Origin of the sequence: Luteimonas yindakuii (assembly GCF_004803715.2) — a bacterium.
Taxonomy (GTDB): Bacteria; Pseudomonadota; Gammaproteobacteria; order Xanthomonadales; family Xanthomonadaceae; genus Luteimonas; species Luteimonas yindakuii.
Genome location: NZ_CP039383.2, coordinates 283,194 through 340,112 on the forward strand (window position 1 = coordinate 283,194; position 56,919 = coordinate 340,112).

Here is a 56,919-nt window from a genome sequence, read left to right on the forward strand (position 1 = left end):
TGATCGCGCAGCGCACCCCGCCGGAGGAGCGTGACGCCCTGCGCCGCCGGCTGCTGTCGATGCCGGCGCCGGCGCGGGCGGACTGGTTGCGGCTGCAGGCCTCGCCCAACTAGGCAGGCGGGGCTACATCGTGAACAGCGAGAAGCCGATCACGCCCACCGCCACGGTGCCGAACAGCATCGTGTAGACGTAGCCGATCACGGCGTACTTGAGCAGGGTCAGCCACCAGGCCTGGCGGTACACCCGGCGCTGCATCCACAGCAGGTACAGCGGCATCGCGCACACCAGCGCGACCACCAGCCATGACAGCACGCTGGCGATGGCCGGCACCCGCGTGCCGGCCCAGTCGCCCAGCGCACTGGCGCAGAACACCAGCAGCAGCGCCAGCATCAGCCAGGCGTGGCTGTACAGCGCGATCACCACATGCTCGAGATAGGGCCGCCGGGTGAAGAAGTAGGCGACCCGCAGCAGCACCGCGAACAGCGGCACCAGCACGAACAGGGTGGCCGGCGCGGCACCGAACAGGAACTGCGCGATCGCGCGCGGGTCCTGGGTCAGCCGTTGCCAGTTGCCCATCGTGCGGTCGACGAAGGCGTTGCCGGTGGACACCTCGCCAGGGCCGGTCTCGCCGGGCGTGGACGTAGCGGCATCGGCACTGGCGTCGGTATCGGTATCGACACTGGCTCCGGCATCGGCACCCGCGTCGGCCGCAGGCGGTTGCGCAGGCAGGGTCGCGGGCTCGTCGCGGGATCCGGGTTCGCCGCCCAGTGCGCGGATGCGCGCGTCGGCGGTGGCGTCGATCCTGCGCCGCGCCGCGTCGAACACGAAGCCGAGCGCACGCGGCGCATCGTCGCGCGCCAGGTCACGCAGCAGGTGCTCGCGTTCGCGCTCGACCGCCCTGACGGTGTCGAGCGCGGCGAAGGATTCCTCGAGCCCCTCGGGCAACCGGCGTGGCGGTGCGGATGCTGCCGGTGCCGCCGCGCCTGCGGTCTCGGCGAGGGTGGCCGCGTCCTGCGGCAGCGGGTCGCTGTCGTCGCTGATGACCGGGGTCATCACCATCTTGGCGGTGAAGAAGGTGAGCGCAGTCAGCACCACGAACAGCCGCAGCGGGGCGATGTAGCGCACCCGGTGCCCGGCGAGGTAGGCATTGGCGACGCGACCGGGCACGAACAGGTCGCGCAGGGTGCGGAACACCCGGCCATCCAGATGCCAGAACGATTCGAAGATCTCCTCCACGGCATGGCCGAAATGGCGGGTGGGGTTGTGCGCCGACTGCCCGCACAGGTGGCAGTAGCCGCCCTGCAGCCAGGTGCCGCAGTTCTCGCAGGCGGGCGCATGGCGCTCGGTGGCCGCGTTGCTCATCGTGGAGGTCCCCAGGGCGCCGCGGCGCGATGTCGCGGTCGGCGGTTAAGATACCGGCCCGCCGCGACCCGGTGCCAGCGCCCTTCGGCGCGGCCGCAGCCGTGGTCCGAGCCGCCCATGTCCTCCCCTCCCTCGCGGGCGCCCTTCCGCAGCGAAGTGCGTACCACCGCCGTGCTGGCCGCGCCACTGGTTGCCGGCCACGTCTCCACCGGCCTGATCGGCCTCGTCGACAGCGTGATCGCCGGTCGCCACGGCACCGCCACGCTGGCCGCGGTGTCGGTGGGCACGGCGATGTTCTGGCTGCCGATCATGATCCCGATGGGCACGCTGATGGCGCTGCCGCCCTCGGTTTCGCAGCTCCAGGGTGCCGGCCGCCGTGCCGAGATCGGCCCGCTGTTCCGGCAGTCGCTGTGGCTGGCGGCGGCGCTGGGGTTGCTGCTGTTCGCCTTCCTCAGCCTGTCCGTGCACGCGCTGGCGCCGATGGGCATCGATGCCGGCCTGGTACCGGGCGCGAGTGCGTTCCTGCGCGGTATCCGCTGGGGCGTGCCGGCGCTGACCGCCTACTACTGCATGCGCTATCTCAGCGACGGCCTGCACTGGACGCTGCCGACGATGCTGTTCGGCTTCGGCGGCCTGCTGCTGCTGTTGCCACTCGGCACGGTGATGACGTTCGGCCTGTTCGGGGTGCCGGAGATGGGCGCGGCCGGGCTGGGTTACGCCTCGGCGGCGATGCTGTGGGCGCAGGCGCTGGGCTTCGCGTTCTACCTGGCGCGCGCACGCCGCTTCGCCGACCTCGGCCTGTTCGCGCGCTTCGATCCGCCGCGCTGGGCGGAGATCCGCGCGCTGCTGAAGGTGGGCCTGCCGATCGGCGTGACCGTGGCGATGGAGGGCGGGCTGTTCGTGGTCACCGCGCTGCTGATCGGCCGCCTCGGCGAACTGCCGGCAGCCGCGCACCAGATCGCGATCAACGTCTCCGCGCTGTGCTTCATGATCCCGTTCGGCCTGGCCGAGGCGACCACCGTGCGCGTGGGCCATGCGCTGGGCCGCGGTGGCGCGCGCGAGGGCGTGCGGCGTGCGGCGCTGGCCGGGCTGGTGCTGGTGCTGGCGACGCAGACGATGACCGCGCTGCTGTTGTTGACCGGCAACACGCTGGTGGTCGGCCTCTACACCACCGACGCCGCGGTCGCGTCGCTGGCGGCCTCGCTGCTGCTGTACGCGGCGCTGTTCCAGTTCCCGGATGGCCTGCAGGTGCTCGCCGCCGGCGCACTGCGCGGGCTCAAGGACACCCGGGTGCCGATGTTCCTGGCCGCGTTCGCCTACTGGGGCGTGGGCATGAGCCTGGGCGCCGGGCTGGGGCTCGGCCTGGGCTGGGGCCCGCGCGGGATGTGGACCGGGCTGATCGCCGGCCTGGTGGTGGCCTCGATCCTGATGGCATCGCGCTTCGCCTGGTCGCTGTCGCGGCTGCCGTCGGCCGACGCCATGCCCGCCAGCACGGCAGCCACCCCGACTTCCGGCGCATGAAACCGTTCACCGCGTCCCGCTAAGCTGTCGCCAGCATTCGATGCACATTTTTCTCCGGAGTCGAAATCGATGAACGAAGCGCGCCGCCGCGGCCCGATCGCCCGCGTCCTGGTCGGGATCTGGGATGCCGTGAATTTCAGCCGACGGCTGGTGTTCAACCTGCTGTTCCTGCTGCTGGTGGTGCTGTTCGTGGCCATCCTCGCCAGCCGCGAAGGCGCCACGCCGCTGCTGGAGCGCACCACGCTGGTGATCGCGCCGGAGGGTCGCATCGTCGAGCAGTACTCGGTCGACCCGACCTCGCGGATGCTGTCGCGTGCAATGGGCCAGACCGGCCCGGGCGAGGTGCAGCTGCGCGACCTGCTGCGCGCGATGGACGCCGCCGCCAAGGACGACCGCATCGAGCGCGTGTACCTGCGCGTCGACGGCCTGCTGCCGTCGGGCATGGCGACGATGCGCGAGGTCGCGGCCGGCCTGCGCGCGCTGCGCGAATCCGGCAAGCAGGTCATCGCCTACGGGCAGGGCATGCCGCAGGGCAGCTACCTGCTCGCCGCCCAGGCCGACGAGGTCTATGTCGACCCGATGGGCTCGGGCGTGGTGCTGGAAGGCCTGGCCAGCTACGGCCTGTACTTCGGCGAGGCGCTGCGCGAGAAGCTCGACGTCGACGTGCACGTGTTCAAGGTCGGCGAGTTCAAGTCGGCGGTCGAGCCCTACATCCTCGACGCCGCCTCGACCGAAGCCAAGGAAGCCGATTTCTACTGGCTCAACGACATCTGGCAGCGCTACCTCGCCGATATCGCGCACGCGCGCGGGCTCGACGTGGCGCGCATCCAGGTCGACATCGACGGCATGGCCGACGGCATCGCCGCGGTCGGTGGCGACATGGCGCAGTACGCGCTGCAGGGCGGCCTGGTCGACGGGCTGATGACCGAACAGCAGGTCGAGGCGCTGCTGGCCGAGCGCGGCGTGGCCGATGCCGATGCCGACTCCGGCTTCCGCAGCATCGACCTCGACGGTTACCTCGCCCATGTCGACAGCAGCGTCGGCAGTGCGCTGTCGCGCCGCCCGCAGGTGGCGGTGGTGGTGGCCGAAGGCATGATCGTCGACGGCGAGCGTGGGCCGGGTGGCGTCGGCGGCGTCTCCACCGCGGCCCTGCTGCGCGAGGCGCGCGAGGACGACGACGTGCGCGCCGTGGTGCTGCGGGTCAACTCGCCCGGCGGCTCCGCGTATGCCTCGGAACAGATCAACCGCGAAGTCGAACTGCTCAAGGAAGCCGGCAAGCCGGTGGTGGTGTCGATGGGCTACGTGGCCGCCTCGGGCGGTTACTGGATCAGCATGAACTCCGACCGCATCTATGCCGATCCGTCGACGATCACCGGTTCGATCGGCGTGTTCGGCATGGTGCCCAACTTCACCCGCACCCTCGACCGCCTTGGCGTGCATTCCGACGGCGTCGGCACCACCCGCTATGCCGGTGCGTTCGACCTCACCCGGCCGCTGGAGCCGGACGTGGGCCGGGTGATCCAGGCCAGCGTCGAACACATCTACCGCAACTTCGTCGGCAAGGTCGCGCAGGGCCGCAGCCGCACGCCGGAAGAGATCGACGCGGTTGCCCGCGGCCGCGTGTGGAGCGGTGCGCAGGCACGCGACCGAGGCCTGGTCGACGAGCTGGGCGGCCTGCGCGAGGCCATCGCCGATGCCGCGGGCCGTGCCGAGCTCGCGGAGGACGGCTTCCGCGTGCGCTACATCGAGCAGCCGCTGAGCCCGTTCGCGCAGTTCCTGGCCGGCATGGGCCGCTCCGGCGCGATGGCGGCGCTGTTCGGCGACAGCGCGCTGGCGCAGCGGCTGGCGGTGCGCGCGCTGCCGGAGATGGAGCGTCACCTGGCCGCATTCGAAGTGGCGATGGACCGTCCGGTGGCCGGCCCGGTGCGGGCGATGACCTACTGCTTCTGCCCGACGTTCTGAGCGACGCAGGAGCGCCTTCGCCCGTCGATGGGCGAGGGCGGGTGACGCCGGCAGGGCACGCCCGGCCGCCCGGGTGCAAGCGCCCGTGGCGGCACCGACGGGTCGAAGTCGCCGGGCTCCGCTACGGCGTGTCGTCCGCCTGTTCGCGCCTGCGGTGGTCGGCCTCGCGTATCGCACCTTCGACGGCCTGCGCCTTGTCGAGCGGATCCTGGATCGCGTCGCGCAGCCCGGTGGCCTGTGGCTCCGGTGGCGTGCCGGGCGGTTCGTGTTCGGGTGCGCGGCATCCGGCCAGTGCAAGCAGGACGACGCAGGCAACCGCGGCGTGACGGGCTTGGGATGCAGCGGAACGCGGTGTCGCCATGGCAGGACCTCGGTCGGGCAACTGGGGTTGGCTTATCCTACGTGCGGTCATTCGCGGGAGCATCCATGGACCCCCATCGCTGGCGGCTCGACGGTCAACGCGCGCTGGTGACCGGCGGCAGCGCCGGCATCGGCCGTGCGATCGCGCGCGAACTGCTGGGCTTCGGTGCCGAGGTGATGATCGTGGCCCGCGACGGCGACGCGCTGGATGCCGCGCGCGATGAGCTGCTGGAGGAATTCCCCGCCGCGAACCTGCGCGCGATGATCGGCGACGTCGCCGACGAGGAGCAGCGTCGCGAGATCCTCGACTGGGTCGAGGACCAGGGCGAAGGCCTCGAGATCCTGGTCAACAACGCCGGCGGCAACCTCGTGCGGGCGACCACCGAGTACGCCGAGGAGGAGTGGCGGGAGATCTTCGAGATCAACCTGTTCAGTGCCTTCGAGCTGTCGCGCTATGCGCACCCGCTGCTGGCCCAGCATCCGGGCGCGCGCATCGTCAATGTCGGCAGCGTGGCGGGGCTGACCCACCTGCGTACCGGCGCGCCATACGGCATGAGCAAGGCGGCGCTGCACCAGATGACGCGCAACCTGGCGGTGGAATGGGCCGAGGACGGCATCCGCGTCAACGCGGTCGCGCCCTGGTACATCCGCACGCGGCGCACCTCGACGGCGCTGGCCGATCCCGACTATCTCGACGAGGTGCTCGCGCGCACGCCGCTCGGGCGCATCGGCGAGCCGGAGGAAGTGGCCGCGGCGGTGGCGTTCCTGTGCCTGCCGGCCTCGGCCTATATCACCGGCGAGTGCATCGCCATCGACGGCGGCTTCCTGCAGTACGGGTTCTGAGCGCGTGCGCCGGTCGCGTCCGCGTCACCCGCGCACGCAGGTGGACGCCGCGTAGGTCGCTGCCAGCGCGGCGTATTCCTCCTGGCGCGCACGTGCGGCGGGCGACTGCGCCGGGGTCACCTTGAAGCGGAATTCGGCCTCGTCGACGCGGCTCTTCCAGGCGCGGCAGAGGTTGTCCTCCGGCACCACGGCACAGCGGTCCTCGACCTGTTCGCAGGCCTGGCCCGCGCCCATCGTCGACAGCCCGCCGATGCCGGTGGTGTTCAACGGCCGGCAGCGCGTGGCTGGCACCGCATCCTCGGTGAGGTAGCGCTCGTTGTCCCAGCGCGTGCACTGGTACAGCGGCGGTGGCGGTTCCGGTTCCGCGGTGGCGATGGGGTCCGGCGGCGTGGTGGTATCGGCCGGCGGCACCACCGCGGTCACCGGCAGCACGCGCAGGCCCGGCGGTGGCTGCGCCGGCACGAACGCCGGCAGCGGCGGTGCCACGTCGACCTCGATGACCTGCTGCCGCTGGCCGGCGGGGCAGGCCTCGGCGTTCTGCAGGGTTACCGTGCCGTCGGCGGCGGTGCAACGGTAGATCACGTTGCCGGCGTCCACCGGTGCCAGGGCAAGGATCGCCAGCAGGCCGGCCAGGCCCGCGACGCGCTGTCGGCTGCTCATCGGATTCCGCCTGTCAAAGCCCGCAATCCTCGGCGAGGCGTGCGTTGAGCGTGCGCTCCTCGGTGCGCAGCGTGCGGCGTTCGCTTTCCTGTGCGTTGAACGCCTGGCGGCGGATGGTCTCGCGGCGCTCGCGCAGTCGGGCGCAGACCTCGGCGGCCGGCAACGCGGTGCAGCTGTCGCGGATCCAGGTGCCACCGCCGCCATAGCCGTAGCCATGGCCACGCTCATGGCCATGGCCGGGGGGCGGGCGTCGTGGTGGCGGTGGCGGCGGCTGCGGGACATTGCGCGCCGACGGAATGCTGATGTTGTTGACCGGCGCCGTGCTGAGCCCGCCGCGCGGCGGGCTGGCCACCGGGCGATCGCGGATCGTCGGCGGTGTGATCGGGCCATGGCCCGCGCCGTGATACGGCACCCCGAGCGTCCACAGCGGCACGAAGCGCGGATTGCCGTCGCCGGTATCGCTGGTGTAGCGATCGCCATCGGGGGTCATGCATTCGTACATCGGCTGCGGCGTGCGCATCACGATGGTCTGCACGCTCCGTGCGGGTGGTGTGGCGGGCGGTGCCTGCGCGGGCGGCGGCGTGCGACTGCCCGGCGGCGGATCCTGCGGCCGCTGCATCGTGCGCACCTCCTGGCGCGTACCTGCAACGCAGGGTGTGTCCTGCACGGTGACGGTCCCGCTGGCGTCGGTGCAGCGGTACAGCGTCACCTCGCCTCGCGCCGGGGCCACCGGGCCGGCAGCAAGGGCGAACGCGAGCAGTGCGGCGGCGAAGGCTCGGGGCGGGTCGCGGTCCATGTCCGCATCATGCGTGAGGCCGGCGACGGGTGAAAGCCGCCGGCGCCGCCGCAGGCATGGCGGGGCGGGCGGCATTCAGCAGGCAGCGCTCAGTCGCGCACGACCTGGCCGCTGCGCGCGTCGCGGATCGGCGTCGGACGCTCGAGCCCGCCGGTGGCGCCGTCGACGATGGCGTCCACCGCGGCACCCAGCACCGGGTCGAACGCCTCGAGGGTGCGCGGTGGCGGGGCACCGGCGGGATTGGCGCTGGTGGACACCAGCGGCCCACCGAACGCGCGGCACAGCGCCGCCACCACCGGGTGCGCGCTGCAGCGCACCGCGACATCGCGGTGGTCGCCACGCACCCATGCGGGCACCCGCGCGGCGGCGGGCACGATCCAGGTGTGCGGCCCGGGCCAGCTGGCGAGGACCGCGGCGCGTGCCGTCGGGTCGAGCGCATCCCAGTCGACCAGGCCGTCGAACTGGCCGGCATCGGCGGCCACCAGGATCACGCCCTTGTCGACCGGCCGTGCCTTCAGGGCGAGCAGGCGCAGCAGCGCCGCCTCGTTGAAGGGATCGCAGCCCAGCCCCCACACCGCTTCGGTGGGATAGGCGATGACCGCGCCCGCGCGCAGCCGCGCGGCGGCGGCGTCGATCGACAGCGCGGCGGGCTGCGCGGTCATGGCGTCGCTCAGAACGGTGCGTCGTCGACGTTCGACGGCGTGGCGGTCGCGCTCGCCGTGCGTGCCGCGGCCTTCTTCGCCACCGCCTTCTTCGCCACCTTGCCGGCGGCCTTTTTCGCGGTCTTGCCGGCCGCCTTCCTGGCCACCTTCTTCGTGGCTTTCTTTGCGGCCTTCTTCGTCGCCGTTGCCGGTGCCTTGGCTGCGGCCTTCTTCGCCACCTTCTTCGCCGCGACCTTCTTGCCGAAGCGCCCGCGTGCCGGCTTGCCGGTTTCCTCGAGCAGCTTCGTCACTTCCTCCAGCGTCAGCGAGGCCGGCTCGCGATCCTTGGGGATCTTGCCGTTGAGCTTGCCGTCGCTGATGTACGGCCCGAAGCGGCCGTTGAGCACCTGGATGTCGCTGCCGTCGAACGCCTTGATGATGCGGTTGCGGGCGATCTCTTCCTTCTCGTCGATCAGGAACACCGCGCGGGCGAGGTCGATGGTGTAGGGATCGTCCTCCTTCTTCAGCGAGGCATACACGCTGCCGCGCTTGGCGAACGGACCGAACCGGCCGATGCCGACGCTGACCTCCTCGCCGTTGTTCTCGCCGAGCACGCGCGGCATCAGGTACAGCTCGAGCGCGTCCTCGAGCGAGATGGTGTGCATGCTCTGGCCGGGCTTGAGCGATGCGAACTTAGGCTTGTCCTCGGCATCCTCGGCGGTGCTGCCGATCGCAACGTACGGCCCGTAGCGCCCCAGGCGCACGCTGACCGGCTTGCCGGTCTTGGGATCGGTGCCGAGCTCGCGGGCGCCGGTGGCCTCGTTGCGGTCGACCGATTCGGTCTTCTCCGTTACCAGTTCCTTGAACGGGCCCCAGAACTTCTCCATCAGCGGCACCCAGTCCTCCTCGCCACGGCTCACCGCGTCGAGATCGTCCTCGAGCTTGGCGGTGAAGTCGTAATCGACGTAGCGGGTGAAGTGGCTGGACAGGAACTTCGACACCGCGCGGCCGACGTCGCTCGGGCGGAACGCGCGGCCTTCCATCTCCACGTACTTGCGGAACTGCAGGGTCTGGATGATCGACGCGTACGTGGACGGACGGCCGATGCCGTATTCCTCGAGCGTCTTCACCAGCGAGGCTTCGGTGAAGCGCGGCGGGGGCTGGGTGAAGTGCTGGTCGGCGTGGATGCGGTCGAGCGGGATGCGCTCACCGGGCTTCATCACCGGCAGCTTGCGACCTTCGTCCTCGTCGTCCTTGCCCTTGCTGTCCTTGCCCTCCTCGTACACGGCGAGGAAGCCGGGATCGATCACCGTGGTCCCGCTGGCGCGGAAGCTGTGCTCGCTGCCGGCGGCGAGGTCCACCGACACGGTGTTGAGCGTGGCCGGAACCATCTGCGAGGCGACGGCGCGCTTCCAGATCAGCTCGTACAGGCGGCGCTCGTCGTCGGAGAGGTGGCGGCCCACCTGGGCGGGCGTGCGCAGTGCCGAGCTCGGGCGCACGGCCTCGTGGGCCTCCTGCGCGTTCTTGGATTTGGTCTGGTAGAAATTCGGCTTGTCGGGCAATGCGCCGGTGCCGAAGTCGCGCGCGATCACGTCGCGGATCTCGCCCAGTGCGTCCTGCGACAGGCTCACCGAGTCGGTACGCATATAGGTGATGAGGCCGACGGTGCCTTCCTCGCCGATGGCCACGCCCTCGTACAGCTTCTGCGCCACCTGCATGGTGCGGCGGGTGGTGAAGCCGAGCTTGCGCGAGGCTTCCTGTTGCAGGGTGGAGGTCGTGAACGGCGGCGCCGGGCGGCGCTTGCGCTCCTTGCTGGTGACGTCGGTGACGTGCAGGACGCCCTGTGCGGCCGCCACGATGCGGCTGCGGGCGTCCTCGGCGGTGTCGCCGTCGGTGACGGTGAACTGTTCGAACTTCCTGCCGTCGAGCTTCGTCAGCTTGGCCGAGAACGGCTGCGAGGCATGCGCGCACGCCGCTTCGATGGTCCAGTACTCGCGGGCGATGAAGGCTTCGATCTCCTCCTCGCGCTCGACGATCATCCGCAACGCCGGCGACTGCACGCGGCCGGCCGAGAGACCGCGCTGCACCTTGCGCCACAGCACCGGCGACAGGTTGAAGCCGACCAGGTAGTCCAGTGCGCGGCGCGCCTGCTGGGCGTCGACCAGGTCGCCGGCGATCGCGCGGGGCTTGAGCATCGCTTCCTTGATCGCGCGCGGCGTGATCTCGGTGAACACCACCCGGTGCAGTTCCTTGTCCTTGAGCAGGCCGCGCTCGCGCAGGATCTCCACGATGTGCCAGCTGATCGCTTCGCCCTCGCGGTCCGGGTCGGTCGCGAGGTAGATGCCCTGGGCGGACTTCGCGGCCTTGGCGATGGCGTCGACGTGCTTCTCGTTCTTCTCGATCAGGTCGTAGCGCATGCGGAAGCCGTCTTCCGGATCCACCGCGCCCTCCTTCGGCACCAGGTCGCGCACATGGCCGTAGGAGGCCAGGACCTGGAAGTCATTGCCGAGGTATTTGTTGATCGTCTTGGCCTTGGCGGGCGACTCGACGATGAGGAGGTTCTTGGCCATGTGGCTTGGGGGTTCCGGGAGCGCGGGCAACGGCGGGTCGGCCGGCAGGATCTTGCAGAAAGGGACGCCCGGGGCGAGGAACCCCGGGCGTGCGTCTTTTCTAGTGGAATCATGTCGGGGTGGCCGATGTCAAGCCGGCCGACCCCGCGGGGCCGCGATTGTCGCTGCTTCGCGATCAGGAAGCGAGCCGGGCCACCAGCAATGTCAATCCCAGGAGCAGCAGGACGGCTGCGGCCCAGGGCCAGGCGCGTGGCGGGCTGGTGACATCCGGCGCGGAGCTGGCAGTGGCCCGGTCGACAGGCGGCGCAGGCTCGGGACCCGCGGCCGGTGGGGCGGCTCCCGCTCGCTGGTCAGGACCATGTGCGTCGACCGCCGTCCCGCCCAGCGCGCGCGATGCATCCGGGTACGCCGTGGCCAGCGCCTCCAGACGCCCGTCGCCGTGCAGACGGAAGGCGTCGCGGCGGCCGCGCAGGGGCCCGGGCGGCGTCGGATCTGCGTCGGACCAGACCTCGGAATCCGCGCGCAGGTGGCCGAACCGGTACAGCCGCGCCAGCGCATCGATGTCGTATGGCCCGCAGGCGCGGCCGCGGGCATCGCGGTAATGCCAGCAGGCGGGGTCGGGGCGGGGCGTGCTCATGCGTTCCATGCGAAGGCGGCGCTGCATCCGGCAGCGCCAGGAAAACCGGGGCGCGGCGCGCCCCGGCGCCGGGTCAATGCACCGGCTCGGGCTCGTCGGCGAAGATCTGGGTTTCCATCCAGGCGTAGGCGGCCTCGCTGCCGGGCTGGTTGAACAGCACCATCAGCACCACCCACTTCAGGTCGTCGAGGTCCAGATCGTCCTGGTCCAGCGCCATGGCACGGTCGATCACCAGCTCGCGCTGGTGCGCGTCGAGCACGCCGTGCTGTTCCAGGAACAGCAGGAAGCCGCGGCATTCCTGGTCGAGCTTGTCGAGTTCGGGGCCGGCGAACATGCGCACCGGCCCGTGCGGGCGCGGCGTGGCCGGGCCCGGGCGCTGCTCGGCCAGGGCATCGAGCCAGTCGAACGCCTTGCTGATCTCGGCCGGGCTGAAACCGGCCTGCAGCAGCCCGGTCTGCAGCGAATCGCGATCGCGCAGCAGGTCCGCTTCGTCGGTGAAATAGTGTTCGAACAGGTAGAGCAGGACGTCGAGAATGCTCTCTTTCATTTCCCCCGGCCTGCGCCCCGTGGACGCTTCGTTGCGGATATGCGGGAGTACCGGCCGTGCTCGACCAGAACGCGGCCTTCAAGCTCCATGAGCAGCAGCATGGAGGACACCTCGGCCATCGTCAATCCAGTGCGCGACGCCAGCCGATCCATATCCGTTGGGTCATGCCCGAGGGCTGCCCACAATCGGTTGTAGTCGGGGTCTTCGCGTTCAGGATCCACGCCCGGGGCCGCCGAAGGCGGCTCCGCACACGATGTGGGGCCGTGCAGACGTCCATGCAAGGCGTGCGCCAGCACCTGCGCGATCGGGTCCAGGGCGCCGATCACCTCCTCCGGGGACTCGACCAGGGCGGCGCCCTCGCGGATCAGCCGGTGGCAGCCACGCGCCATCGGGTTGTGCAGCGAGCCGGGGATGGCGAACACCTCGCGCCCGGCCTCGGCGGCAAGGCGGGCGGTGATGAGCGCGCCGGAACGCAATGCCGCCTCCACCACCAGCGTGCCCAGCGACAGCGCGGCGACGATGCGGTTGCGCGCGGGGAAATGCTCGCGCAGGGGCCGGGTGCCGGGCGGGAACTCGCTGACCACCGCGCCCTGCCCGGCGATCCGCGCCTGCAACGGCGCGTTCGCACCGGGATAGGCGATATCCGGACCGCAGCCCAGCACCGCGATCGTCGGCGCCCCGGCCTCCAGCGCCGCCGTGTGCGCGCAGGCATCGATGCCCAGCGCCAGCCCGCTGGCGATCCCGAGCCCGGCGCGCACGAAGGCGTGGCTGAAGGCGGTCGCGTGCTCGCGACCGGCCGCGCTCGGATTGCGGCTGCCGACGACCGCCACCATCGGATGCCACAGCAGCGACGGATCGCCGGCGATGAACAGTCCCAGTGGCGCGCCGGGGGCGTCGCGCAGCAAGGGCGGATAGTCCGGATCGTTGCAGCCGATCAGATGATGGCCGGGTCGCGCCAGCCAGGCCGTGGCCGCCGTCATCTCCGCGCCACCGGCCCGGTGCAGCGCCGCGTGCTGGCCTGCATCCAGGCCGGCCGCGTGCCAGGCATCCGCGCCGGCGGCGATGGCCGCCGTGGCGCTGCCGTGGGTGGCGAGGAGGCGTCGGCGCGGCGCCGCCGCACCGCCGGCGAGCAGCAGGCGGAGGAGGGCGTGCGGGTCTTCGGCCGGGGTTCGGGCTCGGGTGGAGGTTGGGCTGACGGCAGTATCCATGCGTCGAGTGTCGGGCGCGGTGGGCGGCGGCCGCCGTCGGCGGCATCCGCACCGCCATGTAGGACTTGGCCGCACCACGGCGCACCGGTGACCTTGCCCATACGACGGGTTGATGGCATCGCGTCCGGCGAAACGCAGAACGGCGCCCGAAGGCGCCGTTCTGTCACCAACCGCAGCGGTCCCCGTCCTCAGTACGGGGCGTCCGGATGCTTCAGGTGGTAGCCGACGCGGGTCGGCTTGATGCTGTCCATGACCAGCGCGTAGCTGACGCGGTCGTAGGTGCGGAACACCATCGCGTGACCGGCGAACTCGTCGGGCAGGCGCACCTTGTTCTCGAAGAACACCGTCTGCGGATCGCGGTCCGGGCCCTTCTCGACGCGGTCCATCGTCGACTGGCCCTCGCGCCACAGCGAAAACACCGTGCCGTTGTCGATGCCTTCGCGACGGCCGACCGAGATCGCGATGACGTCGCGCGGACCGCCCGAGGTCAGCATGTCGGCGACGGCAAGCACGCGGGCACGGCCGTAGTCGGTCTGCACCCGCGGTGCATGCGGGAAGAACTGCAGGTCGTAGGGCTGCGCATTGACCGGCACCAGGCGGTCGCCGATGCGCACCTCGTGGCCCTCTTCATCCAGCAGCAGGGTGCTGACCTGGATGCCGCCGACTTCGCCGCGGGTCACCGTGCCGGCGCCGACGCGGACCATCTCGTAGCCCAGCAGTTCCTGTCCCTTGTCGGGGAAGGTCACGTTGGTCCAGTACTGCTGGAAGTCCAGCGTGCGGCGGCCGCGGAAGTCGAGGTCGTCGGAGTGGAACAGGTCGCAGCACAGGCCGGCACGCTCGAGATGCGTGTAGCGCGTGGTCGGACGCACGACGGTATAGCGCTCGCCGGGTTGGGCCTGGGCAAGACCGCGCACGTAGGCGACCTGGCCGTCGACCGCACGCAGGCGGTCGTCTTCCATGCCGACCACGTAGGGCAGCTGCTCGAACTCGTCGACGACCTGCAGGTCACGCAGGAACGGCTCGATGTCCGACAGCGGGATCGCGTCGATCGGCGCGGCATCCTGGCGCGGGCCCGGCTGCACGGTGGCACCGGCCACGCGGTCCAGGTAGGCCAGGCTGATGACGTCGCCGGGATAGATCAGGTGCGGATTCTGGATCTGCGGATTCGCCTGCCAGATCTCGGGCCACAGCCACGGGCGTTGCAGGAACCGTCCGGCGATGTCCCATAGCGTGTCACCACGCTTGACGACATACGTATCCGGGTGGTCACCGCGCACCCCCTGTGCAGCAGCAATTGTTGCGACGGTCAGCAACGAAACGGCACACGCCGTCCGCAGCGACCGGGAAAGGCGCTCTACCATGCCGGCCATCTACCTGCTCCCCTTGGAGATTTCCCCTTGCAGCGGCCGCACTATAGCCTACAAATCCCGGCCGCACGCAAGAGCCGCGGTTACACTGTGGAGCCTGTTTTCCCGTTGTGACCCAGGCCCCCTTTTTCATGTCCCTGCTGCCGATCATCGAGTACCCCGACCCGCACCTGCGCGAGCGCGCAGTCGATGTCGACCCCGCACTGCTTGCGCAACCGGCGTTCCAGAAGCGCCTGGACGACATGTTCGAGACGATGTACGAGGCGCCGGGCATCGGCCTCGCCGCACCGCAGGTCGCCGTGCTCGAGCGTTTCATGATCGTCGACGTCGACGAGGATCGCGGGCAGCCGCTGGTGTTCGTCAATCCGGTCATCCGCAACCGTTCCGAGGCGCTGCGCGCACACCAGGAAGGCTGCCTGTCGATTCCCGGCATCTACGCCGAGGTCACCCGCGCCGACGGCATCGAGGTCGAGGCGCTCGACCGCCACGGCAAGCCGTTCACCCTGCGTGTCGATGGCCTGCTGGCGACTTGCATCCAGCACGAGGTCGACCACCTCGACGGCAAGCTGTTCATCGATTACCTGTCGCCGCTGAAGCGCTCGATGGCGCTGAAGAAGCTCAGCAAGCTGCGCAAGCACGGCTGATCCGGGCGACGCCACCGCGCGCGATCGCGTCATGGCCAGTGGCCGGGCGGTCGCGTTTCACAGTCCCAGATGGATCACGCTGCATGAAGATCGTTTTCGCCGGCACTCCCGATTTCGCCGTCCCGGCCCTGCGTGCGGCGGCGGGCAAGGCCGAGGTGGTCGCCGTGTACACGCAGCCGGACCGCCCGTCAGGCCGTGGCCGGGTGCTGACGCCGTCGCCGGTGAAGCGCGCCGCCCAGGACATGGGCTTTCCGGTGCGGCAGCCGGAGACCCTGCGCGATGCGGACGTGCAGGACGCGCTGCGCGCGCTCAAGCCCGACCTGATGGTGGTGGTCGCCTACGGGTTGCTGCTGCCGCAGGCGGTGCTCGACATCCCGGTCGACGGCTGCTGGAACGTGCATGCGTCGCTGCTGCCGCGCTGGCGTGGCGCGGCGCCGATCCAGCGCGCGATCGAGGCCGGCGACACCGGGACCGGCGTGTGCCTGATGCAGATGGAAAAGGGCCTCGACACCGGTCCGGTGCTGCTGGAACAGCGCACGCCGATCGGCGAGCAGGAAACCGGCGGCGAGCTCCACGACCGCCTCGCCGCGCTCGGTGCGCAGGTGCTCATCGACGGCCTCGGCCTGCTGCGCGTGGGCATCCGTCCGGTGGCGCGTCCGCAGCCGGTCGATGGCGTGACCTATGCGCGCAAGCTCGACAAGGCCGAGGCGCGGCTGGACTGGCGCGAGCCTGCGCAGGTGCTGGCGAACAGCGTGCGTGCGTTCAACCCATGGCCGATGGCGGAAGCCGATGTCGCCGGCGAACGCCTGCGCCTGCACGCCGCGGTCGCGCTGCCGCTGGCGCACCATGCAGCACCGGGCACGCTGCTGGCCGCCGGCCGCCAGGGCATCGACATCGCCTGCGGCGAGGGTGCTTTGCGCATCCGCACGCTGCAGCGCCCGGGCGGCAAGGCGATCACCGCCGCCGACTGGCTCAACGCACGGCGCGATCTCGCCGTGCCGTCCGCGCAGGGTTGATGGCCACGCCTGTCGCCGGTGCCGAGGTGCGTGCGACCGCGGCACGCGTGCTGGATGCGGTGATCCGCGGCCGCTCGCTGCGGACCGAACTCGCCACCGCGTTGCCGACGCTGCGCGACCCGCGCGATCGCGCACTGCTCGAAGCGATCTGTTTCGCCGCGCTGCGCCAGCGCGCGCGTGCCGACGCTGCGCTGGCGGCATGGACCACGCGGCCGCTGGGCGCGCGCGACAGCCTGCTGCGCGCGTTGCTGCACGCAGGGTTCGCCCAGCTCGACCCGCTCGGGCTGCCGCCGCATGCCGCGGTGGCCGCCACCGTGGAGGCCGCGCGCACGCTCGGGCGGACCCACCAGGCCGGCATGGTCAATGCGTTGCTGCGCCGTGCGATCCGCGATGGCCTGCCGACGGGCGATCCTGCGGATGCCTGGCCTGCCTGGCTGCGCGAGCGCATCCATGGCGACTGGCCGGATGAGGCCGAGCACATCTTCGTCGCCAGTGCGACCGCGGCACCGGCATGGCTGCGCGTCAACACCCGCCAGGGCGATCGCGAGGCCTATCGCGCGTGCCTCGCGGCGCACGACGTGGAGGCCGGACTCCCCGCGTGGCCGGCCGACGCCCTGCTGTTGCGCACGCCGGTGCCGGTCGCCCAGCTGCCGGGCTTCGACGACGGGGCGGTTTCCATCCAGGACCTCTCCGCACAGGCGGTGGCCGATGCGCTGGCCCCACCGGCCGGTGCGCGCGTGCTGGATGCCTGCGCGGCGCCGGGCGGCAAGGCCGCGCACCTGCTCGAGCGCGACTCGGCGCTGCGGCTGACCGCGCTCGATGTCGATCCACGGCGGTTACAGCGTGTCGCCGACACCCTCAAGCGCCTGCGCCTGCCCGCCGTGGCGCTGCATGCCGTCGATGCCCGCCTGCCGGCCGACTGGTGGGACGGCACGCCGTTCGACGCCGTGCTGCTGGACGCGCCCTGTTCGGCGACCGGCGTGGTGCGGCGGCAGCCCGACATCCTGCTGCACCGCCGCCCGCAGGACCTCGAAGCGCTGCTGGCGCTGCAGGCGGAGCTGCTCGACGCCTGCTGGCAATTGCTCGCGCCCGGCGGCGTGCTGCTGTATGCGACCTGCTCGATCCTTGCCGCCGAAAATGCGCAGCAGGTCGACGCCTTCCTGGCGCGTACGCCGGACGCACGCGCCGAACCGCTCGATGAGCGCTTCGGCCGGGTCGCCGGTGCGGGGCGGCAGCGGCTGCCCGGCGATGCCGATGCAGACGGGTTCTTCTATGCACGGCTGCGGCGCGCTGCCGACTGAATGCGAAGGGCTGCAAGGCCCACGCCATCACCCTCTCGTCGACGGGAAAGGGGCCAGCGTGCCGGGCAGGAGTCGTCTTGACGGATCCGTGGTGATCACGGGCGGCGACGGCTCCCGTGGGTCGGTTGTCCCCGGGGCTGCCGGCTAACCAAACCCTAGCGTTGCGCTGTGTAGACTGCGCCGCGTCCACCACCGGCGCCGCCCCCAACTTGCACATGTCGCCCCCGCATCCCTGGCTGAGCGTGCTCGTGCCGTTCTACCGCGTCGAGCCGTACCTGCGCGAATGCGTGGAATCGGTGCTTGCGCAGGTCGACGGCGGGGTGGAAATCGTGCTGCTCGACGACGCCTCGCCGGACGACTGCGGCACCATCGCCCGGGAGCTGCGCAAGAGCCATGGCGAGGTCATCCGCCTGCTCGGCCACGATCGCAACCGCGGCATCGCGGAAGCGCGCAACACCCTGCTCGCGGACGCGCGCGGCGACTACGTGTGGTTCCTCGATTCGGACGACCTGATGCTTCCGGGCGCCATCGCCGGCCTCAAGGCCGCGATCGAGCGGACCGGTGCGGACCTGGTGCTGTGCGACTTCCGAATCGTGCGTGAACGCATGGCGCTCAAGCACCGCCTGCGCGGTGAATACCACCGCTCGACGTTCTCCGGACGCGACAATCAACTCGAAAGCGATCGCGGCGTGTTGCTGCGGGGCCTGATGGCGGCGCGCCAGCTGCACCCGTGGTCGAAGATCGCGCGGCGCAGCTGTTGGGGCACTGCGCCATTCCCTCCCAGGCGCGTGGTGATGGAGGACATGGCCGCGATCCCTACGCTGGTTGCCAACGTGCGTACGTTCGTGCACGTGGCCGAGCCGTGGATCGGCTACCGGCAGCGTCCGGGCAGCGCACTGGCCACGCTCGACGCGGGGAAGTTCCGCGACGTGCTGGCGTCGGTGCGTGAACTGCACGGTGCGTTCGCCGATGATCCCGGCCTCGATGCGCGCACGCGTTTCGCGATCGACTACTTCTGCATCCGTGCGCTGTCGTCGGTGGCGCACCGGATCACCGGCGAACAGCCGGCGCTGGCGCGCGAGCTGCGCGACACGCTGCAGCGGCTGTTTCCGGGCGGCCTGCGTGTGATCCTGGAGGAATGCCGCCGTCGCGGCTGGTGGCTGCGGCGCAGGCGGATCAGCAAGGGCATCGAGCGCCTGGAGCGCCTGGCGTGAGCGAAGCCGGAGGGCGGACGCCGCGCGTACCTGCGGCGCCACCGCCGCGCGTCCTGCATTTCGTGACGGGCGGCTTTTCCGGCGGCGCCACCCAGGTCGCGATCCAGCTGGTCAATGCCGGCCGCGACAGCGGCAAGGTGCAGCCGCTGCTGGTGCTGCGCCGCAAGCGGCGTACCGATCCCGCGCGCATCGCCGAGCTCGAAACCGCCGGCGTACCGTTGCGGGTGGTACCGGGCTGGTCGCATGCGGCGACGATCCTGGCGCTGGTGCGCCTGTGTCGCGAGATCCGGCCCGACGTGCTGGTCGCGCATGGCTTCAGCGAGCATCTGTGGGGACGCTATGCCGGGTTGCTGGCCGGCGTGCCGCACCTGGTGCACGTCGAGCACAACACCCGCGAACGCTACACCCGCTGGCGGCTGGCGCAGACGCGCTGGCTGGGGGCGCGCAGCAGTCGCATCGTCGGCTGTTCCGAAGGCGTGCGGCAGGTGCTGCTCGACATGGGCATGCCACCCGGGCGCACCATCGCCATTTCCAACGGCATCCGCGTGGAGCCGTTCGCCGATGCCGACGCGGTGCCGGCTCCGGCCCGCATTCCCGGCATCGTGATGGTCTCGCGGCTGTCGAAGCAGAAGGACCACCCGACCCTGCTGCGTGCGGTGGCGCTGCTGCGCGATCGCGGCCTGGCGCCCCCGGTGCTGCTGGCCGGCGCGGGCAAGGCCCGCCACCGGCGGCCGCTGGAAGCGCTGGCGGCCGAGCTCGGCCTGCAGCAGCAGGTGCGCTTCCTCGGCCTGTGTCGCAACGTGCCCGAGCTGCTGATGACGCATCGCATCGCGGTGCTCAGCACCCACTACGAAGGCATGCCGCTGGCGCTGATCGAAGGCATGGCGGCGGGTTGCGCAGTCGCGGCCAGTGCCGTTCCCGGCGTGCGCGAGGCGATCGAGGACGATGTCGACGGCCTGCTGGTGCCGGAGGCGGATCCGGTTGCGCTGGCCGATGCGCTGGAGCGGCTGTTGCGCGACGACGCGCTGGCCGCGCGACTGGGGGCGCGTGCGCGGGAGATCGCGGTGAGCGAATACGCCCGCGAGCGGATGAATGTCCGCTACGAGGCAATGTTCCTCGAACTCGCGGCGCAGCCACCGTTCCGATAGCCGCTGCACGCGCACCGACGCGTCGGCCGGATAAGGCGCAGCCGCATCCGGGACCTGCAGTAGCGAGGGCCATGCATCGGGCCCCGCGGATGCGGCCCGTGGACCTTATCCGGCTACGCGCCCATACCCGGTGGAGCTACCAGCGCAGCGGTCGCCGGGCGACCTCACGCGTCAGGCGGTCGAGCAGGGCGCGTGCATCCACCAGCGGCAGGAAGCGGATCCGTAGCGACGGTGCCATCGCCCCCGCACCCGCGGTGTCGAGCCATAGCGATGCCATGCCGGTGCAGCGGTCGAAGGGCGTGCGTCGCAGCCGCAGCGCCTGCAGCTTGTCGATCTCGGCGAAACGCCAGTGCCGCGACCACCAGCCTTCGCGGACCGCAAGCAGGCGGTCGTCGATGGCGTAGCCCGCGCGCCGTGCGTGCTGCGTGGCGGCCAGCACCGCCCACGGCAGCCACAGCAATCCGGACAGCCCCCAGGCGCCAAGCCACCACGTCAGCCCCGCCGCCAACAGCAGCGAGAACACCAGCCCCGGGAACAACAGGCGCAGCCACGCGTGGCGGTGCAGCGGACGCCACTGCGCGGGCGGCCAGTCACCGGCGTCGAGCAGGTGCCGGACCAGTGCGTCGCACTCCGCCGCGGGTGCGATCGGCGCCAGTTCCGACAGGCTGCGCTGGTCCTGCCCGCGGCTGACCACCGCGGTGTCGACCTGCAGGCTGCGTCGGCGCAGCAGCCGGTGCAGCAGGCCTTCATGCAGCGTCCAGGCCTGGATGCGCCGGCGCGGCACGCTGTTGCGCAGGCGTGTCAGCAGGCCGCGTTCGACGCCCAGCCGGCGACCGTCCTCGACCAGGCGGAAGCCGTGGTACTGCACCAGCGCCAGCACCACCGACAGCAGCCGCAACGCGAACAGCGCGAGCACCAGCAGCAGCGTCGCCGCCATCAGCTGGCCCTGCCACGCATCGCCGAGCACGCTCACGCGACCGAACGCCTCGCGCGCGACACGGGTCAGCAGGTCGCCGGCCATGTTGTCGGGCAGCGCCTGCATCAGCAGGGCGACGGCACCCGCAACCACCACCATGCCGCGGTTGGACACCAGGCCGAGGCGGATGACCTCGCCGGTGGACAGTGCCAGCAGCGTGCGTGACTTGTCGGCCGGCGCGGTCGCGTCCTGCGCGTGCGCCTCCACGGCATCGGTCGCCGATGCGCGCCGGCGCACCACCTGCTCCAGCGCCAGCGCTTCGGCAAGCGTGAGGACCTGCATGCGTGCTTCCGGCTTGCTGCCGCCGGCCGATTCCAGCCGCACCTCGGCGACGCCGAACAGGCGGTGCAGCAGGGTCTGGTGCAGCGCCACGTCATGGATGCGCGAGAACGGGATCTGCCGCAGGCTGCGTTCGAACAGCCCGCTGCGCACGAACACGCTGTCGCTGGCGATGCGGTAGCGGAAGGTGAGGTAGCGCCAGACCGCGCCGATCAGCAACGCCACCAGCGCCACCGCAACGATGCCCAGGCGCGCGCCGTCGTCGCGGCTGGCGCCGAACAGGGCGATCGCCACCAGCGGCACCAGCATCTGGCCGACCTGCGACAGCAGCACGAACAGCCACGACAGCGGATGCAGCCGGCGTTCGCCGTCGGTGGGCAGCAGGGCGTCGGCAGCCGCGTCGGTAACCGTCGCGGTGCTGCTGGCCGCGATGCTGCCGGCGCCGTGCAGGTGGCCCGGGTCGCCGTCGTCGCCGGCCGGATCAGGCGTCGTCGTCATCGTGGCCGATCCAGGCAGCGAGGCGGTCGCGCAGGCGTTCGGCGTCGCCGGCATCGAGGCAGGGCACCGCCACCGCGCTGTCGCGGGTGCCGGCGGTATGGACGATCAGGGTCGACAGGTTGGCCTGGCGTTCCAGCGGTCCGCGGCGCAGGTCGATGTGCTGCACGCGCGTGCCCGGCACCCGCGTCTCGGTGAACCACAACCGCCCACGCTGCAGGCCGAAACCATCCGCATCCAGCCGCCAGCGCGTCCAGCGGTAGCGGCGCAGGCCCATCCAGCCGCCCAGCGCCACCAGCGCCAGCCAGGCCGCCAGGGCGCCGAGCCGCACCGCATCGCCGCCGATCCAGATCCCGGCGGCGACCAGCGCCACCGCCGCCGGCACCGCGACCCCGATGGCACCCGACAGCGCGAACAGCCAGCGCGCGCGCCGTGGCAGCGCATTCCAGCCGTCGTCGGCGGCGAGCGCTGGCGCCAGGCCAAGGTCGTCGAGCTCGATCATCCGGCAGTCTCCTCGTGCGCCTTCGGGTAGGGGTAGCGCTCGCCGCTGCCCGGCGGGCGGATCGAATAGCGCTTGTAGGTCCACTGGTACTGCGCCGGATCGCGCCGGGCGATGCGCTCCACCGCCTGGTTGAGCGCGGCCACCGCGGTGCGCGGATCGGCATCGGTGAGGCCGGGCGGGGCGGGCTCGATGCGCAGCGCGAAATCCGGGCCGTCGCCGATGCGTTCGCAGTAGGCGAACAGCACCGTGGCGCCGGTCTTCGCCGCCAACCGGCCGAGCAGGGTCATGGTCAGCGCACGGGTGCCGAAGAATGGTGCGTATTCGCCCTCGCCGGCCTTCGGCTGCTGGTCGGGCAGGATCCCGGTCACCCCGCCGCCGCGCAGCAGGCGCACCAGCTGGCGCACCGCGGCCCCGTCGGCGCGGATCTGGGTCACGCGGTCACCGGCGTTGGCGCGCACCCGCCGCAGGAAGGCTTCGCCCACGGCCGACTCCGGCGCCCGGTACAGCACCGAGATCGGCGTGCGCGCGGCCAGCCACTGGTTGAGCAGTTCCCAGTTGCCGTAGTGCGGCGCGGCCACGATCAGCCCGCGGCCGGATGCCAGCGCGTCATCGAACAGCGCGGTGCCATGGGATTCGCGGATCAACGCAAGGTTGGCGGCGGCCGGCCGGGTCCAGAAGCGCAATGTTTCGACGAACTGCAGCGCGGTGGTCCGCAGCACCGCCGCATGCCAGATCTCGCGTTCGGCGGGCAGGGCATCGGGATAGGCGATGGCCAGGTTCTGCCGGGCGACGCGGCTCTCGCGCGCGTCCAGCCGGTTCCATGCCATGGCCAGCGCGGCCGCCACGGCACGTTGCCAGCGCCATGGCAGGCGGGAAAACAGCGCGGCGAGCGCATACAGCAGGCGGGCGAGGAAGGCGGGCATGCGGGCAGTGTAGAGGGCGGCAGTCGGCCGCAGGACCGGCCGTGGGCGACGCCAGGCGTTAACCTCCCCCGGTCGCCATTGCCCACAGCCCGGATGCTCTGCCTGATCCAGCGCGTCACCCGCGCCAGTGTCGTCGTCGACGACGAAACCATCGGTGCCATCGGCCCCGGCCTGCTCGCCCTGGTCGGCGTGGAGCCCGGCGACGGTGCCGCACAGGTCGGGCGCATGGCCGAGCGGCTGCTCGGCTACCGGGTGTTCTCCGACGAGGCCGGGCGCATGAACCGCTCGCTGGCCGACACCGCGGGTGGGCTGTTGCTGGTCAGCCAGTTCACCCTGGCCGCCGACACCCGCTCCGGCATGCGCCCGGGTTTCAGCACCGCCGCCGCGCCTGCCGAGGCCGAAGCGGTATTCGACCGGCTGGTCGCGTTGTGCCGCGAACGGCATGCGCCAGGCGTGGAAACCGGCCGCTTCGGCGCGCATATGCAGATCAGCCTGGTCAACGATGGCCCGGTGACGTTCCTGCTCGAGGCGTGAGCGGGCGGCGGTCCGACAGGAACCCTGCGCAGCGATGTGCAGCAGGCGCGGTTACCCGGATGCTGCGCGGCACAGTGGAAATCGGGAGCATCCGGCCCCATATGTTGTTCCGGGCCCGCCACGCAGGCCCCGTCATCGTCCTGCCGCGGACCTGAACCGCGCGGCATCCGTGCCCCCTTCTCGACCGGGAACCGGGGCGCTGCTGGTATAATTACGGGTTCACTTTTTTCCAATCTTCTGGTAGCGCGATTCTATGGCCAACGAACGTCAGGCGGCGCCGCAGTCCGACATCAAGCAGCTGATCAGCAAGGGCCTGGAGCAGGGCTATCTGACCTATGCCGAGGTCAACGATCACCTGCCCGACGACCTCGTCGATCCGGAGCAGATCGAAGACATCATCGGCATGATCAATGGCATGGGCATCCAGGTCCACGAGACCACGCCCGATGCCGAGACCCTGCTGCTGGCCGGCGAGGCCAGCGGCAACCGCGATGTCGACGACACCGCCGCCGAAGAGGCCGCCGCCACCCTGACCGCGCTTGACGGCGAGGGCGGCCGCACCACCGACCCGGTGCGCATGTACATGCGCGAGATGGGCACCGTCGAGCTGCTGACGCGCGAGGGCGAGATCGCCATCGCCAAGCGCATCGAGGAAGGCCTGAACCAGATGCTCGCCGCGCTGGCGAGCTTCCCGTGGTCGGTCCAGCTGCTGCTGGAGGACTTCGAGCTGCACAGGGCCGGCAAGAAGCGCCTGCCGGAGATCGTGGTCGGCTTCAACGACCTCATCGAGGAGCAGGACGCGCTCGCCGCCGCGGCCGAGGAAGAGGCTGCCAACGCGCCGCCGCCCGACCCCGACGCCGAGGCCGAGACCGAAGAGGACGAGGAGGCGACCACCGAGACCACGGAGGAAGCCGCGCCGTCGGGTCCGGATCCGGCCGAGGTCGCGCGCCGCATGGATGCGATGGCGGCCATCTACACCAAGTTCCAGAAGTCCTACGCCAAGAACGGCGCCTCCGCCAAGGCGGTGATGAAGCTGCGCGAGGAGATGGCGGAGATCTTCGTCACCTTCAAGCTGCCGCTGCCGCTGATGGACACCCTGGTGCGCAAGCTGCGCGAGGTGGTCAACGAGATCAAGGACCACGAGCGCCGCATCCTCGACCTGTCCACCCGTGTGGCCAAGATGCCGCGCAAGGACTTCATCCGCGCATGGGACGGCAACCAGACCAATACGGACTGGGCCGACGAGATGATCAAGCGCAAGCAGAAGTGGTCGTCCGCGCTGAAGGACGTGCGTGACCAGATCGTCGCCGAGCAGGAAGCCATCATCGCCACCGAGAAGGCGATGGGCGTGACGCTCACCGACCTCAAGGAAATCAACCGTGCGATGGCCTATGGCGAAGCCAAGGCACGCAAGGCCAAGAAGGAAATGGTCGAGGCCAACCTGCGCCTGGTGATCTCGATCGCGAAGAAGTACACCAACCGTGGCCTGCAGTTCCTCGACCTCATCCAGGAAGGCAACATCGGCCTGATGAAGGCGGTCGACAAGTTCGAGCACCGCCGCGGCTTCAAGTTCTCGACCTACGCCACCTGGTGGATCCGCCAGGCGATCACCCGCTCCATCGCCGACCAGGCGCGCACCATCCGCATCCCGGTGCACATGATCGAGACGATCAACAAGTTGAACCGCATCTCGCGGCAGATGCTGCAGCAGTACGGCCGCGAGGCGACGCCGGAGGAGCTGGCCCGGGAGATGGACATGCCCGAGGACAAGATCCGCAAGGTGATGAAGATCGCCAAGGAGCCGATTTCCATGGAGACGCCGATCGGCGACGACGAGGATTCGCACCTGGGCGACTTCATCGAGGACACCAACGTGGAGTCCCCGGTCGAGGCCACCACCAACATCAACCTGCAGGAAACCGTGCACGAGGTCCTGGCCGGCCTGACCCCGCGCGAAGCCAAGGTGCTGCGCATGCGCTTCGGCATCGACATGAACACCGACCACACCCTCGAGGAAGTCGGTAAGCAGTTCGACGTCACCCGCGAGCGCATCCGCCAGATCGAGGCCAAGGCGCTGCGCAAGCTGCGCCACCCGTCGCGGTCCGAGCAGCTGCGCAGCTTCCTCGACATCGACTGAGCCGCGCCACCGCCGTACCCGGAAAAGCCCGCCTCGCGCGGGCTTTTTCGTGTCTGCCCCTGCGCAGGCCGGCCACCACACACCTTTCCCGTTCAGGGAAGAGTTCGGCAGGACGACCGATAGGGACGGGAAAGCCGCTCCCACGCCCTTCTCCCGCATGCGGGAGAAGGTGGCGCGAAGCGCCGGACGAGGGCGGCGCGGTACCGCCCCACGCCCCGATCACTTCCACCCGCGCATCCTCGCGCCTCGGCGCAGGAGACCCGCATGGCAGACCAGGTGGACGTGGCGATCATCGGCGGCGGCCCGGCGGGGCTCACCGCGGCAACCTACCTGCGGCGCTTCCTGCGCAGCTGCGTGGTCATCGATGCCGGCAACAGCCGCGCCCGCTACATCCCCGAGAGCCATAACTGCCCGGGCTTCCCGCAGGGCGTCTCCGGCCGCGACCTGCTGGCGAAGATGCGCGCGCAGGCCGGGACCTTCGAGGCCGACATCGTCGAGGCGCGGGTCGAACGCATCGAGGCCACGGGCGACGGCTTCCGCCTCAGCGCCGGCGACCGTCACTGGGACGCGCGCAACGTCATCCTCGCCACCGGCCTGGCCGACCGCCTGCCCGACGTGCCGTGGTGCGAGGACGCGATCGCCTGTGGCGCGTTGCGGCTGTGCGCGGTCTGCGATGCCTACGAGGCGCGCGACCAGCACATCGGCATCCATGGGCCGGCCGACGGGCTGGTCGGCCATGCGCGCTTCCTGCGCGCGTACTCGCCGCAGGTGACGCTGCTGCCCAGCGACCGCGATCTTGCCGACGAGGACGCCGCGCAGGCGCAGGAACTCGGCGTGCGCGTGCTGCCCGCCGGCGGCACGCTGGAGTTCGACGGCGAACGCTGCCATTACCGCGCCGCTGACGGCACCGACGAAGTGTTCGACACGGTCTATCCCTACCTCGGCTACGAAGGCCATGGCGATCTGTTGGCCGGTGTCGGCCTGGATGCCAACGAAGGCGACCTGCGCGTCGACCCGCACCAGCAGACCCGCGTGCCCGGCCTCTACGCCATCGGCGACATCGTCAGCGGCCTCAACCAGATCTCGGTGGCGTTCGGCCAGGCCGCGGTCGCCGCCACCCACGTGCACAACAACCTGCCGCTGCTGCCGCGTGACTGAGGGCATGCGCCTGTCCAACGCCGCAATCCCGGAGTCTGGCGGCCCTGCGTGCCTGCCGTGCGGTGCAGCGGGATGAGGGTGCGCGACCTAGGTGCCCCACACCCGGCTGCTAAGATGCGCGACGGCGGCACCGCCCGGGCCTATAGCTCAACGGTCAGAGCAGAGGACTCATAATCCTTTGGTTCCAGGTTCGAATCCTGGTGGGCCCACCACACGCGGATCCTGCTGATCCGTACTGTTCGTGAATGCACAGGTCAGCCGCTGCAGCCACCCTGCGACCGCATCACGCCTCTGTTGGCTGGACGCCATGGCCGCCGCCCTTCGCGAGCGGCGCCTCCGGTCTTCCCTTCACCATCGGGAGCTTCCATGAGCAAGCGAATCCGCGTCGGCATCATCGGCCTCAATCCGGGCATCCACTGGGCTGCGATGGCGCACATGCCGGCATTGGCCGCCCTCGCGCACGACTACGAGGTGGTCGGCGTTGCCAATACCAGCCTGGCCAGCGCGCAACGCGCCGCCGCGGCGTTCGGCCTGCGCGATGCCTTCGAGAATGCGCAGGCGCTGGTGGAGTCGCCGGAGGTGGACCTGGTCGTCGTCACCGTCAAGGTGCCGCACCACCATGCGCTGGTCAGCGCGGCGTTGAACGCCGGCAAGCATGTCTATTGCGAATGGCCGCTCGGCAACGGTCTGGCGGAGGCACGCGAGCTCGCCGACCTCGCCGGGACGCGTGGCGTCGTCGCCGCCGTCGGCACGCAGATGCGCGTCGCGCCCGAGATCGAGCATCTGCGGCAGCTCATCGCCGAGGGCTATGTCGGCCAGGTGCTGTCGACGACGCTGGTCGGCAGCGGCGGCCAGTGGACCGGGCAGACCGATGCCGCGCATGCCTATCTCGAGGATGTCCGCAACGGCGCCACGCTGCTCAGCATTCCGCTGGGGCATACGCTCGCGGGCTTCCGCGATGTCCTGGGCGACTTCGCCAGCATTTCGGCGCAGCTGATCGTCCGCCGCACGAGCACGCACGTCACTGATACCGACGAGACCATCGTCAGGACCACGCCGGACCAGGTGCTGGTGCAGGGCACCCTCGAAAGCGGCGCCGCGTACTCGATCCACTACCGCGGCGGCGTCTCGCGCGGGGTCAACCTGCTGTGGGAAATCAACGGCACCGAGGGCGATATCCAGGTCACCGCCGCCAGCGGCCACGCCCAGCTGACGCAGCTCTCGGTGCGCGGTGCACGCGGCACTGACAGCGAGCTGACGCCACTGATGCCGCCCGCCAGTACCTACGCAGGCTGGCCGGACGACGTGATGGCCCGCAACGTCGCCCGCATCTATGCGTTGATCGCCGCCGACATCCGCACCGGCACGCGCTCCGCGCCCGGCTTCAACGACGCGGTCGCGCTGCACGAAACCCTCGATGCAATCGAACGCAGTAACGCCGCCCTGCACACGCCCGGCGCAGTCTCCCCGGAGTTGTCCCGATGAGTACCGATGCCATGCCACGCCTGTCGATCCTCGAACTTGGCCGCGTACGCGAAGGCGGCGACCGCCGTACCGCGCTCGACGAGGCACGCGAACTCGCCCGCCAGGCCGAGGACTGGGGCTATGAGCGGTTCTGGATCGCCGAGCACCACAACATGCCCGCGGTCACCACCGCGGCGACTTCGCTGGTGATCGCCCACGTCGCCGCCGGCACGCGCAGGATCCGCGTCGGCGCGGGCGGGGTGATGCTGCCCAACCACGCGCCCTACATCATCGCCGAGCAGTTCGGCACGCTGGCGACGCTGTTCCCCGGCCGCATCGACTTAGGGCTAGGCCGTGCGCCGGGAACCGACCAGCTGACCCTGCGCGCGTTGCGCCGCCCACCGGGCAATTCCGACAACTTCCCACAGGACGTGCAGGAGCTGCAGGCCTGGCTGGCGCCGGTGCAACCGGGCCAGCGCATCGAGGCGGTGCCGGGGTCGGGCACCGAGGTGCCGCTGTGGATCCTCGGCTCCAGCCTGTTCGGTGCGCAGCTCGCCGCCGAACTCGGGCTGCCGTACGGCTTCGCCTCGCACTTCGCCCCGCAGGCGCTGGACCAGGCGCTGGCGATCTATCGCGAACGCTTCAAGCCGTCGCCGCAACTCGACAAACCCTATGCGCTGGTTGGCGTGAACATCGTCGCCGCGCCCACCGATGCGGAAGCGCGGCGCCTGGCGACCAGCCAGCAGATGTCGTTCACCGACATCTTCCGCGGCACCCGCAACCTCACCCAGCCGCCGATCGACGACATCGAGGATTACTGGACGCCGCAGGAGAAGGCGCAGGCGTCGCAGATGCTGGCGCACAGCATCATCGGCGGCCCGGAGACCGTGCGTGCGGGCATGCAAGCGCTGGCCGAGCGCACCGGCGCCGACGAGCTGATGGTGGTCTCCGACCTGTTCGATTTCGACCTGCGGTTGCGTTCCTTCCGGATGATCGCGGAGATCGCCGGGGCGCTCTGAACGCCCCGGGCCCGTGATCAGACCAGTTGCAGCGGCGGCAGGTCGAACACCAGCACTTCCGCCGCGCGTCCCTGCGTCAGGGTCAGCGTCGTCTCGTCCTCGAGCTTCAGCGCGTCGCCGGCGGCAAGGCCGATGCCGTTGACGGTCAGTTCGCCGCGCACCAGGTGCACATAGCCGAGGCGACCGGGTGCGAACGCGTATTCGGCGTGCTCGTCGCCGTCGAACAGGCCCGCAAGCAGCAGCGCGTCCTGGTGGATGGTGACCGAGGCGTCGCGGCCGTCGGGGCTCACCACCAGCTGCAGGCGGCCGCGCTTCTCTGCTTCCGGAAACGCCTTCTGCTCGTAGCCCGGCGCGATCCCGGTGATCTGCGGAATGATCCAGATCTGCAGGAAGTGCGTGGTGCCCTCGCTGTCATGGTTGTACTCGGAGTGGGTGATGCCGCGGCCGGCGCTCATCCGCTGCACTTCACCGGGGACGATCGACGCACTGTTGCCCATCGAGTCCTTGTGGCCGAGGGCGCCCTCGATCACGTAGCTGATGATCTCCATGTCGCGGTGGCCATGCGTGCCGAAGCCTTGGCCGGGCGCCACGCGGTCCTCGTTGATCACCCGCAGCGGGCCCCAGTGCATGTGGCGCGGGTCGTGGTAGTTGGCGAAGGAAAAGCTGTGCCAGGAATCGAGCCAGCCGTGATCGGCATGGCCACGTTCATTGGCGGGACGAAGAGTGATCATTGCAGGCCTCCTCAGGCGTTGGCGTGGCCGATGGATGTGCGGGTCTGGCGCATGCGGTCCAGGCTGTAGTCGCCTGCGCCTTGGGCGGCCAGCAGCAGGAAGCCAGCGGCCATCGCCACGTTCTTGAACAGGTTGTTGAACTGGTTCGCGTCGCCAAGGTCGAGGTGGAACAGCAGGCCGCTGGCCACCGAGAAGGCTGCCAGCCCCAACGCGGCCCAGCGGGTGAACAGGCCTGCCAGGACGGCGAGGCCACCCCCGAGCTCGAGCGCGATGACCAGCGGCAGCAGGGCGCCGGGCACGCCCATCGAATCCATATAGCCCTGGGTGGCGGCGAAGCCGGAGATCTTTGAAAGACCGGACAGAATGAAGATCAGCGAGAGGCCGATACGGCCGGCGAGGATGGCGGTGTTGTTCATGGAATGGCTCCGTTGCGATGGGGCGGCCGTGCCGCGCGATGTGGAGCCAGTCTGGACCGTTGCGTTAACTGCACCAATCCGTCGATAGAAGATTGATTGATTCGATTCTGGGGACAATGCGCGCCGCGGCGTGTCCGGGTGACCCGTATAGTCCCGGCAACCCCGGGGGAACAGCTGGATGGACCGGATCGACTCCATGCGCGCGTTCGTGGTGGCCGTGCGTGCCAACGGGTTCGCGGCGGCCGCGCGCGAACTCGACGTGCCGCGTTCGAAAGTCAGCAAGCAGATCCGCGCGCTGGAGGACGAGCTGGGCGTGCAGCTGCTCATGCGCACCACCCGCAGCCTGCACCTCACCGAGGCCGGCACCGGGTTCTACGAAGCCGCACTCGAGGTGCTGGACGCCTTCGACGAAGCCGGCGAGCAGGCGCGTGCCGGTGCCGGGCAGGTCGCGGGTGTGTTGCGGGTCAACGCGCCGGTCTCGTTCGGCATCGACGTGCTGGGGCCGCTGGTTCCCGGCTTCCACGCGCTGCATCCCGACGTGCGGCTGCAGATCCACCTGTCGGATGCGCTGCTCGACCCGGTGGCCGGCGGCTTCGACGTGACGATCCGCATCGCCGACCTCGTGGATTCGTCACTGGTGGCCCGGCGACTGATGCCGGCGGAGCGCGTGCTGGTCGCATCTCCAGGCTACCTGCGCGACCGCGGCGTGCCCGCGTCCCCCGACGCACTGGCCACGCACGCCTTCCTCAACTACGGCTGCATGCAGGGCGGAGTGACGCTCCCGCTCAGCCGCGGTGGCGAGACGGTGCGCGTCTCCACCGACGGTCCGGTGGTCGCCGACAACGGTGATCTGCTGTCCACGCTGGCCGAAGCGGACATGGGCATCGCCCTGCTGCCGCGCTTCATCGTGCAGCGGGCGCTGGATGCCGGACGCCTGCGGGTGGTGTTGTCGGAGTGGAGCACGCCGCCGATCGCGGTCAACGCCCTCTACGCGGCCACCCGGCGCGTGCCGCTGCGCACGCGCCGCTTCATCGACTTCCTCGCCGGGCAGCTGGATCCGCACGCGGACGGATAGCTGTCCTCGCGACGCAGCCGTCGTTGACGCCAGGGTGCGATGCGTTCGCCTGCCGCCACCGACAGCGGTGGCCGCGGCAGGCGACGGTCACGCGGCTACCGTCGCGTCACCCGGTAGATGACGCCGTTGGCGTCGTCGCTGACCAGCAGCGCGCCGTCACCGTCCACGGTGACGCCGGCGGGCCGGCCCCAGACCGTGCTGCCGTCGAGCACGAAGCCGGTCATGAAGTCCTCGTAGGCGCCGGTCGGCTGGCCGCCCTGCATGCGCACGCGCACCACCTTGTAGCCGGTCATGCGCGGCCGGCTGTGCGAACCGTGCAGGGTCACGAAGGCATCGCCGCGGTATTCGGCGGGGAAGGCCGCGTGGTCGTAGAACGCCACCGCCAGTGCCGAGGAATGCGCCTGGAACAGCACGTCCGGCATCCGCGCATGCGCCTCGAGGTCGGGGCGCTTGCCGGCCAGTGCCGGATCCTCGAGGCCGCCGAGGTGGTACCAGGGCCAGCCGTGGAACGAGCCGTCGTCGATGCGCGCCATGAAGTCGGGGGTCACGTCGGGGCCGAGGTGGTCGCGTTCGTTGACCACGCACCACAGGTTGCCGGTCCCCGGCTGCATCGCCATGCCCGAGCAGTTGCGCAGGCCTGTCGCCCAGTTGCGCAGGTTGCCGCCGTCGGCGTCGAACACGCGGACCACGCCGCGGTTCTCCTCCTTGCCCCAGGCCGCACCGCGCCCGTGCGTGGCCTCGTGCTGCTGGATCTGTGCCGGCGTCATCTCCGGCATGCCGCCGACGCCGAGGTTGGAGCCCGAACCGATCGACACGAACAGCCGCTGGCCGTCGCGCGAGACCGCGAGGTCGCGCGTCCAGTGACGCTCGGTGGGGATGCCGTCGATGATCACTTCGGCCGGTCCCGCGGCGCGGGCCTCGCCGTTGTAGGGATAGCGCACCACCCGGTCCGCCGCCGCCACGTAGACATGGCGCGGGTTGGTGGCGGGCACGAACGCGATGCCGTACGGCCGGTCGAGGCCCTCGGCGAACACCACCGGCGTCGCCGGCGTGCCGGTGGCCCCGGCGCGGAACACCAGCACGCGGCCGGTGCCGCTCTCGGCCAGGAAGATGTCGCCATTGGGTGCGGTGCGCAGCGTGCGCGGCTGCTTGAAGCCGGTGGCGAACACGTCCGCGGTGAAGCCGTCGGGCACGTCGGGCAAGGCGCCGGCCGCCGGCGGCACCACCGTGGCGATGCCGGCCACCGAGCCTTCGGGGTCCAGACCCATCGCAGGCGCGGGCACGTGCGCGGCACGGATATGGCGGGCGAAGCCGGGCGCGTCATCGGTCCAGTCGCTGCCGACGGCCGAGCCGGAGCCGGTGCGGACACCGCCGCCCTGCGCGCAGGCGGCGAGGATCAGCACGGCCAGCGGAATCTGTACGAGACGCGACAGCGGTGGGACGTTCATGGCTGCGCTCCTGAAGCGTTGCGTGACCGGAAGGCGCGGACGGCTTCATCGGCGCCGCGGGCATGGCACCCGCCTCCCGTGGTACCGGCGATCGTTGGCCCGCGCAGGTCAGCACACGGTGATTGCATGTAGCGGCGGCCGTTACGGTGCCGCGGCTGCTGTGCTCCGGCCGGCCCACCGCCGTGGGGATGCGCCGCGCCCTGCCTGCGCCGCGGCCTGTTCACATTTGTGTGTTGCCGGCCATGTATTACTGCGCGACGCCAGCAAGAGTGCCGGCGGACGGATGAGGGAAATGATGCGGCTCGCGGATTACATCGAAGACAACGCAACAGAAATCGTCGACGCAGCGGAGGCCTTTGCCGGCACCCAGCTCGCGGGCCGGGTGGCCCTGGACAGCGAAACACTGCGCGACCACCTGCCGCAGATCCTCGGGATCATCGTCACCGACCTGCGTGGCAGCCAGACCGCGCAGCAGGAGCGCGAGAAGGCCGAGGGTGAGCACGACACGCCGGCGACGTCGCCGATGTCACCCGCGCAATGGCATGGCCAGCTGCGCGCGAAGTCGGGCTTCAGCATCGAGCACCTTGTCGCCGAATACCGCGTGCTGCGAGCCGCGGTGCTGCGCCTGTGGAGCGAGCAGAAGACGGTGACCGCCGAATCCTTCGAAGACATGATGCGATTCAACCAGGCCATCGACCAGGCGATCGCCGAATCGGTGGCCTACTACGCCACCGAAGCGGAAACCTGGCGCAACATCTTCCTCGGCGTGCTTGGCCACGACCTGCGTGGGCCGCTCACCGCCATCCTGCTGACATCCAACGTGATGTCGCAGCTGACCACGGAAGCACCGCTGTCGCGTTTGACCAAGCGCCTGGTCATGAGCGGCGAGCGCATGGCCACCCTGCTCGACGACCTGCTGGATTTCAGTCGCACCTCGCTCGGCGTCGGCATCCGCATCACCCGCAAGGATGCGGACCTCGCCCAGGAGCTGCGCGACGAGATCGAGATGCTGCGCATGGCGTGGCCGGACACGCAGATGGATTTCGACGCGCCTGACGGGATGCAGGCCTGTGTCGATGCATCGCGCCTGCGTGAGGCGCTCGCCAACCTGGTGAACAACGCGGTCAAGCACGGCGACGCGCAGGCGCGGGTGCGGGTCACCCTCGGCGAGGATGACGCCGGCATCGTGCTGACCGTCGAGAACATGGGCAATGCCATCCCCGCGGCCACGCTGTCGACGATGTTCGAACCGCTGCGTCGCGGCGCCGAATACGCCGGGCTGGAGGACGGCGCCAGCCTCGGCCTGGGCCTGTTCGTCGTGCGCGAGGTGGTCCGGGCGCATGACGGCGAAGTCACTGTGCGCTCCGCCGGCGACAGCACCACCTTCACCATGCGCATGCCGTCGACCGCCCCTGCGAACGACGCCCTGATCGACTGATGCGTCGCACCGCCCGGCCGGATGGCCGGCAGCGGTGCCGTATCCTGCGTTGCATCGCGCAACCGGGTCAGGGGGACCTTCGTGAGCAACGACACCGATACCCGTCCGCTGCCTGCGGGTGACATGGTCCGGCCTGCCGCCACTGCTGCGCATCGCCGACGGCAACGACACCGTATCCCTTCTCCCGCCTGCGGGAGAAGGTGCCCAACGGGCGGATGAGGGCACGCCCATGCCTACCCGCGAAGAAGCCAGACGCGTCTTCGATGACGCCGTTCTCGAACGCCTCGTCGCCCTCAACCCCGAATGCGCTGCTGAGAAATCCCGCGGCCACATCCGCTGGCTGCACACCGGGTTCCGGAAGCCCCTGCACGCCCGCAGCAACCAGTGCCCGGCCAGCGCGCTTCGCCACCTACAACGAGACCAGCGGCGACACCGCAGCCGAAGCCATCACCACCGTAGCAGCGGCCTACCGCAGCTATGGCCGAACGACACTGTCGACCAGGTCCGCGCCATCGCCGACGTCATCGCCGCAACCCGATGCCGCTGTCCATCGATGACATCGCCACCCGCTTCACCGCACGCGGCCCATGGAAGAAGCGCCTATCAAAGCTGCTGGAATGCTGGTCGGCCGCGCGCAGGAACAGGACGGAGCCTTCAGCTGGCCTCAGGGGCGTACGACGATCGTGCTAGATACATACAGGGCTGAACGGCAGCAAGAGTCATCGAATGAAAACTGACGCGATTAGCGCACTCCTCGATACGTCTGTGTTGCGATGGATGACGCAGTCGACTCGTGTAAAAAAACCATACGCCCTTCCAATAGGAGGGAGTACTCGGATGTTTCAAGTGGCCCATATTGTCCCTCGCAAGGAACCCACCGGCTGGAGGACGGGCGAAGTACGTGCACTCCCTGAGCTTTGCGAGCAGGTTAAAAATCAGCGGCTTGTCCTTTGTCGAAGCGATGAGCTCATCGGTGAGGAAATGGGCGGAACTCAGACCGGCCAAGGGCTAGTCGGAGACCTCGTTGGCACGATCACGTTCCGTGATGCGTTGTCGCCGATCGAACGGAGCCGCTTCATGTCGTTGCCGCTTGGCATTTACAACTCAAGCAGCTGCAGGAACAGTTTTTTAAAGCTTCTATTGGAGGCGTATCAAAGAGGCGAATTGCAGAACATCCGAAAGTGGCCTCTGACGCCCTTCGAGCTCGACAGTATTGAGAGGTTCGACCGGTTCGCAGATATTTGCTCGTGTCTCGAGGAATCGCAGTTCGCGGACGGTTGGCACCTTTGGACCGCAGAACGCAATGGGGTCGACTTTTTCCTGACCTTAGACAAGCGGTTCGTAAACGTCATGACCCGCACGTCGCGCGTACCCCTGATTTCGCTGCCCGTATTTCCATCAGAGCTCGTCGAGATTTTACGTATGAAGGAGCGCGCGGCCATTGGCTAACCGCGCTTGGGTTCTTCTGCCACAATCCCCCCGCTCCGGCGGCCATGCCCGGAACACGCCACATGGACGCGGCGGAGCATTCCCGCGCCCGGCATGCGCCGGGCGTTTCAATGACAAGGAGATGGTCATGACGCAGAACCTGCTTTCGCTCGAACTGTCCGCCGAGGACACCGCCGCCATCAACGCGGCGCTTACCGATATCGAGTCGCGCCTGGCTGGGCGGTTGCTTGCTCTGGATGCGCCGGCGCGCCGCAGGCTCACCAAGATGGGCGACAAGTCCGAGGCTTTCGTGCGGCAGACGCTGGTGGTGCTGGAACAGAACCCGGACATCGTGCCGCCGGCGCTGGGCCTGGCCGAGGCACAGGCCGACATCCGTGCGGTCGATGCGCTGCGGCCGCTGATGGCGCGCATGCAGCGGCTGGTGCAGCGCATGTCGGATTCGGAAATGGCGCTGGGCAGCGATGCGATGAGCACCGCGCTGGAAGGCTACGCGCTGCTCAAGGTGAGCGGCCGCAGCCGCGGGCTGGAGCCGCTGAGCAACGCGCTGTCGGAGCGCTTTACGCGTAGCAGCAGCCGCGCCGCGGCCGAGCCCGAACCGGCGGCCTGACCGGCGCGTGGCAGCTGCCACACGGCACATGGAGAAGCCCCGGAAACGGGGCTTCTTCTTTTCTGCGGGCTGTAGGTCGGATGGGCTGGAAGGTGGCCGCCGCAGCACATCGCCGGGCGACGTTGGCCTGACGCCCGACGCAACGCTGCGGCAGCCCGCGGAACACTGCGCCAGCCCGGCGCAATGCTTCGCCGTCCGGGCTCGAGGCTCCGCGATCCGGGAAAAGAACCCCGCCGCCCGGGCGAAAAGCTTCGCCGTCCGGCTTGACGGGCCCGGCGGTCCGGGCAACACGCTCGACCATCGGACCGGAACACGCCACCGGCCGGGCAGAACAGTCCGGAGCCCGGGTCCGGCACTCCGCCGGCCGGGCTCCGAGCCCCACCAGCCGGGTCCGGTGCTCCGTCGCCGGGCCTCGGAGTTCCGCAGTTGGACAAATTCTGTCCATCCACGTGCTCGCGGTTGCGCGTGAATCGGAGGTTGGCGAGCGCCCTCATCCGGCGCTTCGCGCCACTTGGACCCGCGACATCCATGTCGCTCGCCTTGCAGGCGGTTTCACCGTCCGGTTCCGCGGTCCTGTCGATCTGTCTCCCGTGTGCGGGTAGCACGATGACAGTGCAGGCCATGGCGGTCAGCCCGACTGTGCAAATTCACGCGCATGGCGCGCGGCAAATGCTGACGGGTTCATCCAAGGCACCCGCGCGGGCGGCATGTGTGTTGCAGAGCGCGATCCGCGTCACACCCGTAGCGGCACGCCCGTGTTTGGCAGGCGCGTGCATGCATGCCCGTCGCATTGCGCCCTCCGGCGCACGGCGGCGGCCGCGTGACGCCGGCGGACGGTGCAAGCGCATGCGCTAGAGTGCGGGTCCGCCACTGCGACGACGGAGCCCGCGCTGCACCTCCTGCGACTGTTACGGACCTACTGGGCCGACCGTGCCGTGCTGGCCGTGCTGATCGCGACGGCGGCGTGGCTTGCGCTCACGCTGGCGCGCGGGCCGGGCGAGCTGGCGGCGATCTGGGTGGGCAACGGCATCCTCACCGGATGGCTGCTGAGCCGGCGCACCGCGACCTGGCCGGGCTACGTCGCCATCGCCTTCGCCGCCGAACTGCCGGCACGCCTGCTGGCGGGCGACGCGCCGGCGTACGCCGCCGCCATCGCGCTGTGCAACCTGGTCGAAGTGCTGGCCGTGGCGGCTGTGGTGCGCAGCCGGGTGCCCGACATCCGCAACCCGCGGCACTGGATGCGCCTGGGCGGGATCGCGATCGCCGCCACGCTGGTGGCCTGCGCGGTCGCCGGCGCGATGGCCGCCTCGGTCGCGCACGGCCTGCATGGCCAGCCGTGGGGGCGGGCGTTCGCCAGCTGGTACGCCGCGCATGTGGTGGGCATGGTGGTCGTGGCCACGACCACCCTGGTGGTGCAGCGCGAGAGGCTACGCCTGTTCACCGCACAGGGGCGCGGCTGGAGCCTGGCGGCGACGATGGGCCTGCTGGTGGCGGTCGCGACCGGCGTTTTCCTCACCCCGTATCCGCTGCTGTTCCTGGCCTACCCGGCGCTGCTGCTGGTGGCGGCGCGCCACCAGTTCGTGGGCGTGGCGCTGGGGGTGATCGCGCTGGGGCTGATCGGCGCCGGCGCCACCCATCTCGGGTATGGCCCGCTGTGGCTGCACGACCTCGACGACCACGGACGCATCGCGCTGTTGCAGGTGTATCTCGCCGGCGGTTGCCTGATGACGATTCCGCTGTGCCTGGCGATGGCCGAGCGGCAGCGGCTTGCCGCGAGCCTGCGCGAGAGCGAACGCCGCTACCGCATGCTGGCCGACCACTCGCATGACGCCATCGCCCGCGTACGCGCGGACGGCGAGCGCCTGTACGTCTCGCCGTCGTCGGCCGAGATGTTCGGCTGGTCGCCGGCGGAGCTGTTGGGTTCGCGCTGGGACATCGTGCATCCGGACGACCGCGCGCAGCAGCAGCAGGCCATGGCCGAGGTGCTGGCCACCGGCAGGGCGCGCACCGATGTGTTCCGGGTGCGCCATCGCGACGGCCATTACGTGTGGATCGAGGCGGTCTCGCGTCGCATTCCGGCGGACGACGGCGGTGACAGCGGCGACCTCATGCTCGCTGCCCGCGACATCTCCCGCCGCGTGGCGGTGGAGCAGGCGCTGGAGGAAAGCCGGCGCGAACTCGAGCGGCTGGCGCGCGCCGACGCGCTGACCGGCCTCGCCAACCGGCGCGAGTTCGACGCACGCCTTGCGCAGGCGCTCAGGCGCCTGCAGCGCCACGGCACGCCGGTGGCGCTGCTGTGCATGGACATCGACCATTTCAAGCGCATCAACGATGGCCATGGCCACGCCTGCGGCGATGCGGTACTGCAGCTGTTCGCCCGGCGCCTGTGCGACGCCGTGCGCGGGACCGACCTCGTGGCGCGCCTGGGCGGCGACGAATTCACCATCCTGGTCGAGGACGCCGCGCCGGGATCGGCGGAAGCGGTCGCGCGCAAGATCGTCGCCGCCAGTGCGCAGCCGGTCGACGTCGACGCCACGCCACTGGTCGTCACCACCAGCATCGGCATCGCCTATGCGCTCGAGCCCGTCGATGCGGTGACCTTCATGGCGCGGGCCGACGCGGCGCTGTACGCGGCCAAGGACGCGGGGCGCAACGGCTATCGGGTGCACGTGCAGGGCTGAGTGCGGATCACCGCCGTGCCTGCGGTGGGTGTCCACACACGACGCAGCCTGCCCGGCGAGCGCCTGCAGTGGCGGCCTCCGCTGGTGGCCCGCTCCCGCGGCCACGGTCGCGGAGGGAAGGCGCGGCCGATACGATTCGCCCGGGGCGTGCACGTCGACCGGGGAGTGATGTGATGTTTTCAACAACCGGGCCGGCGGTCCGCCTGGCCGAATCAGCGGCAGCGGACGAGGGCATTCCAGGGCTGCGTCATGCGGCGGCCTGTCGCGCCGGCGCGCGCCGGGCTCACGCCACGGAAGCGTGCTGATGCGATTCGATCCCCTCGAAGAGGCGCCGGAGTCCTTGATGCGGTGGCTGCGGCCGGCCGGGCTGGCGCTGCTGGCGCTGTTCATCGGGACGGCGGCGATGATGATCGTCTCGCCACTGGTCACCGCGCTGGGTGGTCCCGGCCCGGGCCCGTGGTCGCGGATCCTGCTGTACGTCGTCAGCGCACTGGCATTCGTCGTGTTGCTGCGCCGCAGCCGACGCAAGCAACAGGCGCGCGAGGCGCTCCGCGTGGAACTCGAAGCCGAGCGCGCCCAGCGCGCCAGCGCAGGGCTGGCGGAACCGGCATCGGCCAGCCACGTGGAAGTCCGCCCGACCGTGCTGGTGGCCGGAGTGCTGGCCGCGGCGATGGGGGGCGTGGCGCTCTGGCTGCTCGGCGATCGGCTGGACGGCGGCCAGTCCGGTGCAGCATGGCTGATGCTCGGCGCCGGCGTGACCGCGGTCATCGGGGAACTGCGGCGGGCGGGCGAGATCGGCTGAGCAGGCGGTCGCGACGGTCGCGGCCGGCGTGCGCCGGACCTGGCCGTCGAGCGCCGGCCGATGCGACGAAGCCTGCGGCGATGCGCGATCACGCCGGGTAGGAGCGCGCCGCGGCTCGTCGGGCCGGGGGAGGCGATCAGGGTGATCGGACACGACACGGCGGGGACGTCGCCGGCTGCCCGGGCGGCGAACCGTGGCACCATAGCGCCTCTGTAACCGGTTACAACGGAGTGGACGTGGCTGATTCCGCACGCATCGACAGCCTGCTTGCCAGGATGACCATGGACGAGAAGGTCGGCCAGCTCGGTTGCTTCGCCGACATGCACCGGCCGTTCGCGGCCGACGTCAATCCCGAAGTCGCGCAGCAGAGTGCCCAGGACGTGCTGGCCGAGGTGCGCGCCGGGCGCGTGGGCACGCTGTTCAACGGCGTGGGCGCAGCACTGGGGCGCGAGGCGCAGCGCATCGCGGTGGAGGAGTCGCGGCTGGGCATCCCGCTGCTGTTCGCCGCCGACGTGATCCACGGCATGCGCACCGTGTTTCCGATTCCGCTCGGCGAGGCGGCGAGCTTCGAACCGGACCTTGCGTGGCGCACCGCGCGCGCCGCGGCGATCGAGGCCACCGCCGCCGGACTGCATTGGACCTTCGCCCCCGCGGTCGACATCGCCCGCGACCAGCGCTGGGGGCGTGGTGCCGAAGGCGCCGGCGAGGACGTGCTGCTGGGCTGCGTGTTCGGCGCCGCGCGCGTGCGCGGCTTCCAGGGCGACGACCTGCGTGCGGAGGATTCGCTGCTGGCCACGCCCAAGCATTTCGCCGCCTACGGTGGCGCCGCGGCGGGCCTGGATTACAGCCAGGTCGACATCTCCGAACAGACCCTGCGCGACGTGCACCTGCCGCCGTTCCGCGCCTGCATCGAGGCCGGCGCGCTCACCCTGATGAGCGCCTTCAACGACATCAACGGCGTCCCCGCCAGCGCCAACCGCTGGCTGATGACCGACCTGCTGCGCAGCGAGTGGGGCTTCGAGGGGCTGGTGATCGGCGACTACACCGCCGACATGGAACTGATCGCCCACGGCTATGCCGAAGACGAGCGCGATGCGACCCGGTTGTCGTTCACCGCGGGCCTCGACATCAGCATGCAGAGCGGCTTCTACCGCGATCACCTGCCCGCGCTGGTCGCGGACGGCGCGGTTGCGCAGGAACAGCTCGATGCCTCGGTGCGCCGGGTGCTGGAACTGAAAGAGCGGCTGGGCCTGTTCGACAATCCGTACCGCTCGCTCGACCCGCAGCGCGAGGCCGACAGCTCGCATCGCGACGCGCACGAGGCATTGGCCCGCGATGCCGCGCGGCGCTCGATCGTGCTGCTGAAGAACGACGGTGGCGTGCTGCCGTTGCGCAAGGCGGGGCAGAAGATCGCACTGATCGGCCCGATGGCCGGGGACCGCGACAACCTCGAAGGTTGCTGGGTGCTGTTCGGCGACCGCGAACGCTATGTGGATCTCGTGAGCGGGGTGCGTGCGGCGCTGGAGGATCCGGATCTGCTGACGGTCCGTGCCGGCAGCGGTCTGGAGGAACCGCTGCCCGGTGGCATCGAGGCCGCGGTTGCCGCTGCACGCGACGCCGACGTGGTGGTGCTGGCGCTTGGCGAGCCGCAGCGCTACAGCGGCGAGGCGCAGTCGCGGGTGGCGATCACCCTGCCGCCGGCGCAGCAGGCACTGGCCGATGCCGTGCTCGCGACCGGCACTCCCATCGTGGTGCTGCTGCGCCATGGACGCGCGCTGGCCCTGGAGGGCGGCGTGCGCGATGCGCAGGCGGTGCTCGCCTGCTGGTTCCTCGGCAGCCAGACCGGCCACGCCAGCGCCGACGTGCTGTTCGGCGACTACAACCCGTCGGCGCGGCTGCCGGTGAGCTTTCCGCACCACTCCGGGCAGCAGCCGTACTTCTATGCGCATCCGCGTTCCGGCCGGCCCGAGCTGCCTGGCGTCACCGAGTTCAAGAACCGCTGGCGCGACTGCGGCAACGACGCGTTGTATCCGTTCGGCCATGGGCTGTCGTACACCACGTTCGAGTACGGCACGCCGCGGCTGTCGACCACGCGGATGGCGTGGGATGGCAGGTTGACCGCGAGCGTCGAGGTGACCAACACCGGCACGGTGGGGGGCGAGGAGGTGGTGCAGCTGTACATCCATGACCGCGTCGCCAGCCGCGTGCGCCCGGTGCGCGAGCTGAAGGCGTTCCGCAAGGTCGCGATCGGCCCGGGCGAGACGGTGGAAGTCAGCTTCGAGCTCGCCCGCGCGCAACTGGCCTTCACCGGGCCGGACCTGCGCTTCGAAGCGGAGCCTGGCGCGTTCGACCTGTGGCTGGCGCCCTCGTCGGTCGCCGGCGAGCCGTTGCGCTTCGAGCTGCTGGGGCCGGGGGTGGAATAACCCCTCTCCCGCTTGCGGGAGAGGGGCAGCGGTGAGGGCAGACGGACACGAGCGTGGCCCTCATCCGCCCCTTCGGGGCACCTCGCTCCGCGCCCCGGCCCTCGCGTTGCCGCTCGGGCGTTCAGCGGCACGCGGACCATTGGCCCGCAAGCGTGCCGCTTCACCCCGCTCGCGGGAGAAGGGTCTTGGGCCCGCTCACGTGTGGCACTTTGGCGCCAGTCGCACCAGGCGAGACGGCCCTCGCGTACAAGGACCGCCCGCTGACGTAACCGACGTGCCCGCTTGAACGCCATCCTCCGTGCTTCCGACCACCCGATCGCCACGCCTGCGGGCACGCAGGCCCTCGCCGCGCCCGGCGGCGGTGACCTTGCCCAGCGCCTGACCCGCCGCTACGGCGACCGCATCACCGGCCACTTCGTGGTGCCCGGCCAGGACGGCAGCTTCGCGCCGTTCCCGGACGACCTGCCGCCGGCGCTGGCCGCCGCCCTGCGCACGCGCGGGGTCAACCAGTTGTATGCCCACCAGGCGCGCGCCTGGCAGGCGGCGCGTGACGGAAAGCACCTGGTGGTGGCGACGCCAACCGCCTCCGGCAAGTCGCTGTGCTACACGCTGCCGGTGGTGGCCGCGGCACTCGCCGAAGGCAGGAAGGCGCTGTACCTGTTCCCGACCAAGGCGCTGGCGCAGGACCAGGTGGCCGAGCTGCTGGAACTGAACCGCGCCGGCGAGCTCGGCCTGCGCGCGGCCACCTTCGATGGCGACACCCCCGGCGATGCGCGCCAGGCGATCCGCTTGAATGGCGACATCGTGGTCAGCAACCCCGATATGCTCCACCAGGGCATCCTGCCGCACCACACCAAGTGGGCGCAGTTCTTCGAGAACCTGCGCTACGTGGTGATCGACGAGGTGCACACCTACCGCGGCGTGTTCGGTTCGCACGTGGCCAACGTGATCCGCCGGCTCAAGCGCGTGTGCGCGTTCTATGGCGTGCGCCCGCAGTTCATCCTGTGCTCGGCGACGATCGGCAACGCCGCCGACCACGGTCGCGCGCTGATCGAGGACGAGGTCGAGGCTATCCTCGAATCCGGCGCACCACGCGGCGACAAGCACGTGCTGCTGTGGAATCCGCCGGTGGTAAACCCGGACCTCGGCCTGCGCGCGTCGGCGCGCTCGCAGTCAAACCGCATCGCGCGCCTCGCCATCAAGGCGGGGCTGAAGACGCTGGTGTTCTGCCAGACCCGGCTGATGGTGGAGGTGCTGACCAAGTACCTGAAGGAGGTCTTCGACCACGATCCGCGCAAGCCGCGACGCATCCGTGCCTACCGCGGCGGCTATCTGCCCACCGAACGCCGCGAGGTCGAGCGTGCGATGCGTGCAGGCGACATCGACGGCATCGTCAGCACCTCGGCGCTGGAACTCGGCGTCGATATCGGCAGCCTCGACGTGGTGGTCCTCAACGGCTATCCCGGCAGCGTCTCGGCCACCTGGCAGCGCTTTGGTCGCGCCGGCCGCCGACAACAGCCGTCGCTGGGCGTGCTGGTGGCGAGCTCGCAGCCGATGGACCAGTACATCGTGCGGCATCCGGAGTTCTTCGCCGGCGCCAATCCCGAGCAGGCGCGCATCGAGCCCGACCAGCCGCTGATCCTGATGGACCACATCCGCTGCGCTGCCTTCGAGCTGCCGTTCGTCGATGGCGACTATTTCGGCCCGGTGGAACCGGCGCCATGGCTGGAAGTGCTGGCCGAATCCGGCGTGCTGCACCACGAGGCCACGCGCTGGGAGTGGATCGCCGACAGCTACCCGGCGCAGGCGGTCAACCTGCGCTCGGTGGCGGACGGCAACTTCGTCGTCGTCGACCGCACCGATGGCCGCCAGACCATCATCGCCGAGGTCGACTATTCGGCCGCCGCGCTCACCCTGTACGAGGGCGCGATCCACATGATCCAGTCGGAACCGTTCCAGGTGGAGCGTCTCGACTGGGACGGCCGCAAGGCCTATGTGCGCCGCACCCACGTCGACTACTACACCGACGCGATCGACTACACCAAGCTCAAGGTGCTCGACGAGGCCGAGAGCGCCACCGCGGGCGCAGGACTCGCACGGCATGGCGAAGTGCACGTGGTGCGGCGGGTGTCGGGCTACAAGAAGATCCGCTTCCACACCCACGAGAACATCGGCTACGGCCCGGTGAACCTGCCCGACCAGGAACTGCACACCACCGCGGCGTGGTGGCAGCTGCCGCAGGCGGTGCTGGACGCCGCGTTCGAAAGCCGGCAGCACGCACTCGACGGCTTTCTCGGCGCCGCGCATGCGCTGCACCTGGTCGCACAGCTGCTGGTGATGGCCGAGGCGCAGGACCTGCAGAAGGCGGTGGGCAGCGGCGACGGCGCGTGGTTCGCCAGTGCCGATGGCGCCGGTCGCGGGCAGTGGCGCAATGCGGAAGGCCAGCCGGGATCGCCGGACGACGTGCGCGGCTTCACCCCGACGCTGTACCTCTACGACAACTACCCCGGCGGCGTCGGCCTGTCGCTGCCGCTGTTCGAACGCCGCGCCGAACTGCATGCGCGCGCGGTGGAACTGGTGCGCGACTGCGGCTGCCGCGGCGGCTGCCCGGCCTGCGTGGGGCCGGTGCTGGAAGCGCAGGAAGGCGAGGGCGCCGATTCGCCGAAGCGCACCGCGCAACGCGTGCTCGCCCTGCTGGGCGCGGTCGACGCATGAGCGCGCTGGCACGCAAGCTGGCCGGGCTGCGCCGGCAGGCGGGCTCGACGTCCATGGATCCCCGCCTTCACGGGGATGACGTTCAAGGGTCTGGCGCCCACGGCGCTGCGGGCCCCAATGCCGTCACTCCCGCGCAGGCGGGAGTCCATGGACGTGTGCACTGGGAGTCCCATTCGACAGAGGCACTGGGTCCCCGCCTGCGCGGGGATGACGGGCAGGGGATCACCATTCGTACGGGGTCCGACATGCATGCCGTCAGTCCCGCGCAGGCGGGAGACCATGGACGTGTGCACTGGGGCTCCGATTCGGAAGGGGCACTGGATGACCAGCCATCCGGCCGTTGGGAGCCCCGCCTTCGTGGGGATGACGGTCAAGGGTGGGGCGCCCACGGCGCTGTGGGCCCCGATGCCGTCACTCCCGCGCAGGCGGGAGTCCATGGACACCCGGACCCCGACAGCCGGCCGTGCATCGATCCGCGCCCACGCGGGTACGACGGGAGCCGGCATGGCGTGGGCAGCTTCGCGCCTGCAGGACCGGAACGGATTGAAGCGGTACAGGACATGCCGACGATCCCCGCGCCCGCACGTCGCGCCGACCCCGCTGCGCAACTGCGGCGCCTGCTCAACCTGCGCCCGCAGGCACCGTTGCGCGCCGCACCCGCGGCGGACCGCATGCTGCCGGGCGAACAGATCGCGCCGGGGCTGTACTACACCGAAAGCTGGACCCCATGGCCGCGCGGCGACGATCTCGTGCTGCACGGCATCGGCCAGGGCGAGGTCGAACGCGGACGCGTGCTGGCCTTCGACACCGAGACCACCGGCCTGGCCGGCGGCACCGGCACCCGCGCCTTCATGATCGGCGCGGCCGACTGGCACGATGGTGGCCTGCGCCTGCGCCAGCTGCTGATCGCCACGCTCGCGGCCGAGACCAGCATGCTGCGGACGTTCGCCGGCTGGCTCGGCGAACACACGGTGCTGCTGTCCTACAACGGCAAGAGCTACGACCGCCCGCTGCTGACCACCCGCTACCGGCTGGCGCGACTGGCCGATCCACTGCCGGCCTGCGGCCATATCGACCTGCTGCACCCGATGCGCCGCCGCTACCGCACGGTGTGGCCGAACTGCCGCCTCGCCACCGCCGAGCGCGAACTGCTGGGCGTGGTGCGCGAGGACGATCTGCCGGGCTCGCAGGCACCCGCGGCCTGGCTGCAGTACCTGCGCGGCGGCAGCGCCGCTACCCTGCGCCGGGTCGGCGACCACAACGCACAGGACCTGAGGAGCCTGTGCGGGTTGCTCGACGCAGTGGCCGATCCGGCGTAGCGGGCCTTCACGCGGTACTGGCGGTGGGCCGGCGAGCGTGCCGCCACGGCTCCCGCACGAGGTCATTCCGATGGATGCAGCAGCGGCATCGTTCTGGCGACGCAACGGCCTGTCACTGGTCCTCGCGTGCATGTTCATCACTGCGCTGTGCGGGCAGTTCGTCGTCGGGCATCGGGTTTCGGAGGCCGAACACGCGCGCGAGGGCCGGCCACCGGAGTCGCTGGTGGAATACGCCAGCAGCGGCCATTTCATCTCCGCGACCTTCGAGAACTGGGAAAGCGAATTCCTGCAGATGGGCATGTACGTGCTGCTGACGGTATGGCTGCGCCAGCGCGGATCGGCGGAGTCGCGGCCGCTCGATCCCGCGCAGGAAGAAGAGCGGATCGACGCGGGCCCGACGCCGCGACCGGTGCTGGCGGGCGGCGCCTGGAAAGCGCTGTACGCGAACTCGTTGTCACTGGCGTTCCTGGCCCTGTTCCTGGCCTCGTTCGTGCTGCACCTCTACGGCAGCTGGCAGGACGAACTCGCCGTCCGCGCGGCCGCGGGACAACCGCCCATCGAGGTCTGGCAGCACCTGGCCGGGGCGGAATTCTGGTTCGAGTCGCTGCAGAACTGGCAGAGCGAGTTCCTCGCGGTGCTGGCGATCGTAGTGCTGTCGATCTTCCTGCGCCAGGACAAGTCCCCGGAATCCAAGCCGCTGCGTGCGCCGCACCGGCAGACCGGCACGTAAACGCGTGTGCGCGAGGCGGTTCATTGCCGCCGGTCGCGGCCGATAGCGTGGGATCGCCGTCCTCCGGAACCTCATGTCCAGCACCACATCCTGCGACGCCTGCGGCGAAGGCCGCGCGCTGCCGATGCCGATCGCGATGGCTTTCCAGCCCATCGTCGACCTCGCCAGCGGCGAGGTGCATGCCTACGAGGCGCTGGTGCGCGGCGCCGATGGTGCGTCGGCGTTCACCGTGCTGGCGGCGATTCCCGACGACCGCCTGTATGCCTTCGACCAGGCCTGCCGGGTCACGGCGATCGAGACCGCCGCCGCGCTGGGCATGCGGCAGACGCTGTCGATCAACTTCCTGCCCAACGCGGTGTACCAGCCGGAGAACTGCATCCGCCGCACGCTTGCCGCCGCGCGCCGTGCCGACTGGCCGCTGGAACGCATCCTGTTCGAGGTCGCCGAACGCGAGCACGTGGCGCGCCCGCAGCACCTGCTCGACATCCTCGGCGCCTACCGCTCGATGGGCTTCCGCACCGCGATCGACGACTTCGGTGCCGGCTATGCCGGGCTGAACCTGCTGGCGGCGTTCCAGCCCGACCTGGTCAAGCTCGACATGGCACTGGTGCGCGGCATCGATGGCGACCGCGCGCGGCGGATCATCGTCGACCATGCGACGCGCATGTGCGTGGCGCTCGGCGTGGCGGTCGTGGCCGAAGGCGTGGAAACGCGCGACGAAGCGGCGGCACTGCGCGACCTCGGCATCGACCTGCAGCAGGGTTACCTGTACGCCCGCCCGCAACTCGGCGCACTGCCGGAGCCGGTGTTCGCGGCCTGACAGGCCCGGGTACAGTCCACTGCGGGTAACGGCGCCGGAGCGCCGCGATGACGAATGCGCGGTGGTTATCGAAACGTAACGGCCGGTGCGTGCATCATGCGCGGCTTCCCCGTTCCGGATCGAGCCCGTGCAGCGACGCGATTTCCTGCTGGCGACCGCCATTGCCGCCGTGCTTGCCGGGCGTGGTGGCGGCGCACTGGCCGCGCCCGCCACGGCCGGCCCCGCGCAGCCGTTCGACGATGCCACGGTGCCCGCACTGGCACGCGCCACGGCCGCCGCACCGTACCAGCCACCCGCGCAGGACCTGCCGGCGTCGCTGGAGGCACTGGGCTACGACGCCTATCGCGACCTGCGCTATCGCGGCGACCAGGCGTTGTGGGCCGGGCGTGGGCTGCCGTCCACCGCGCAGTTCTTCCATCGCGGTTTCCTGTTCCCGCAGCGGGTGGAGATGTACGAGGTCGCCGACGGCCAGGCCACCGCGATCGCGTTCTCGCCCGACCTGTTCGACTACGGCCGCCAGGCGCCGGTGGCTGCCGATGCCGGGTTCGGCTTCGCCGGCTTCCGCCTGCATGTCGCCGGCGGTGGCCGCGCCGATGGCGACGAACTGTGCGCGTTCCTCGGTGCGAGCTATTTCCGTGCGGTGGCGCAGGGGCTGGCGTACGGGCTGTCCGCACGCGGCCTCGCGCTGGGCACCGGCGATCCGGGCCCGGAGGAATTCCCGCTGTTCCGCGCGTTCTGGCTGGAGCGGCCACGGGCCGGCAGTGCATCGACGGTGGTCCACGCCCTGCTGGACAGCCCGAGCGTCGCCGGCGCCTACCGCTTGGTGATCACCGCGGACGGTCCGCGTACACGCATCGAGGTCGAAGCACGGCTGTATCCGCGGGTGCAGTTGCGCGCGGTCGGCATCGCTCCGCTGACCAGCATGTTCGCCTTCGATGCCAGCGACCGCGTGGGCGTGGACGATTACCGCCCCGCTGTGCACGACTCCGATGGCCTGGCCCTGTGGACCGGCAGCGGTGAACAGGTCTGGCGCGCGCTGGCCAATCCCGCGGCGCTGCAGGTCAGCGGCCTGCAGGACCGCGATCCGCGCGGCTTCGGGCTGATGCAGCGCAAGCGCGACTTCGAGGATTTCCTCGACACCGAGGCCGATTACGAGCGTCGCCCCAGCCTTTGGGTGGAGCCGCGCGACCCGTGGGGCGAGGGCGAGGTGCACCTGGTCGAAATCCCCACCGCCGACGAGTTCCACGACAACATCGTCGCCGCCTGGCGGCCGGCGCAGCCGCTGGCCGCGGGGCAGGAATCGCGCTGGCGCTACGTGTTGCACTGGGAGGCGATGCACAGCTGGGATCCCACGCTGGCACTGGTGACGGCCACCCGTGCAGGCGCCGCGTTCGAGGACGGCGTGCGCCTGTTCGTGCTCGACTGGCACGGTGGCGCACTCGACGCATTGGCCGATGGGGTGACGCCGCTGCTCGAGCTGTCGGCCAGTGCCGGCGAAGTGCGCAACGCCGTGGTCCAGCGCAATCCGGAGGATGGCCAGTGGCGCACCAGTTTCGAGCTCGTGCCCGGTGCGGCCACCGCCGTGGAGTTGCGTGCACGCTTGCATACCGGGGGCCGCGCGCTGGGCGAAACCTGGCTCTACCGGTGGACGTCGTGATGTCTCCACATACCGCGTCTCTTCCGTTGCACGGGTCGCCTCGCGCATGACCTCCGCCGATCCGGCGGGGGCCGCCGCCGTGCACGCACTGCCGCCCGACGCACCGATGCCCATGCCGGTGCAATCGCTGCGCACCGGTACCCGCCCGGTCGGGCGCCTGCCGACCACGCCACGCGGCATGGCAGGCCGCCGTGCCGCGGTCATCGGCGGTGCCGCGCTGCTCACGCTGGTGGCCGCGTACCAGATCTGGTGGCTGCTGCGCGGCGGCGGCATCAGCGTGGCCGAGGGCCTGCTGATCGCGATCTTCATCGCGCTGTTCGCCTGGATCGTGCAGTCCTTCGTCGGCACGTTCGCCGGCTTCCTGGTGATGCTGCAGCGGCGCCCGGCGCGCCTGGGCCTCGACCCTCGCGCGCCGTTGCCCACGCCGCGCGAGCGCACCGCGCTGCTGATGCCGACCTACAACGAGGACCCGGCACGGCTGATGTCCGGGCTGCAGGCGACCTGCGAATCGCTGATCGCGACCGGCCATGCGCGGATGTTCGACGTGTTCGTGCTCAGCGATACCCGTCGGCCGGAGGTGCAGCACGCCGAGGAGATCGAGTTCGAGGCACTGCGCGAGCGTCTGGGTGACGGCATCCGCCTGTGGTACCGGCTGCGCGAGGACAACAGCGAACGCAAGGCCGGCAACATCGCCGACTGGGTGCGCCGCTGGGGCGCGGCATGGCCGAAGTTCCTGATCCTCGACGCCGACAGCCTGATGACCGGCGAGACGCTGGTGCGCCTGGCGGACGCGGTCGAACGCCACGACGATGTCGCGCTGGTGCAGACGCTGCCGGTCATCGTCAACGGACGCACCCTGTTCGCGCGCATGCAGCAGTTCTCCGGGCGCGTGTACGGGCCGGTGATCGCCTACGGCGTGGCCTGGTGGCATGGCGCGGAGAGCAACTACTGGGGCCACAACGCGATGATCCGCACGCGCGCGTTCGCGGAGAACTGCGGGCTGCCCGAGCTCGACGGCCCGACCCCGTTCGCCGGCCACGTGCTCAGCCACGACTTCGTGGAGGCGGCGATGATGCGCCGTGGTGGCTGGGCGCTGCACATGGTGCCGGGGCTCGGCGGCAGCTACGAGGAAGGCCCGCCCACGCTCACCGACATGCTTGTGCGCGACCGCCGCTGGTGCCAGGGCAACCTGCAGCACGGCGGCGTGCTGCCCACCAGGGGCCTGCACTGGGTCAGCCGCTGGCACATGCTGATCGGCATCGGCCATTACCTCACCGCCCCGCTGTGGGCGATGCTGATGCTGGTGGGGCTGTCCCTGCCGCTGCTGGCGCTGGCGCCCGGCGAGGCGTATTCCCCGGCGCGCTACTGGATGGAGCAGGACGCCAACCGCTTCCTGTGGGTGTTCGCGCTGACCATGTCGATGCTACTGGCGCCCAAGCTGTTCGGGTACCTCGCGACCGTGGTCGACCGCGACATGCGCCGCGGCAGCGGCGGTGCCGCGCGCGCGGCGATGGGCGTGCTGCTGGAAACCGTGCTGGCCGCGCTGATGGCGCCGGTGACGATGTACGTGCAATGCCGCGGCGTGGCTGAGGTGCTGGCGGGCAAGGACTCCGGCTGGGACTCGCAGCAGCGCGACGATGGCAGCCAGCCACTGTCGGCGCTGGTGCGCAGCTATGGCGGCGCCACGGTGCTGGGGCTGGTCGCGCTGGTGATGGCACTGGGCGTGTCGCCGGGGCTGGCAGCGTGGATGTCGCCGGTGATCGCCGGCCTGCTGTTCTCGATCCCGATCGTGAGGATCACCTCGTCGCGCGCGGCCGGGCAGTGGCTGCAGCGCCGCCGCGTCTTCGCCACCCCCGAGGAACTGTCGCCGCCGACGGTGCTGGTGCGCGCCAGCGAACTGCGCGCCGAACCGCATCCGTCGGATGCGCGCCGGCGCAAGCGGGTGCGCCGCGGGTAGAGGGTCTGCCTGGTCCCGGCGAACCGGACGCCTCTCCCGCGTGCGGAAGAGGGGCCCGGCACGACATCACCCGCACGCCGCGATCCGCGCCCATCCGCGGCAAAGCACGCCCTTCCGCAGCGCCCGTGCCGCACACCGGCCGAATGATTACCCTTGCCCTTGGCCTTTCCCCGGACCCGACATGCCCCTGGATGCACTCGAACGCGAAACCGCCCCCGATCCGCAGTGGTCGATCATCTGGCTGCATGGCCTTGGCGCCGACGGCCACGATTTCATGCCGATCGTGCCGGAGCTGGTGCGTCGCGACTGGCCGGCGTTGCGCTTCGTGTTCCCGCATGCACCGGTGCGCCCGGTGACGATCAACAACGGCATGCCGATGCGCGCCTGGTACGACATCCGCGAAACCGACCTGGCCAACCGCGCCGACGAATCGGGCGTGCTTGCCTCGGTGGCGGAAGTGGACACGCTGATCGATCGCGAACACGAACGCGGCATTCCCGCTTCGCGCATCGTACTCGCCGGCTTCTCGCAGGGCGGTGCGGTGACGCTCGCGGCCGGCCTGCGCCGGCGCGAACCGCTGGCCGGGCTGGTCGGCCTGTCGACCTACATGCCAGCCCCGAACGGCGCACAAGCCGCGCTGGTGGACGGCGCGACGCGCCAGCCGGTGTTCATGGCCCACGGCACCCAGGACCCGGTGGTGCCGCTGCAGGGCGGGCTGCAGAGCGCGCAGCTGCTGCGCGGGCTGGGCTTCGATGTCGACTGGCGCACCTACCCGATGCCGCATTCGGTCAGCATGGAAGAGATCGTCGACCTCGGCGACTGGCTGACCGCCCGTTTCACCGGCTGACGCAGCGGCACGCAGGAAGCACGCCGCATGAGCGATCCCGTCCGCGAACCCTGGCTGCCCGACCTGTGCCGGCTGCGTCGGCTGGGCGCGCTGCTGGGCCTCGCCCAGCTGGTGGTCGTGGTGGTGACGCTGGTGCCGGATGGCCGGCGCGAATGGGACCTGGCGCAGTTCCTCAGCGTCAGCGGGTATGCGTTGTGGCTGGCGCTGGCGGTGGGCGTGCTGCTGTGCGTGTCGCGCCGCGCGCTGTCGCGGCTGCCGCCGCGCACCGGTGCGCTGGCGGCAGTGGCGCTGGCGGCGGGCGTGGCGTGGCTGGCGGCGGCGGTCGTGCACGCGCTGTATGCCAGCGTCGGCGCCATCGGCGAGTGGCCCCGGTTCTGGCGCTTCACCACCGGCTCGGCCGCGGTCACCGCGCTGATCGCCGCGCTGGCCCTGCGCTACTTCTATGTCATCGATGGCTGGCAGGCGCAGGTGCAGGCCAACGCGCGGGCCGAGGCCGATGCGCTGCAGGCACGCATCCGCCCGCATTTCCTCTTCAACAGCATGAACATGATCGCCAGCCTGCTGCAGCGCGATCCGCAGGTGGCCGAGCGCGCGGTGCTCGACCTGTCCGACCTGTTCCGCGCCGCGCTGGTCGCCGGTGATGGCCAGGCCACGCTGGCGGAGGAAGTGGAACTTTCCGAGCGCTACCTCGCCATCGAGCAGTTGCGCCTGGGCGAACGCCTGCAGGTGGCCTGGACGCGCACCGAGCCGCTGCCGTGGACGCTGCCGATGCCGCGACTGGTGCTGCAGCCACTGCTGGAGAACGCGGTGCTGCATGGCATCTCGCGGCTGCCCGCGGGCGGCACCGTCGCGATCGTGCTGCGCGTGGATGGCGACCGCCTGCATGTCAGCGTGCGCAACCCGTCGCTGCCGCCGCAGCAGCAGCTCACCCGTGGCGCGGGGCACGCGCAGCGCAGCATCGGCCACCGGCTGGCCTGGGCCTTCGGCAAGCGCGCGCGGATGACCTCCGGCTGGGCGGAGGGCTACTATGTCTGCACGCTGGATCTGCCGCTGGGGAACGAAGGGACGCGGACGTGATCATGAGAGTGGTGATTGCCGACGACGAACCGCTGGCACGCGAGCGCCTGCGCGCGCTGCTGGCGCCGGATACGGGCGTCGAAGTGGTGGCCGAGGTCGGCGACGGACAGGCCGCGCTGGAAGCCTGCGCCGCCCACGACGCCGATCTGGTGCTGCTCGACATCGCCATGCCCGGCATCGACGGCCTCGAGGTCGCGCGCCATCTGGCCGCCTTCGATCCACGCCCGGCGGTGGTGTTCTGCACCGCCTACGACGCGCACGCGCTGTCGGCGTTCGACGCCGCCGCGGTCGACTACCTGGTCAAGCCGGTGCGCCCGGAGCGGCTGCACGCCGCGCTCGAGCGTGCGCGCACCTTCACCCTCGGCCGCGGCCAGTCCACCGGCGACGGCGGCGCCCGCGCTCGCACCCACCTGTGCGCGCGCCTGCGCGGCAGCCTGCGGCTGATCCCGATCGAGGACATCCATTACCTGCAGGCGGACGAGAAGTACGTGGTGGTCCACCATGCGCGCGGCGAGGACCTGATCGAGGAATCCCTGAAGTCGCTGGAACTGGAATTCGGCGAACGCTTCATGCGCATCCACCGCAACTGCCTGGTCTCGCGGCACGAACTGGTCGAACTGCGCCGTGGCCACGACGGCCAGGTGCACGCGGTGCTGCGGCACGTGCCGCAGCCGCTGGAAGTCAGCCGCCGCTGCGTGTCGCAGGTCAAGGACGCGATCCGCGCGCTCTAGCTGTCGGCACGGCGCGGGCAGTGCCGTCGCGCCCAGTGCGCGAAACCCGTTCCTGACTGCCGGATGCCCGCCCGGCGGCGCTTCCCGGCCACCCTGCGATAATGCGCGGCATGAAGAACACCCTGCGTATCGCCACCCGGAAGAGCCCGCTTGCCCTGTGGCAGAGCGAACACGTCGCTGCATGCCTGCGCGCGCTGCATTCCGGGCTCGACGTGGTGCTGGTGCCGATGTCCACCCGGGGCGACGAGGTGCTGGACCGTTCGCTGGCGGCGATCGGCGGCAAGGGCCTGTTCCTGAAGGAACTCGAGCTGGCCATGCAGCGTGGCGACGCCGATTGCGCGGTGCATTCGCTGAAGGACGTGCCGATGGAACTCGAGCCCGGCTTCGCGCTGCCGGCGGTGCTTGCGCGCGCCGACCACGCCGACGCCTTCGTCAGCAACCGCTTCGACGGCATCGCCGACCTGCCGCGGGGCGCCTGCGTCGGCACGTCGTCGCTGCGGCGGCAGGCGCAACTGCGCGCGCTGCGGCCCGACCTCGTGCTGCGTGACCTGCGGGGCAACGTCAACACCCGGCTGGGGCGGCTGGATGCCGGCGAGTACGACGCCATCGTGCTCGCCTGCGCCGGGCTGCAGCGACTCGGGCTGGAGTCGCGCATCCGCTCGCGCCTGGACGCGCCGGACTGGCTGCCGGCGCCGTCGCAGGGCGCGATCGCGGTGGAGAGCCTGGCGGGCGATGCACGCATCAACGCGCTGCTCGCTCCGTTGGAACACGCCCCGACGCGCATCTGCATCGAGGCCGAGCGGGCGATGAACCGCGCGCTGCATGGCAGCTGCCATGTGCCGGTGGCCGGGTTGGCGGTGCTCGCCGGCGATCGCGTGCTGCTGCGCGGGATGGTCGGTGATGCCAGCGATGGCCGCAGCGTGCGCGCCGAGGCCGAAGGCGATGCGGCGGCGCCGCAGGCGGTGGGTGTAGCGGTCGCCCGCGCGCTGCTCGACGGCGGCGCCGGGGAGTTCCTGCCGGCGGCTACCTGAAGGTGTAGACCAGGTTGACCGTGGTCAGGCGGTCGGTGCGGCTGATGTCCGCATCGCTGGCCTCGGTGTTGTGCCGCGCCTGGAAGCCGGCCTTCAGCGCCAGCGAGGCGTTCATCGCCACCGACACCCCGAAGTCGTTCTGCGCATAGGTGTTGTCGTCGCCGGCCTCCACCAGCAGCGTGTTGACCAGGGTGGTGGTGTCGGTCAGGCGGGTGCTGAAGTCGAACAGCCCGCGCATCAACGGGCCGTTCTCGACCCCGCGCGAGCGGGTATCGGCGCGCCGGTAGCCGGGGCCGATCTCGGTCAGCAGCGTGGTGGTGTCGTTGCGGATGAAATGGTGGCCGTAGCCGAGCGAGGCCGTGCCCTGGTAGTCGTAGGACGAGAAGTCGTCGTTCTCGTAGCGCACCGAACCGACCAGATAGCGGCGTGCATCGAACTTGAGCGATGTCGACGCGCCGACATCGAAGCGGTTGGAGGTGATCTGCGACCGCGTTTCCGGCTCGCCGTCCTCCTCGAACACCGCCGTCACCTCGCTGCGCGTGCGCAGGCCGGATGCGCGCACCTGGTGCTTGCGGTGCTCGTTCTCGCGCTGGAACACGAAGCGCGTGTTGAGGCTCTCGGAATGGGTGTTGCCCCGCGCCATCGCCATGCCGAGTTCGCCGGTGCCGGTCCAGCCACTGTCCTCGACCACCGCCACGACGGTGTCGTGGGCGGGAAGCGGGGCGGCGGCGGTCAGCAGCGACAACAGGTACGGCATGGCAGGAACAACCTCGGGATCGGGAATGGGCGGTAGGGCGGCGCCGGCGCGGCGGTGACGCGGCTCAGAACGCGTAACGCAGGCGCACCGAGCCGGTCCTTTCGGTGCGCCCGGCACCACCGTTGGCGGCGGTGTCGTGCCACATCTCCAGGCTGGAGTGCAGCATCCAGTCGTCGGCGAGCCAGAGGTCGAGGCCGACCGTCTGCCGCACGTAGGTGTTCTCGCGGCCGGTCTCGAACAGCACGCGCTGGTTCCACAGCGCGCGGTCGCCGAAGCGCTGTTGCAGGCTGAAGCCGCCGCGCGCGACCAGCCCGGGCACGGCGGTGCCGTAATCGGTGTAGGGCTCGATGCGGTAGCCGGTGCCGAATTCCACCCGCAGGGTGGTGTCCTGCTCGCGCACGGCCTCCAGCCGGTAGGTGGTGTCGACGCGCCAGTTGCGTGCGTAGGCGATGACGCGGTCGCGGGCGACGGCGGGCGCGTACAGGCCGATCAGGCGACGGTTGCGCAGGCGCTGGGTGGCGGCCTGCTGGCGGCGCACGCGGCCCCGGGCACCCGGCGGGGGAGGCGGTGACAGCACCGGCGGCTGCGTGCCCTGCCATTCGGCATCCGGGCACACCAGCTGGTAGCACAGCGAACGCACCGACACCTGCCCACCGACCAGCGCGATGGGCGCCGGTTGCAGCGGCGCTTCGGGAAGCGGCTGGGTGAATACAGGTAGCCCGACCACGGCGAGCCACCAGCCGGGGATCATGGGCAGTCCTCAGTGGAAGCGGTTACATGCGCTCACAGTATCACCCGCGGCCGTATTCAGTGGCAAACCGCAAGCCGCCGTGTTCGAGCACAGCCGCCGCCAGCAGCGCCAGCGTGGCAAGAACCAGCCAGGTCGTCGCTGGCAGCAGCAAGGCGAGGGCCCAGCAGGCCAGC

At 70.5% G+C, this 56,919-nt stretch carries 50 protein-coding genes and 1 tRNA gene (2 of these 51 running past the window's edge); 32 read left to right on the forward strand and 19 right to left on the reverse strand.

The window, feature by feature from the left end:
• Positions 1-113: the end of a DUF3106 domain-containing protein gene (locus E5843_RS01300; protein WP_208002256.1), read on the forward strand. 514 nt of this gene lie to the left of the window's left edge; the window shows 113 of its 627 coding nt (coding positions 515-627); the start codon falls outside the window, past its left edge; the stop codon is at positions 111-113.
• A 10-nt stretch (positions 114-123) separates the two neighbouring features.
• Here the strand turns inward: E5843_RS01300 and E5843_RS14200 are convergent, their stop codons facing one another.
• Complete coding sequence (locus E5843_RS14200; protein WP_208542762.1) at positions 124-1,362, reverse strand: DUF3667 domain-containing protein; 1,239 nt, start codon at positions 1,360-1,362, stop codon at positions 124-126.
• A 117-nt stretch (positions 1,363-1,479) separates the two neighbouring features.
• On the opposite strand from E5843_RS14200, the gene E5843_RS01310 reads away from it, so the two are divergent.
• Both E5843_RS01310 and sppA read left to right on the forward strand, forming a co-directional pair.
• Positions 1,480-2,883, forward strand: a complete 1,404-nt coding sequence (locus tag E5843_RS01310) for an MATE family efflux transporter (RefSeq protein ID WP_136411593.1) — start codon at positions 1,480-1,482, stop codon at positions 2,881-2,883.
• Positions 2,884-2,952: 69 nt separating this feature from the next.
• Positions 2,953-4,845, forward strand: a complete 1,893-nt coding sequence (sppA, locus tag E5843_RS01315) for a signal peptide peptidase SppA (protein WP_136411594.1) — start codon at positions 2,953-2,955, stop codon at positions 4,843-4,845.
• A gap of 121 nt (positions 4,846-4,966) precedes the next feature.
• On the opposite strand, the gene E5843_RS01320 is transcribed toward sppA, so the two are convergent.
• A complete protein-coding gene (locus tag E5843_RS01320; protein ID WP_243733159.1) occupies positions 4,967-5,206 on the reverse strand; it encodes a hypothetical protein in 240 nt (79 codons plus the stop codon).
• A 65-nt stretch (positions 5,207-5,271) separates the two neighbouring features.
• Between E5843_RS01320 and E5843_RS01325 the strand changes: the two genes are divergently transcribed.
• Positions 5,272-6,048, forward strand: a complete 777-nt coding sequence (locus E5843_RS01325; RefSeq protein WP_134675181.1) for an SDR family oxidoreductase — start codon at positions 5,272-5,274, stop codon at positions 6,046-6,048.
• Positions 6,049-6,072: 24 nt separating this feature from the next.
• Here E5843_RS01325 and E5843_RS01330 read toward each other — a convergent pair whose 3' ends face one another.
• The 8 genes from E5843_RS01330 to E5843_RS01365 all read right to left on the reverse strand — a co-directional run bounded on the left by E5843_RS01330 (position 6,073) and on the right by E5843_RS01365 (position 14,468).
• The gene (locus E5843_RS01330) at positions 6,073-6,708 is read right to left on the reverse strand and encodes a DUF4124 domain-containing protein (RefSeq protein WP_134675180.1); all 636 of its coding nucleotides are present in this window, start codon (positions 6,706-6,708) and stop codon (positions 6,073-6,075) included.
• 13 nt (positions 6,709-6,721) lie between these two features.
• Positions 6,722-7,504, reverse strand: coding sequence for a DUF4124 domain-containing protein (locus E5843_RS01335; RefSeq protein WP_134675179.1), 783 nt, complete (start codon positions 7,502-7,504; stop codon positions 6,722-6,724).
• 89 nt (positions 7,505-7,593) lie between these two features.
• The gene (gene tsaC / locus E5843_RS01340; protein WP_136411596.1) at positions 7,594-8,166 is read right to left on the reverse strand and encodes an L-threonylcarbamoyladenylate synthase type 1 TsaC; all 573 of its coding nucleotides are present in this window, start codon (positions 8,164-8,166) and stop codon (positions 7,594-7,596) included.
• A gap of 8 nt (positions 8,167-8,174) precedes the next feature.
• Entirely contained in the window at positions 8,175-10,715 is a 2,541-nt protein-coding gene (locus tag E5843_RS01345) for a DNA topoisomerase I (protein WP_134675177.1), read from the reverse strand.
• Positions 10,716-10,890: 175 nt separating this feature from the next.
• Positions 10,891-11,352, reverse strand: coding sequence for a GYF domain-containing protein (locus tag E5843_RS01350; protein ID WP_141065575.1), 462 nt, complete (start codon positions 11,350-11,352; stop codon positions 10,891-10,893).
• A gap of 73 nt (positions 11,353-11,425) precedes the next feature.
• A complete protein-coding gene (locus E5843_RS01355) occupies positions 11,426-11,899 on the reverse strand; it encodes a DUF494 family protein (protein ID WP_134675175.1) in 474 nt (157 codons plus the stop codon).
• Positions 11,896-13,107 carry a DNA-processing protein DprA gene (dprA, locus tag E5843_RS01360; RefSeq protein WP_141065576.1) on the reverse strand — a complete coding sequence of 404 codons (1,212 nt, stop codon included), beginning with the start codon at positions 13,105-13,107 and terminating at the stop codon, positions 11,896-11,898. The genes E5843_RS01355 and dprA overlap by 4 nt, the downstream gene beginning before the upstream one ends.
• Before the next feature lie 188 nt (positions 13,108-13,295).
• The gene (locus tag E5843_RS01365) at positions 13,296-14,468 is read right to left on the reverse strand and encodes a LysM peptidoglycan-binding domain-containing protein (RefSeq protein ID WP_134675400.1); all 1,173 of its coding nucleotides are present in this window, start codon (positions 14,466-14,468) and stop codon (positions 13,296-13,298) included.
• Positions 14,469-14,605: 137 nt separating this feature from the next.
• On the opposite strand from E5843_RS01365, the gene def reads away from it, so the two are divergent.
• From def to E5843_RS01390, 5 genes are all read left to right on the forward strand, one after another.
• Positions 14,606-15,118 (forward strand): peptide deformylase, encoded by a 513-nt coding sequence (gene def / locus E5843_RS01370; RefSeq protein ID WP_136411599.1) that lies wholly within the window; start codon positions 14,606-14,608, stop codon positions 15,116-15,118.
• A gap of 83 nt (positions 15,119-15,201) precedes the next feature.
• Positions 15,202-16,134, forward strand: coding sequence for a methionyl-tRNA formyltransferase (gene fmt, locus E5843_RS01375; RefSeq protein WP_136411600.1), 933 nt, complete (start codon positions 15,202-15,204; stop codon positions 16,132-16,134).
• On the forward strand, positions 16,134-17,435 hold the full coding sequence (gene rsmB / locus E5843_RS01380) for a 16S rRNA (cytosine(967)-C(5))-methyltransferase RsmB (RefSeq protein ID WP_141065577.1): 1,302 nt from the start codon (positions 16,134-16,136) through the stop codon (positions 17,433-17,435). The genes fmt and rsmB overlap by 1 nt, the downstream gene beginning before the upstream one ends.
• 215 nt (positions 17,436-17,650) lie before the next feature.
• Entirely contained in the window at positions 17,651-18,649 is a 999-nt protein-coding gene (locus E5843_RS01385; protein WP_136411601.1) for a glycosyltransferase family 2 protein, read from the forward strand.
• On the forward strand, positions 18,646-19,797 hold the full coding sequence (locus tag E5843_RS01390) for a glycosyltransferase (RefSeq protein WP_208542763.1): 1,152 nt from the start codon (positions 18,646-18,648) through the stop codon (positions 19,795-19,797). Before E5843_RS01385 ends, E5843_RS01390 begins: the two co-directional genes overlap by 4 nt.
• 136 nt (positions 19,798-19,933) lie before the next feature.
• Here E5843_RS01390 and E5843_RS01395 read toward each other — a convergent pair whose 3' ends face one another.
• From E5843_RS01395 to E5843_RS01405, 3 genes are read right to left on the reverse strand one after another with little or no spacing between them, the layout of a single operon-like run.
• The gene (locus tag E5843_RS01395; protein WP_141065579.1) at positions 19,934-21,550 is read right to left on the reverse strand and encodes a PH domain-containing protein; all 1,617 of its coding nucleotides are present in this window, start codon (positions 21,548-21,550) and stop codon (positions 19,934-19,936) included.
• Positions 21,534-22,049 carry a PH domain-containing protein gene (locus E5843_RS01400; protein WP_136411602.1) on the reverse strand — a complete coding sequence of 172 codons (516 nt, stop codon included), beginning with the start codon at positions 22,047-22,049 and terminating at the stop codon, positions 21,534-21,536. Before E5843_RS01400 ends, E5843_RS01395 begins: the two co-directional genes overlap by 17 nt.
• Positions 22,046-22,972, reverse strand: a complete 927-nt coding sequence (locus tag E5843_RS01405) for a lauroyl acyltransferase (protein WP_141065580.1) — start codon at positions 22,970-22,972, stop codon at positions 22,046-22,048. The genes E5843_RS01400 and E5843_RS01405 overlap by 4 nt, the downstream gene beginning before the upstream one ends.
• A 93-nt stretch (positions 22,973-23,065) precedes the next feature.
• Between E5843_RS01405 and dtd the strand changes: the two genes are divergently transcribed.
• The 6 genes from dtd to E5843_RS01435 all read left to right on the forward strand — a co-directional run bounded on the left by dtd (position 23,066) and on the right by E5843_RS01435 (position 29,284).
• Complete coding sequence (gene dtd, locus E5843_RS01410) at positions 23,066-23,506, forward strand: D-aminoacyl-tRNA deacylase (protein ID WP_134675165.1); 441 nt, start codon at positions 23,066-23,068, stop codon at positions 23,504-23,506.
• A 253-nt stretch (positions 23,507-23,759) separates the two neighbouring features.
• The gene (gene rpoD, locus E5843_RS01415) at positions 23,760-25,643 is read left to right on the forward strand and encodes an RNA polymerase sigma factor RpoD (protein ID WP_134675164.1); all 1,884 of its coding nucleotides are present in this window, start codon (positions 23,760-23,762) and stop codon (positions 25,641-25,643) included.
• Positions 25,644-25,907: 264 nt separating this feature from the next.
• The gene (locus tag E5843_RS01420; protein WP_141065581.1) at positions 25,908-26,801 is read left to right on the forward strand and encodes an NAD(P)/FAD-dependent oxidoreductase; all 894 of its coding nucleotides are present in this window, start codon (positions 25,908-25,910) and stop codon (positions 26,799-26,801) included.
• Between the two features lie 136 nt (positions 26,802-26,937).
• Positions 26,938-27,013, forward strand: a tRNA-Ile gene (locus E5843_RS01425).
• Between the two features lie 154 nt (positions 27,014-27,167).
• A complete protein-coding gene (locus tag E5843_RS01430) occupies positions 27,168-28,286 on the forward strand; it encodes a Gfo/Idh/MocA family protein (RefSeq protein ID WP_136411604.1) in 1,119 nt (372 codons plus the stop codon).
• 11 nt (positions 28,287-28,297) lie between these two features.
• Positions 28,298-29,284 carry an LLM class flavin-dependent oxidoreductase gene (locus tag E5843_RS01435; RefSeq protein ID WP_136412992.1) on the forward strand — a complete coding sequence of 329 codons (987 nt, stop codon included), beginning with the start codon at positions 28,298-28,300 and terminating at the stop codon, positions 29,282-29,284.
• 17 nt (positions 29,285-29,301) lie between these two features.
• On the opposite strand, the gene E5843_RS01440 is transcribed toward E5843_RS01435, so the two are convergent.
• Both E5843_RS01440 and E5843_RS01445 read right to left on the reverse strand, forming a co-directional pair.
• On the reverse strand, positions 29,302-30,015 hold the full coding sequence (locus E5843_RS01440) for a pirin family protein (protein WP_136411605.1): 714 nt from the start codon (positions 30,013-30,015) through the stop codon (positions 29,302-29,304).
• An 11-nt stretch (positions 30,016-30,026) separates the two neighbouring features.
• Positions 30,027-30,431, reverse strand: coding sequence for a DoxX family protein (locus E5843_RS01445; protein ID WP_136411606.1), 405 nt, complete (start codon positions 30,429-30,431; stop codon positions 30,027-30,029).
• 178 nt (positions 30,432-30,609) lie between these two features.
• Between E5843_RS01445 and E5843_RS01450 the strand changes: the two genes are divergently transcribed.
• Entirely contained in the window at positions 30,610-31,506 is an 897-nt protein-coding gene (locus E5843_RS01450; protein WP_136411607.1) for a LysR family transcriptional regulator, read from the forward strand.
• A 95-nt stretch (positions 31,507-31,601) separates the two neighbouring features.
• Here E5843_RS01450 and E5843_RS01455 read toward each other — a convergent pair whose 3' ends face one another.
• Positions 31,602-32,954: a PQQ-dependent sugar dehydrogenase gene (locus tag E5843_RS01455; RefSeq protein WP_136411608.1), complete on the reverse strand. Its 1,353-nt coding sequence runs from the start codon at positions 32,952-32,954 to the stop codon at positions 31,602-31,604.
• A gap of 292 nt (positions 32,955-33,246) precedes the next feature.
• Here E5843_RS01455 and E5843_RS01460 point away from each other — a divergent pair, with 292 nt between their 5' ends.
• The 16 genes from E5843_RS01460 to hemC all read left to right on the forward strand — a co-directional run bounded on the left by E5843_RS01460 (position 33,247) and on the right by hemC (position 55,238).
• A complete protein-coding gene (locus tag E5843_RS01460) occupies positions 33,247-34,392 on the forward strand; it encodes a sensor histidine kinase (protein ID WP_136411609.1) in 1,146 nt (381 codons plus the stop codon).
• An 837-nt stretch (positions 34,393-35,229) separates the two neighbouring features.
• Positions 35,230-35,841: a type II toxin-antitoxin system VapC family toxin gene (locus E5843_RS01465; RefSeq protein ID WP_136411610.1), complete on the forward strand. Its 612-nt coding sequence runs from the start codon at positions 35,230-35,232 to the stop codon at positions 35,839-35,841.
• 127 nt (positions 35,842-35,968) lie between these two features.
• Entirely contained in the window at positions 35,969-36,448 is a 480-nt protein-coding gene (locus E5843_RS01470; protein WP_134675155.1) for a hypothetical protein, read from the forward strand.
• Between the two features lie 935 nt (positions 36,449-37,383).
• Positions 37,384-39,129 (forward strand): sensor domain-containing diguanylate cyclase, encoded by a 1,746-nt coding sequence (locus E5843_RS01475; RefSeq protein WP_166815830.1) that lies wholly within the window; start codon positions 37,384-37,386, stop codon positions 39,127-39,129.
• A 304-nt stretch (positions 39,130-39,433) separates the two neighbouring features.
• Entirely contained in the window at positions 39,434-39,931 is a 498-nt protein-coding gene (locus tag E5843_RS01480; protein ID WP_136411612.1) for a hypothetical protein, read from the forward strand.
• Positions 39,932-40,206: 275 nt separating this feature from the next.
• Positions 40,207-42,354, forward strand: a complete 2,148-nt coding sequence (locus tag E5843_RS01485; RefSeq protein WP_136412993.1) for a glycoside hydrolase family 3 N-terminal domain-containing protein — start codon at positions 40,207-40,209, stop codon at positions 42,352-42,354.
• 315 nt (positions 42,355-42,669) lie between these two features.
• Positions 42,670-45,069 (forward strand): DEAD/DEAH box helicase, encoded by a 2,400-nt coding sequence (locus tag E5843_RS01490; protein WP_141066118.1) that lies wholly within the window; start codon positions 42,670-42,672, stop codon positions 45,067-45,069.
• Positions 45,070-45,629: 560 nt separating this feature from the next.
• The gene (locus E5843_RS01495) at positions 45,630-46,388 is read left to right on the forward strand and encodes a ribonuclease H-like domain-containing protein (protein ID WP_136411613.1); all 759 of its coding nucleotides are present in this window, start codon (positions 45,630-45,632) and stop codon (positions 46,386-46,388) included.
• 70 nt (positions 46,389-46,458) lie between these two features.
• On the forward strand, positions 46,459-47,118 hold the full coding sequence (locus E5843_RS01500) for a DUF6766 family protein (protein WP_136411614.1): 660 nt from the start codon (positions 46,459-46,461) through the stop codon (positions 47,116-47,118).
• Between the two features lie 73 nt (positions 47,119-47,191).
• On the forward strand, positions 47,192-47,938 hold the full coding sequence (locus E5843_RS01505; RefSeq protein WP_134675147.1) for an EAL domain-containing protein: 747 nt from the start codon (positions 47,192-47,194) through the stop codon (positions 47,936-47,938).
• 127 nt (positions 47,939-48,065) lie between these two features.
• Positions 48,066-49,595 carry an OpgD/OpgG family glucan biosynthesis protein gene (locus E5843_RS01510; RefSeq protein ID WP_134675146.1) on the forward strand — a complete coding sequence of 510 codons (1,530 nt, stop codon included), beginning with the start codon at positions 48,066-48,068 and terminating at the stop codon, positions 49,593-49,595.
• A 46-nt stretch (positions 49,596-49,641) separates the two neighbouring features.
• Positions 49,642-51,552: a glucans biosynthesis glucosyltransferase MdoH gene (gene mdoH, locus E5843_RS01515; RefSeq protein WP_134675145.1), complete on the forward strand. Its 1,911-nt coding sequence runs from the start codon at positions 49,642-49,644 to the stop codon at positions 51,550-51,552.
• Positions 51,553-51,733: 181 nt separating this feature from the next.
• Entirely contained in the window at positions 51,734-52,399 is a 666-nt protein-coding gene (locus E5843_RS01520) for an alpha/beta hydrolase (protein WP_136411615.1), read from the forward strand.
• 27 nt (positions 52,400-52,426) lie between these two features.
• Positions 52,427-53,476, forward strand: a complete 1,050-nt coding sequence (locus E5843_RS01525) for a sensor histidine kinase (protein ID WP_136411616.1) — start codon at positions 52,427-52,429, stop codon at positions 53,474-53,476.
• Between the two features lie 2 nt (positions 53,477-53,478).
• On the forward strand, positions 53,479-54,207 hold the full coding sequence (locus tag E5843_RS01530) for a LytR/AlgR family response regulator transcription factor (RefSeq protein ID WP_136411617.1): 729 nt from the start codon (positions 53,479-53,481) through the stop codon (positions 54,205-54,207).
• Positions 54,208-54,317: 110 nt separating this feature from the next.
• The gene (hemC, locus tag E5843_RS01535) at positions 54,318-55,238 is read left to right on the forward strand and encodes a hydroxymethylbilane synthase (protein ID WP_141065583.1); all 921 of its coding nucleotides are present in this window, start codon (positions 54,318-54,320) and stop codon (positions 55,236-55,238) included.
• Here hemC and E5843_RS01540 read toward each other — a convergent pair.
• The 3 genes from E5843_RS01540 to E5843_RS01550 all read right to left on the reverse strand — a co-directional run.
• Entirely contained in the window at positions 55,231-55,995 is a 765-nt protein-coding gene (locus E5843_RS01540) for a DUF481 domain-containing protein (RefSeq protein WP_136411618.1), read from the reverse strand. The genes hemC and E5843_RS01540 overlap by 8 nt on opposite strands.
• A gap of 64 nt (positions 55,996-56,059) precedes the next feature.
• Positions 56,060-56,746, reverse strand: coding sequence for a DUF481 domain-containing protein (locus E5843_RS01545; RefSeq protein WP_134675140.1), 687 nt, complete (start codon positions 56,744-56,746; stop codon positions 56,060-56,062).
• Positions 56,747-56,786: 40 nt separating this feature from the next.
• Positions 56,787-56,919, reverse strand: the end of a protein-coding gene (locus E5843_RS01550; protein ID WP_141065584.1) for a hypothetical protein. Its footprint extends 680 nt past the window's final position; only the last 133 of its 813 coding nucleotides appear in the window; its start codon lies off the right edge, out of view — the gene reads right to left on this strand; its stop codon occupies positions 56,787-56,789.

Coding starts and splice junctions, on each gene's coding strand:
- E5843_RS01465 (WP_136411610.1), top strand. CDS start 35,230: ATGTTTCAAGTGGCCCATATTGTCCCTCGCAAGGAACCCACCGGCTGG.
- def (WP_136411599.1), top strand. CDS start 14,606: ATGTCCCTGCTGCCGATCATCGAGTACCCCGACCCGCACCTGCGCGAG.
- E5843_RS01495 (WP_136411613.1), top strand. CDS start 45,630: ATGCCGACGATCCCCGCGCCCGCACGTCGCGCCGACCCCGCTGCGCAA.
- E5843_RS01525 (WP_136411616.1), top strand. CDS start 52,427: ATGAGCGATCCCGTCCGCGAACCCTGGCTGCCCGACCTGTGCCGGCTG.
- E5843_RS01530 (WP_136411617.1), top strand. CDS start 53,479: ATGAGAGTGGTGATTGCCGACGACGAACCGCTGGCACGCGAGCGCCTG.
- E5843_RS01355 (WP_134675175.1), bottom strand. CDS start 11,899: ATGAAAGAGAGCATTCTCGACGTCCTGCTCTACCTGTTCGAACACTAT.
- E5843_RS01345 (WP_134675177.1), bottom strand. CDS start 10,715: ATGGCCAAGAACCTCCTCATCGTCGAGTCGCCCGCCAAGGCCAAGACG.
- E5843_RS14200 (WP_208542762.1), bottom strand. CDS start 1,362: ATGAGCAACGCGGCCACCGAGCGCCATGCGCCCGCCTGCGAGAACTGC.
- E5843_RS01540 (WP_136411618.1), bottom strand. CDS start 55,995: ATGCCGTACCTGTTGTCGCTGCTGACCGCCGCCGCCCCGCTTCCCGCC.
- E5843_RS01420 (WP_141065581.1), top strand. CDS start 25,908: ATGGCAGACCAGGTGGACGTGGCGATCATCGGCGGCGGCCCGGCGGGG.
- E5843_RS01500 (WP_136411614.1), top strand. CDS start 46,459: ATGGATGCAGCAGCGGCATCGTTCTGGCGACGCAACGGCCTGTCACTG.
- E5843_RS01520 (WP_136411615.1), top strand. CDS start 51,734: ATGCCCCTGGATGCACTCGAACGCGAAACCGCCCCCGATCCGCAGTGG.
- dtd (WP_134675165.1), top strand. CDS start 23,066: ATGCTCTGCCTGATCCAGCGCGTCACCCGCGCCAGTGTCGTCGTCGAC.
- E5843_RS01330 (WP_134675180.1), bottom strand. CDS start 6,708: ATGAGCAGCCGACAGCGCGTCGCGGGCCTGGCCGGCCTGCTGGCGATC.
- hemC (WP_141065583.1), top strand. CDS start 54,318: ATGAAGAACACCCTGCGTATCGCCACCCGGAAGAGCCCGCTTGCCCTG.
- E5843_RS01440 (WP_136411605.1), bottom strand. CDS start 30,015: ATGATCACTCTTCGTCCCGCCAATGAACGTGGCCATGCCGATCACGGC.
- mdoH (WP_134675145.1), top strand. CDS start 49,642: ATGACCTCCGCCGATCCGGCGGGGGCCGCCGCCGTGCACGCACTGCCG.
- rsmB (WP_141065577.1), top strand. CDS start 16,134: ATGGCCACGCCTGTCGCCGGTGCCGAGGTGCGTGCGACCGCGGCACGC.
- E5843_RS01445 (WP_136411606.1), bottom strand. CDS start 30,431: ATGAACAACACCGCCATCCTCGCCGGCCGTATCGGCCTCTCGCTGATC.
- E5843_RS01365 (WP_134675400.1), bottom strand. CDS start 14,468: ATGGTAGAGCGCCTTTCCCGGTCGCTGCGGACGGCGTGTGCCGTTTCG.
- E5843_RS01505 (WP_134675147.1), top strand. CDS start 47,192: ATGTCCAGCACCACATCCTGCGACGCCTGCGGCGAAGGCCGCGCGCTG.
- E5843_RS01405 (WP_141065580.1), bottom strand. CDS start 22,972: ATGCCCGCCTTCCTCGCCCGCCTGCTGTATGCGCTCGCCGCGCTGTTT.
- E5843_RS01455 (WP_136411608.1), bottom strand. CDS start 32,954: ATGAACGTCCCACCGCTGTCGCGTCTCGTACAGATTCCGCTGGCCGTG.
- E5843_RS01335 (WP_134675179.1), bottom strand. CDS start 7,504: ATGGACCGCGACCCGCCCCGAGCCTTCGCCGCCGCACTGCTCGCGTTC.
- E5843_RS01350 (WP_141065575.1), bottom strand. CDS start 11,352: ATGAGCACGCCCCGCCCCGACCCCGCCTGCTGGCATTACCGCGATGCC.
- E5843_RS01400 (WP_136411602.1), bottom strand. CDS start 22,049: ATGATCGAGCTCGACGACCTTGGCCTGGCGCCAGCGCTCGCCGCCGAC.
- tsaC (WP_136411596.1), bottom strand. CDS start 8,166: ATGACCGCGCAGCCCGCCGCGCTGTCGATCGACGCCGCCGCCGCGCGG.
- E5843_RS01430 (WP_136411604.1), top strand. CDS start 27,168: ATGAGCAAGCGAATCCGCGTCGGCATCATCGGCCTCAATCCGGGCATC.
- fmt (WP_136411600.1), top strand. CDS start 15,202: ATGAAGATCGTTTTCGCCGGCACTCCCGATTTCGCCGTCCCGGCCCTG.
- E5843_RS01325 (WP_134675181.1), top strand. CDS start 5,272: ATGGACCCCCATCGCTGGCGGCTCGACGGTCAACGCGCGCTGGTGACC.
- sppA (WP_136411594.1), top strand. CDS start 2,953: ATGAACGAAGCGCGCCGCCGCGGCCCGATCGCCCGCGTCCTGGTCGGG.
- E5843_RS01545 (WP_134675140.1), bottom strand. CDS start 56,746: ATGATCCCCGGCTGGTGGCTCGCCGTGGTCGGGCTACCTGTATTCACC.
- E5843_RS01470 (WP_134675155.1), top strand. CDS start 35,969: ATGACGCAGAACCTGCTTTCGCTCGAACTGTCCGCCGAGGACACCGCC.
- dprA (WP_141065576.1), bottom strand. CDS start 13,107: ATGGATACTGCCGTCAGCCCAACCTCCACCCGAGCCCGAACCCCGGCC.
- E5843_RS01450 (WP_136411607.1), top strand. CDS start 30,610: ATGGACCGGATCGACTCCATGCGCGCGTTCGTGGTGGCCGTGCGTGCC.
- E5843_RS01310 (WP_136411593.1), top strand. CDS start 1,480: ATGTCCTCCCCTCCCTCGCGGGCGCCCTTCCGCAGCGAAGTGCGTACC.
- E5843_RS01485 (WP_136412993.1), top strand. CDS start 40,207: ATGACCATGGACGAGAAGGTCGGCCAGCTCGGTTGCTTCGCCGACATG.
- E5843_RS01435 (WP_136412992.1), top strand. CDS start 28,298: ATGCCACGCCTGTCGATCCTCGAACTTGGCCGCGTACGCGAAGGCGGC.
- E5843_RS01395 (WP_141065579.1), bottom strand. CDS start 21,550: ATGACGACGACGCCTGATCCGGCCGGCGACGACGGCGACCCGGGCCAC.
- E5843_RS01385 (WP_136411601.1), top strand. CDS start 17,651: ATGTCGCCCCCGCATCCCTGGCTGAGCGTGCTCGTGCCGTTCTACCGC.
- E5843_RS01320 (WP_243733159.1), bottom strand. CDS start 5,206: ATGGCGACACCGCGTTCCGCTGCATCCCAAGCCCGTCACGCCGCGGTT.
- E5843_RS01460 (WP_136411609.1), top strand. CDS start 33,247: ATGATGCGGCTCGCGGATTACATCGAAGACAACGCAACAGAAATCGTC.
- rpoD (WP_134675164.1), top strand. CDS start 23,760: ATGGCCAACGAACGTCAGGCGGCGCCGCAGTCCGACATCAAGCAGCTG.
- E5843_RS01480 (WP_136411612.1), top strand. CDS start 39,434: ATGCGATTCGATCCCCTCGAAGAGGCGCCGGAGTCCTTGATGCGGTGG.